This is a genomic window from Okeania sp. SIO2C9 (assembly GCF_010672455.1).
GTDB lineage: Bacteria > Cyanobacteriota > Cyanobacteriia > Cyanobacteriales > Microcoleaceae > Okeania.
The window spans coordinates 177,359-235,029 of the sequence record NZ_JAAHGO010000003.1 but is presented as its reverse complement, the minus strand read 5'-3'; the positions used below and the strand labels follow the sequence as shown (position 1 = coordinate 235,029).

Annotated in this window: 43 protein-coding genes and 4 pseudogenes (1 of these 47 cut by a window edge); 26 read left to right on the top strand and 21 right to left on the bottom strand. The window is 36.1% G+C overall.

Annotation, left to right across the window (positions count from 1 at the left end; all coding sequences use genetic code 11):
* The 3 genes from F6K23_RS03320 to rimI all read right to left on the bottom strand — a co-directional run.
* A protein-coding gene (locus F6K23_RS03320; protein ID WP_293150520.1) for an ATP-dependent Clp protease ATP-binding subunit crosses the window boundary here: on the bottom strand, positions 1 to 1,227 show its beginning. The gene continues 1,242 nt to the left of window position 1, outside the view; only the first 1,227 of its 2,469 coding nucleotides appear in the window; its start codon is at positions 1,225 to 1,227; the stop codon falls past the left edge of the window.
* Between the two features lie 186 nt (positions 1,228 to 1,413).
* Complete coding sequence (locus F6K23_RS03315) at positions 1,414 to 2,628, bottom strand: transposase (RefSeq protein WP_293150517.1); 1,215 nt, start codon at positions 2,626 to 2,628, stop codon at positions 1,414 to 1,416.
* A 659-nt stretch (positions 2,629 to 3,287) separates the two neighbouring features.
* On the bottom strand, positions 3,288 to 3,914 hold the full coding sequence (gene rimI, locus F6K23_RS03310) for a ribosomal protein S18-alanine N-acetyltransferase (RefSeq protein ID WP_293150514.1): 627 nt from the start codon (positions 3,912 to 3,914) through the stop codon (positions 3,288 to 3,290).
* A 108-nt stretch (positions 3,915 to 4,022) separates the two neighbouring features.
* On the opposite strand from rimI, the gene lysA reads away from it, so the two are divergent.
* From lysA to F6K23_RS03295, 3 genes are all read left to right on the top strand, one after another.
* Positions 4,023 to 5,429: a diaminopimelate decarboxylase gene (gene lysA, locus F6K23_RS03305; RefSeq protein ID WP_293150511.1), complete on the top strand. Its 1,407-nt coding sequence runs from the start codon at positions 4,023 to 4,025 to the stop codon at positions 5,427 to 5,429.
* Between the two features lie 488 nt (positions 5,430 to 5,917).
* Complete coding sequence (cdaA, locus tag F6K23_RS03300) at positions 5,918 to 6,835, top strand: diadenylate cyclase CdaA (protein ID WP_293150508.1); 918 nt, start codon at positions 5,918 to 5,920, stop codon at positions 6,833 to 6,835.
* On the top strand, positions 6,832 to 7,578 hold the full coding sequence (locus tag F6K23_RS03295) for an isoprenyl transferase (protein ID WP_124145552.1): 747 nt from the start codon (positions 6,832 to 6,834) through the stop codon (positions 7,576 to 7,578). Before cdaA ends, F6K23_RS03295 begins: the two co-directional genes overlap by 4 nt.
* Positions 7,579 to 7,659: 81 nt before the next feature.
* Here F6K23_RS03295 and F6K23_RS03290 read toward each other — a convergent pair whose 3' ends face one another.
* The 3 genes from F6K23_RS03290 to F6K23_RS03280 all read right to left on the bottom strand — a co-directional run bounded on the left by F6K23_RS03290 (position 7,660) and on the right by F6K23_RS03280 (position 9,081).
* The gene (locus tag F6K23_RS03290) at positions 7,660 to 7,932 is read right to left on the bottom strand and encodes a DUF3143 domain-containing protein (RefSeq protein WP_293150505.1); all 273 of its coding nucleotides are present in this window, start codon (positions 7,930 to 7,932) and stop codon (positions 7,660 to 7,662) included.
* A gap of 198 nt (positions 7,933 to 8,130) precedes the next feature.
* On the bottom strand, positions 8,131 to 8,604 hold the full coding sequence (locus F6K23_RS03285) for a J domain-containing protein (RefSeq protein WP_293150502.1): 474 nt from the start codon (positions 8,602 to 8,604) through the stop codon (positions 8,131 to 8,133).
* Positions 8,605 to 8,853: 249 nt separating this feature from the next.
* A complete protein-coding gene (locus F6K23_RS03280) occupies positions 8,854 to 9,081 on the bottom strand; it encodes a hypothetical protein (RefSeq protein WP_124145555.1) in 228 nt (75 codons plus the stop codon).
* A 1,448-nt stretch (positions 9,082 to 10,529) separates the two neighbouring features.
* On the opposite strand from F6K23_RS03280, the gene lepA reads away from it, so the two are divergent.
* The 11 genes and pseudogenes from lepA to F6K23_RS03225 all read left to right on the top strand — a co-directional run bounded on the left by lepA (position 10,530) and on the right by F6K23_RS03225 (position 20,876).
* Positions 10,530 to 12,335: a translation elongation factor 4 gene (lepA, locus tag F6K23_RS03275; RefSeq protein ID WP_293150499.1), complete on the top strand. Its 1,806-nt coding sequence runs from the start codon at positions 10,530 to 10,532 to the stop codon at positions 12,333 to 12,335.
* 788 nt (positions 12,336 to 13,123) lie between these two features.
* Positions 13,124 to 13,555 (top strand): annotated as a pseudogene (locus F6K23_RS03270) (GDP-mannose 4,6-dehydratase); the annotation flags it as partial.
* Positions 13,556 to 13,699: 144 nt separating this feature from the next.
* Positions 13,700 to 15,901, top strand: a pseudogene (locus F6K23_RS42775) (LAGLIDADG family homing endonuclease); the annotation flags it as partial.
* Between the two features lie 3 nt (positions 15,902 to 15,904).
* A pseudogene (locus F6K23_RS42770) lies at positions 15,905 to 16,333 on the top strand (GDP-mannose 4,6-dehydratase); the annotation flags it as partial.
* Between the two features lie 116 nt (positions 16,334 to 16,449).
* Complete coding sequence (locus tag F6K23_RS03255; RefSeq protein WP_293150496.1) at positions 16,450 to 17,703, top strand: transposase; 1,254 nt, start codon at positions 16,450 to 16,452, stop codon at positions 17,701 to 17,703.
* A 136-nt stretch (positions 17,704 to 17,839) separates the two neighbouring features.
* Positions 17,840 to 19,207, top strand: a complete 1,368-nt coding sequence (locus F6K23_RS03250) for a UDP-glucose/GDP-mannose dehydrogenase family protein (protein WP_293150493.1) — start codon at positions 17,840 to 17,842, stop codon at positions 19,205 to 19,207.
* A gap of 151 nt (positions 19,208 to 19,358) precedes the next feature.
* Positions 19,359 to 19,556, top strand: coding sequence for a BrnT family toxin (locus F6K23_RS41410; protein WP_367267601.1), 198 nt, complete (start codon positions 19,359 to 19,361; stop codon positions 19,554 to 19,556).
* Between the two features lie 121 nt (positions 19,557 to 19,677).
* Positions 19,678 to 19,947 carry a DUF433 domain-containing protein gene (locus F6K23_RS03240; protein ID WP_293151023.1) on the top strand — a complete coding sequence of 90 codons (270 nt, stop codon included), beginning with the start codon at positions 19,678 to 19,680 and terminating at the stop codon, positions 19,945 to 19,947.
* Between the two features lie 8 nt (positions 19,948 to 19,955).
* Positions 19,956 to 20,243, top strand: coding sequence for a DUF5615 family PIN-like protein (locus F6K23_RS03235; protein ID WP_293150490.1), 288 nt, complete (start codon positions 19,956 to 19,958; stop codon positions 20,241 to 20,243).
* A gap of 105 nt (positions 20,244 to 20,348) precedes the next feature.
* Positions 20,349 to 20,573, top strand: coding sequence for a hypothetical protein (locus F6K23_RS03230; RefSeq protein WP_293150487.1), 225 nt, complete (start codon positions 20,349 to 20,351; stop codon positions 20,571 to 20,573).
* Positions 20,574 to 20,633: 60 nt separating this feature from the next.
* Positions 20,634 to 20,876, top strand: coding sequence for a hypothetical protein (locus F6K23_RS03225; protein ID WP_293150484.1), 243 nt, complete (start codon positions 20,634 to 20,636; stop codon positions 20,874 to 20,876).
* Positions 20,877 to 21,023: 147 nt separating this feature from the next.
* On the opposite strand, the gene F6K23_RS03220 is transcribed toward F6K23_RS03225, so the two are convergent.
* Positions 21,024 to 21,863 (bottom strand): phosphodiester glycosidase family protein, encoded by an 840-nt coding sequence (locus tag F6K23_RS03220; RefSeq protein WP_293150481.1) that lies wholly within the window; start codon positions 21,861 to 21,863, stop codon positions 21,024 to 21,026.
* A gap of 567 nt (positions 21,864 to 22,430) precedes the next feature.
* Here F6K23_RS03220 and F6K23_RS03215 point away from each other — a divergent pair.
* From F6K23_RS03215 to F6K23_RS03180, 8 genes are all read left to right on the top strand, one after another.
* Positions 22,431 to 23,618, top strand: coding sequence for a hypothetical protein (locus F6K23_RS03215; RefSeq protein ID WP_293150478.1), 1,188 nt, complete (start codon positions 22,431 to 22,433; stop codon positions 23,616 to 23,618).
* Positions 23,619 to 23,628: 10 nt separating this feature from the next.
* On the top strand, positions 23,629 to 25,563 hold the full coding sequence (locus F6K23_RS03210; protein ID WP_293150475.1) for a hypothetical protein: 1,935 nt from the start codon (positions 23,629 to 23,631) through the stop codon (positions 25,561 to 25,563).
* A gap of 18 nt (positions 25,564 to 25,581) precedes the next feature.
* A complete protein-coding gene (locus F6K23_RS03205) occupies positions 25,582 to 25,836 on the top strand; it encodes a CD225/dispanin family protein (protein ID WP_293150472.1) in 255 nt (84 codons plus the stop codon).
* Positions 25,837 to 25,899: 63 nt separating this feature from the next.
* On the top strand, positions 25,900 to 26,337 hold the full coding sequence (locus tag F6K23_RS03200) for a DUF2752 domain-containing protein (protein WP_293150469.1): 438 nt from the start codon (positions 25,900 to 25,902) through the stop codon (positions 26,335 to 26,337).
* A 329-nt stretch (positions 26,338 to 26,666) separates the two neighbouring features.
* Positions 26,667 to 27,671 carry a hypothetical protein gene (locus tag F6K23_RS03195; protein ID WP_293150466.1) on the top strand — a complete coding sequence of 335 codons (1,005 nt, stop codon included), beginning with the start codon at positions 26,667 to 26,669 and terminating at the stop codon, positions 27,669 to 27,671.
* A 28-nt stretch (positions 27,672 to 27,699) separates the two neighbouring features.
* Positions 27,700 to 27,795 carry an element excision factor XisI family protein gene (locus F6K23_RS03190; protein WP_367267610.1) on the top strand — a complete coding sequence of 32 codons (96 nt, stop codon included), beginning with the start codon at positions 27,700 to 27,702 and terminating at the stop codon, positions 27,793 to 27,795.
* A gap of 251 nt (positions 27,796 to 28,046) precedes the next feature.
* Positions 28,047 to 28,286 carry a hypothetical protein gene (locus F6K23_RS03185; protein WP_293150464.1) on the top strand — a complete coding sequence of 80 codons (240 nt, stop codon included), beginning with the start codon at positions 28,047 to 28,049 and terminating at the stop codon, positions 28,284 to 28,286.
* Entirely contained in the window at positions 28,241 to 28,390 is a 150-nt protein-coding gene (locus F6K23_RS03180; protein WP_293150461.1) for a PIN domain-containing protein, read from the top strand. The genes F6K23_RS03185 and F6K23_RS03180 overlap by 46 nt, the downstream gene beginning before the upstream one ends.
* A gap of 90 nt (positions 28,391 to 28,480) precedes the next feature.
* Here the strand turns inward: F6K23_RS03180 and F6K23_RS03175 are convergent, their stop codons facing one another.
* From F6K23_RS03175 to F6K23_RS03155, 5 genes and pseudogenes are all read right to left on the bottom strand, one after another.
* The gene (locus tag F6K23_RS03175; RefSeq protein ID WP_293150458.1) at positions 28,481 to 29,215 is read right to left on the bottom strand and encodes an NUDIX domain-containing protein; all 735 of its coding nucleotides are present in this window, start codon (positions 29,213 to 29,215) and stop codon (positions 28,481 to 28,483) included.
* Positions 29,185 to 29,775: a nicotinate-nucleotide adenylyltransferase gene (locus F6K23_RS03170; RefSeq protein WP_293150455.1), complete on the bottom strand. Its 591-nt coding sequence runs from the start codon at positions 29,773 to 29,775 to the stop codon at positions 29,185 to 29,187. Before F6K23_RS03170 ends, F6K23_RS03175 begins: the two co-directional genes overlap by 31 nt.
* A gap of 1,260 nt (positions 29,776 to 31,035) precedes the next feature.
* Positions 31,036 to 31,971, bottom strand: coding sequence for an ADP-ribosylglycohydrolase family protein (locus F6K23_RS03165; protein ID WP_293150452.1), 936 nt, complete (start codon positions 31,969 to 31,971; stop codon positions 31,036 to 31,038).
* Between the two features lie 1,334 nt (positions 31,972 to 33,305).
* A complete protein-coding gene (locus F6K23_RS03160) occupies positions 33,306 to 34,679 on the bottom strand; it encodes a nicotinate phosphoribosyltransferase (protein WP_293150449.1) in 1,374 nt (457 codons plus the stop codon).
* Positions 34,680 to 34,784: 105 nt separating this feature from the next.
* Positions 34,785 to 35,162 (bottom strand): annotated as a pseudogene (locus F6K23_RS03155) (RNA-guided endonuclease InsQ/TnpB family protein); the annotation flags it as partial.
* Positions 35,163 to 35,469: 307 nt separating this feature from the next.
* Here F6K23_RS03155 and F6K23_RS03150 point away from each other — a divergent pair.
* From F6K23_RS03150 to F6K23_RS03135, 4 genes are all read left to right on the top strand, one after another.
* Positions 35,470 to 35,676, top strand: a complete 207-nt coding sequence (locus tag F6K23_RS03150; RefSeq protein ID WP_293150446.1) for a hypothetical protein — start codon at positions 35,470 to 35,472, stop codon at positions 35,674 to 35,676.
* Positions 35,677 to 36,747: 1,071 nt separating this feature from the next.
* Positions 36,748 to 38,769 (top strand): DUF6851 domain-containing protein, encoded by a 2,022-nt coding sequence (locus F6K23_RS03145; protein WP_293150444.1) that lies wholly within the window; start codon positions 36,748 to 36,750, stop codon positions 38,767 to 38,769.
* A gap of 1,199 nt (positions 38,770 to 39,968) precedes the next feature.
* A complete protein-coding gene (locus F6K23_RS03140) occupies positions 39,969 to 41,258 on the top strand; it encodes a sensor histidine kinase (RefSeq protein ID WP_293150442.1) in 1,290 nt (429 codons plus the stop codon).
* A 170-nt stretch (positions 41,259 to 41,428) separates the two neighbouring features.
* Positions 41,429 to 43,699, top strand: a complete 2,271-nt coding sequence (locus F6K23_RS03135) for an ATP-binding protein (protein ID WP_293150439.1) — start codon at positions 41,429 to 41,431, stop codon at positions 43,697 to 43,699.
* 292 nt (positions 43,700 to 43,991) lie between these two features.
* Here the strand turns inward: F6K23_RS03135 and F6K23_RS03130 are convergent, their stop codons facing one another.
* The 9 genes from F6K23_RS03130 to F6K23_RS03085 all read right to left on the bottom strand — a co-directional run bounded on the left by F6K23_RS03130 (position 43,992) and on the right by F6K23_RS03085 (position 57,437).
* Positions 43,992 to 45,278, bottom strand: coding sequence for an SUMF1/EgtB/PvdO family nonheme iron enzyme (locus tag F6K23_RS03130; protein WP_367267600.1), 1,287 nt, complete (start codon positions 45,276 to 45,278; stop codon positions 43,992 to 43,994).
* Between the two features lie 193 nt (positions 45,279 to 45,471).
* On the bottom strand, positions 45,472 to 45,897 hold the full coding sequence (locus F6K23_RS03120; protein WP_293150436.1) for a PIN domain-containing protein: 426 nt from the start codon (positions 45,895 to 45,897) through the stop codon (positions 45,472 to 45,474).
* Complete coding sequence (locus F6K23_RS03115) at positions 45,897 to 46,247, bottom strand: hypothetical protein (RefSeq protein ID WP_293150433.1); 351 nt, start codon at positions 46,245 to 46,247, stop codon at positions 45,897 to 45,899. The genes F6K23_RS03120 and F6K23_RS03115 overlap by 1 nt, the downstream gene beginning before the upstream one ends.
* A gap of 225 nt (positions 46,248 to 46,472) precedes the next feature.
* On the bottom strand, positions 46,473 to 46,808 hold the full coding sequence (locus tag F6K23_RS03110) for a XisI protein (RefSeq protein WP_293150430.1): 336 nt from the start codon (positions 46,806 to 46,808) through the stop codon (positions 46,473 to 46,475).
* Between the two features lie 440 nt (positions 46,809 to 47,248).
* A complete protein-coding gene (locus tag F6K23_RS03105) occupies positions 47,249 to 51,088 on the bottom strand; it encodes an SAV_2336 N-terminal domain-related protein (protein ID WP_293150426.1) in 3,840 nt (1,279 codons plus the stop codon).
* Between the two features lie 352 nt (positions 51,089 to 51,440).
* Positions 51,441 to 52,604, bottom strand: a complete 1,164-nt coding sequence (locus F6K23_RS03100; protein ID WP_293150423.1) for a MoxR family ATPase — start codon at positions 52,602 to 52,604, stop codon at positions 51,441 to 51,443.
* 267 nt (positions 52,605 to 52,871) lie between these two features.
* Entirely contained in the window at positions 52,872 to 54,377 is a 1,506-nt protein-coding gene (locus F6K23_RS03095) for a hypothetical protein (protein WP_293150420.1), read from the bottom strand.
* A gap of 456 nt (positions 54,378 to 54,833) precedes the next feature.
* The gene (locus F6K23_RS03090; RefSeq protein WP_293150417.1) at positions 54,834 to 56,279 is read right to left on the bottom strand and encodes a CHAT domain-containing protein; all 1,446 of its coding nucleotides are present in this window, start codon (positions 56,277 to 56,279) and stop codon (positions 54,834 to 54,836) included.
* A 165-nt stretch (positions 56,280 to 56,444) separates the two neighbouring features.
* Positions 56,445 to 57,437, bottom strand: coding sequence for a hypothetical protein (locus F6K23_RS03085; protein WP_293150414.1), 993 nt, complete (start codon positions 57,435 to 57,437; stop codon positions 56,445 to 56,447).
* Positions 57,438 to 57,671 lie beyond the last annotated feature (234 nt).

Below are 57,671 nucleotides of genomic sequence, written 5' to 3'. Positions count from 1 at the left end.
AGGAAGTTGAGAATTAATCAAACGAACCCGGGAACCTGCCTCATCGATCAAGTCAATAGCTTTATCCGGTAAATAGCGATCGCTAATATAGCGGTCTGACAATTTAGCAGCAGCTTCTAGAGCTGTATCCAAAATTTTTAACTTATGATGTTGTTCGTAACGTTCCCTTAAACCGTATAAGATTTCAATTGTCTCTTCAACAGAAGGTTCACCCACCATTACTGGTTGGAAACGACGTTCGAGTGCAGCATCTCGTTCAATGTGTTTACGATACTCATCGAGGGTTGTTGCCCCTATGCACTGTAACTCCCCACGAGCCAAAGCAGGCTTCAAAATATTAGCCGCATCAATTGCCCCCTCTGCAGCACCAGCTCCAATAAGAGTATGAACCTCATCTATAACTAGGATGACATTACCCGCAGAGCGAATTTCATCCATAATTTTCTTCAGACGTTCCTCAAACTCACCCCGGTATTTTGTGCCAGCCACCAATAGACCAATGTCCAGAGTAACTACCCGCTTTTCTTCCAGAATATCTGGTATATCATTATTAGCAATACGTTGTGCCAGACCTTCAGCGATCGCTGTTTTTCCTACCCCTGGTTCTCCAATAAGTACAGGATTATTTTTCGTTCTACGACCTAGAATTTGAATAACCCGTTCAATTTCCTTTTGCCTTCCCACTACTGGGTCCAACTTACCTTCGGAAGCCATTTGAGTCAGATTAGAACCAAACTCGTCCAGAGTAGGAGTTTTAGTCCGTCCACCGCCACCACCAGCAGTGACTTCTGCGGTTTCACCCAACATCCGAATTACCTGAGTCCGTACCTTCGAGAGGTCTACCCCTAAATTTTCTAGAACTCTTGCTGCAACTCCTTCCCCTTCTCGAATTAAACCCAGAAGTAGATGCTCAGTACCAATATAGTTATGTCCTAATTGTCGTGCTTCCTCCAAGGATAATTCTAAAACCCTTTTAGCTCTGGGAGTAAATGGAATTTCTACAGCCACAAATCCAGATCCACGGCCAATTATTTTTTCTACCTCAATCCTAGCGTCCTTGAGATTAACACCCATAGATTTGAGAACTTTGGCCGCAACACCTGTGCCTTCTCCAATTAGACCCAGGAGAATTTGTTCCGTCCCCACAAAGTTATGTCCCAAGCGCCGAGCCTCTTCTTGGGCCAACATTATCACTTTGATTGCTTTTTCGGTGAAGCGTTCAAACATAATTAATTAATTCCTATTATTTATATAGTTGCCCTTCTGCTTATTCTAGCGTGACATTTATATTAAAACTGTTACCCACCAAATGCTTATCTAGACCTGAGATACTTGAGCAAAATATGAAATAATTTTGCCACGGCAATAATTTCATGTCTGTAATTAAGTTTTCAGTGGTTGACACTCCCTGGTCTAAAGACACGGGGATTCTTGGTTCACAGACTCGCCATCACCTAGCAGGACTTCTCCAACTAAGCCAGAGGGCAAATCTCCCCAAACGTAAGTTCCCGTGTGCCCCACGGTACGTAATCCTTTTTGAAGGATATTTAATGCTGCATTGACATCTCTATCTTCTACGAATCCACAATGAGGACAAATATGAGTCCGAGTTGATAGGGATTTTTTAACTTTCTGACCACAATTAGAGCAATTTTGAGAAGTATTATGTGGAGGAACTGCAACAGTTACTTTTCCGTATTTTAAGCCAAAATACTCTAACCATTGTCTAAAAGTTGACCATGCAACATCAGAAATTGATTTAGCTAGATGTCGATTTTTTACCATGCCTTTAACATTTAAGTCTTCATAGACTATCAAATCGTTAGATTGAATGACGCAGTATGCTACTCTCTTAGCGTACTCTTTACGTTGCCTACTTACTCTTAAATGTTTCCGTGCATATCGATTTCTAGCTTTATGATAGTTTTTCGACTGCGGTTTAGCATTCTTTTTGTACTTCTTAGATTTTTGACGATTTGCTCTGTTTAACTGTTTTTCAGTTTTTCTATAGAACTGAGGATTTTCTATAGTATTACCATTACTATCAGCTAAGAAATATCTAATTCCTACATCTAGACCTATTGCTTTTCCTGTTGGTTTAGTTTCAATTCGTAAATCAGTTCTAATTCCGAATTGTACATAATAACCATCAGCACGTCTAACTATTCTTACTCTTTTTATTTGGTCTAGTTGATAGTAATTCAAGTCATAAGTACCTTTTAATTTTAAAGTACCTATATTTTTCCGATCTTTAAAGGTAATAGCTTTTCTTGTTTCTGACAGTTTCCATCCACTGGTTTTATATTCTACAGACCTAGTATATTTTTTAAACTTCGGAAAGCCTTTCTTGCCTTTTATTTGTTTCTTAGAGTTATCGTAAAATCTAGATATTGCACACCATGCTCTCTCCGCCGCCGATTGTCTAGCCATTGAATTTAGTTCAGAAGCAAATTTAAACTCTTTTGCCAATACTTTACAATATTTATTCAAGTCATACTTACCTACTTTTTCATTATCCATCCAATATTTTATACACTTATTTTGAATGAATTGAGATGTAATAATTGCATTATCTATTGCTTTATATTGTTCTTGTTTTCCTTTGACTTTGAACTCATATATTCTCATTTGACTCGACCTATCATATTTTAATTTATGCTTAAAAACATAGCATAAAAATATATTTTTTGTCTATATTTTTGACAAATTAATTTAACATGATTAATTATCACTAAAGTCACTCGCACCGCTTATATCCCAGGATATAAGCCATTGGGTTTTACACATTTCGTTATTCTCTTAATAAATTTTTGTACCACACTATTCAAACACTAAATAGTCTTATGAGTTTATTCAGCTTAGTATAGTTGGTATCTAGATAGTTTAACGTTATATACTTTATCCTATCTAACATTCATGGTATTGAATATTACGTTTTTATAGCCAACTATATAATTTTAGCTTCTCAAGTATAGCTTAGGTTTTTATATAGGGATTATTCAATATGTTTGTTGATTTTAAGAAATTCTAAAGTTTTATTGGTAACAATTATCCATTTCAGTCCACTAAATCTTTGGTAGTAACGTAGTTTTTTTATTTTAATTAGACCAGAAAATATGCTAAAAATATGCAACGTTTTGCGACTTTTCTCAAGGTTTTATTTATTTTATTATTTTCATAAATACCATCTAAAATATCATAAAATTATTTAAAATATAGGTTAAATAGTCTATGAAGCAAATTAAATTCAAATAACAAAAAAAATTTAATTAATTTATTACCAGCTATCAATTACCAATAACCGATTCTAACTTTTCCCATTTCACTTCATAGCCATTCAGACGAGCGATCGCTTGTCTATGCCATTGGGACAAAGTTTGCTCAAATTCTGGTTCATGTAGATGACCACGCCAGAGAATCAGAGCATCTTCGCCAGTTTGCTGATAATATCCTCGACGACGGCCCACATCTTGAAACCCAAACTTGTGATAAAGGGACAATGCAGATGTATTTGAGGCTGCAACTTCTAGAGTTGCTCGCTCTAACCCTCTATCCCAAGCAGAGCTCATTAAGGAATATAATAATAATTGACCTAAACCCAGACGTTGGTATTGGGGATGAATTCCGAGAATAGTAATGTGTGCTTCCTCTAAAATAGCCCACAAACAACCTATGCCAATTATGGACTGATAATTGGTAAGCTCTGATTTAGAGTTAGAAGATTTTAAGGTTACTTTCCTTTTCAACTCATTCTCATTTTGGCTAATTACTAAAATTAGCAGATCGCTATTAGGACTTTCTAGCTCTCGTTGATAACCTTGAAAATTCCAGAGTCCACCAAAGCAAAGTCGATCCAATTCAACCACACTAGAAATATGCTTTGGACTCATTGGTTGAATGGTAATAATTGCCATACTTACAAAAGTCTAAATTATAGATAAAAAATTAATCAAAAATTGACAAATTGAAATAACTTCCATTTATTAGATTAGACTAATAGGGTATAACTCTGTACAACACTTATGGTATCAACTCAAGCTGTAATATCCGCAAATTCTGGACTTCAGTATTTGCCAAAAATGGAAAGTTCACCAAATCAGGAACTTCTACCACTCACTGCCAAAGTTAACAATTTAGACCACTTAGAAATCGGTGGTTGGGATGTCCCAGCACTGGTCGAAAAATTTGGCTCACCTCTATATATATTGGACGAATATACTCTTAGGACAGCTTGTCGTCAATATCGAGATGCACTTAAACAGTACTACCCTGGAGAATCTTTAGTTCTTTATGCTTCTAAAGCTTGGAGCTGTTTAGCAGTATGTGCTATTTGTGGCTCTGAAGGTTTAGGTATAGACGTTGTATCTGGAGGTGAATTATACACAGCTATCCAAGCAGGTATTAATCCAGAGAAAATATACTTCCATGGCAATAATAAATCTCTTGCAGAATTAAGTTTAGCCGTCGAAACAGATTGTGTAATTGTTGTTGATAATTGGCTGGAATTAAAAACATTAGCAGATTTAAAAAACGAACAAACAGAGGCACTAGAGAATCCCACAAAAATCATGGTGAGGTTTACACCTGGTATTGAATGTCATACCCACGAATACATTCGTACAGGTCATCTAGATAGTAAGTTTGGATTCGATCCTAACCAATTAAATGATGTTTTTAGCTTCATAAGTCAACAACAAAAACTATCATTTATAGGAATTCATGCTCATATAGGTTCCCAAATTTTTGAAGTTCAACCCCATCAAGATTTAGCAAGTGTAATGGTAGATGCAATGACAACTGCCATGGCACATAATCTATCAGTCACAGAAATTAATATGGGTGGTGGTTTAGGAATCCGTTATACTGAAGCAGATGACCCTCCTAGTATTGAAACTTGGGTTCACAATATCAGTAAGGCAATGGTAGATGCTTGTCAAGCTAGACAATTACCTTTACCAAAACTATTATGCGAACCTGGACGTTCAATTATTAGCCCGGCCTGTGTAACAGCTTATACAATTGGTTCTCAAAAACAAGTCCCAGAAATTAGGACTTATATATCAGTAGATGGGGGAATGTCAGATAATCCACGTCCAATCACCTATCAATCTCTTTATAGAATGGTAGTAGCGAATAAATTATCTGAACCAGCAACAGAAACAGTTACCGTTGCTGGTAAACATTGTGAATCTGGTGACGTTCTAGTTAAAAATGCTATGTTACCCGTAACTCAACCAGGAGATTGCTTAGTAGTAATGGCTACTGGTGCGTACAACTATAGCATGGCTTCCAACTACAATCGTCTACCACGTCCAGCAGGAGTTTTAGTTAACAATGACGAAGTAAATGTAATATTACAAAGGGAAACTTACCAAGATTTACTCAGTCACGATGTTTTACCAGAACGAATAGCTATAGAACAATCATAGTATTTGATTCCAAAGCAAAAAAACAATAGTTAAGGTGAAAAAAATCAAACTGTCGTATGTCTTATACCTTGCTACAGATATATCAATTTGATTTTTAATCTAATTTGGCAATAAGTCCCACATCTACTGATAGCTCAAAAGCAAATTCTAGCGTTGGCATAATTTGTTACCAAGAAAAAATGATGCTATAAGGAATAGTTAGGACTAAGGGGAGGTGAGACAGATGTAACTATAATTAGTGAACTAGAATTTGCATCAAGATGCTTATACTATAAATGAAGGAGTATAGCATCTATCATATTCCGCAAAGCTACTAATGACAAAAAATGTCCAATGAACAGTGGATGATCAAACTTATTGTTCATTGATATCGATAATTAATTATTTACATTACGCAAGAGAATAAATACTCTTTGCTGGTGATGACACCAGAATGTTAAATAAAAAAACACATCAAAAGTTGACGTTAGATTAATAATTAAAGTTCAATGAAATCGGGTCTTAGTAATGACCCAGGCTTGATGAAGTCCTTATTGGTACATAGTATCGATATCGGACTGGTTCTAGCCTTGATATATATGGTGCTTGTCATCATAGGGGAACGTCGTACATTATGGATGGTAAGAGGGTTTATAGTCTTAATGTTGGCTTCAGCTTTAAGTCATTGGGCTGGATTAAAACTTTTAAGTTTTGCCCTCAACAGCTTAGTTATAGGTTCTGCTGTTTCCATGGCAGTAATATTACAATCAGAATTCCGTAGGTTTCTTGAGCAGTTGGGACAGGGAGAAATTCTGCAAATGTTTGGACATAATCGTAGAGTTTTACCTGAATCAGATAGCATTATTGATGAAATAGTAGAATCAATCAAACAACTGTCTCAAAATCGTATAGGCGCTTTGTTAATCATAGAAACAGATGGGCCTATAGATGAGAGGGATTTTTCTGTACCTGGTGTGAAGTTAAATGCGGAACTTTCTAAGGAACTATTACAAACCATATTTCAGCCAAAAACTTTATTACATGATGGCGCTGTCCTAATTAGAGAACATAAAGTTATATCAGCTGGTGTGATTCTACCATTGTCTGAAAGAATAGCTTCCAGGCAATTAGGGACTCGTCATAGAGCAGCTATGGGAATTACAGAACAAGTAGAAAAGTGCCTCTGCGTAGTGGTGTCTGAAGAAACTGGTTCTATTTCTCTGGCCGAAAAAGGGACTTTGAATCGACCCTTAACCAGTAATAAACTTAAGGAATTATTAGAACAACGCCTATTTCTATCAGGTAGTGAAAAAAATACAAAACCATTCACCATAGTTAATCTTGGACTTCAAATAGGATCGAAAGGATCGAGATTAATGTCATGGATGCTTCGTCAAAGTCCATCAGCTCCTCGAAAGAAAAGATGAATCAAGGAACTTGCTTACAAGATTTACCTGTTGACCTAGAACCAGAAAAGTTGCCTCGCCACGTAGCTGTAATTATGGATGGTAATGGCCGCTGGGCAGGACGCAGGGGTTTACCTCGAATTATGGGTCATAGGCGTGGGGTGGAAGCGCTGAAAGCCCTATTACAGTGTAGTAAAGATTGGGGTATAGAAGCATTAACTGCTTACGCATTCTCTAGTGAAAATTGGGGCAGGCCACTAGAGGAAGTTAATTTTTTGATGAGTTTATTTGAAAGAATTTTACGTCAAGAGCTACAGGAGATGGTGGCAGAAGATGTTCAAATTAGATTTGTTGGTAATCTAAGTTCTTTACCTCTATCTTTACAAGCTGAGATTAAACATTCAATGGAAATGACTCAGCAAAATCAGGGGATTAAGTTTACTGTAGCTACTAATTATGGAGGACGTCAGGAGATTGTACACGCTTGTCAAGCGATCGCCTCTCAGGTACAAAAAGGTTTACTCAAACCAGAAGAAATTAATGAAGGGTTATTTGAGCAATATCTTTATACTGCTGGAATTTCTCACCCAGATTTATTAATTCGTACCAGTGGGGAAATGAGAATTAGTAATTTTTTATTATGGCAAATGGCTTATTCAGAAATCTATGTTACTGAAACATTTTGGCCTGACTTTAACCGCTCTGAATTTCATCGTGCCTTATTTGCTTATCAAAAACGTCAACGCAGATTTGGTAAAATATGATACGAAAATCTATTTACGCAATACAGAAAGCTAATATTTTTGATTCGTAAGTTCAATTTTGTTGGCTGGAGTTATATTTAACTAAGGCCCACAAAAAATTGCTTCTTCAAGGTCCTGACGACTCAAGGAATATTTAAAGGAGCGTTGAATATCATCACCATTAGCACTAGCGTCTACATACCGCACTGTAAGTTGATCGATATCAAGTGATAATTCTGCTTTCCAGGTAGGTTTTTCAACCCACCAACAATGTAATTTTTCAGAATTTTGTTGGCAACCATTTTCTTGGAGCCATTCTTCAATTTTGGGCAGAGGGTGGTTATATAAGGGAGTATCTGGTTTGGGAGTATCCATTTTTTTTGTACCTACAAACAAAAAATATCTAGAATTAATAATAATTTTAATAACTTACAAAGACTTCCAGTAATTCAGTTGCGTCAATTCTAGAACATATAATATATTTACTTTTTCCAATGATTTTTAAAATAATATCATAGAAATTAATCAAATATTAAATATTTATATATAACTATTTTGATCAAATCAATAAAGCTATAATGAATGTTTTATTTCTATGAATTGATTTCCTGGTGGTTCAATAGGTTGGATAGTTACCTCTGGACGTATGAGGCCAATAGTAATAGCTATCAACAAACAACTAATTAAAGTTATACCTATAATCAATAAAGCAAATAATTCACCAGCAGATAATGGTCTGTCTTGAGGGTCTAAGTAGGCAGAGGAATTTCTATGATTAAAATTAACTCTTTGACTCAAATCATCTACATATAAGCGCCTAATTTTTTTGTCGTACTCTAATCTTTTTTCTGAGTTGACGAGAGTAGCATAAGCTTCATTAATTTGCTGGAATTTTACAGTGGCGATCGCCTTTGGCATATCTGTAGTATCTGGATGATAGCGCTTACTTAGTTCTCGATATGCTCTTCTAATTTCCTGATTAGATGCTTTTGGATGGAGTCCAAGCAAAGAATAATAACTCACACCCAAAGGAGTGTATTTTGACATTCTTTAATTTTTGTTGTTTGTAGTTTCCAAACTCAATTAATTTTTGTCAATAACTATTTACTAACTCACTGATTTCAATCGTCCTTAACAACTCATAGTTGGTTGGTAAGGTACAGCATATATTATGATTTATCAAAAATTATCTTTAAGTTTCATTTAATTAATCAAAAGTTTGGATAGTTGATAATCTTAAATAAAATCTATATTAACTTATATAAACCTTTCACATAATCTGAAGTAAATAGTATTTTAATCGTTCCATTCCCCTCTTGGTGGGATAGGAGGATTTCTTTGCAGTGTCAGGGCTAACTCATCTTCTGGAAGTCCTCCTCTTAACCACTGACGAAGGGCACTTTCAATGACCTTACTCGGGTCATTTGTCAAATGTTGAACTTGGTCTAATAATCTAGAATCTATGTTTATAGATAATTCTACTTTTTCTGGTAATTTCGACTGATTAACTTCAGGCTGATTCATAGCAAGACAATCTTAAAATCTAGAAAAGCTACTTTATATTATGTTGACATACTCCACTCAATGAAGTGAGTTAATTTTCTCAAGCTCACCCATAGATATTACTGTTTTATCCAGTCTACTTAACTATCTGTTGCGGTAGATACAGATAATCAAAGATGGTTTTGTCCACAGTTATTGATGTGAATGGCCTTAGTTCGCTGATGCCCTCCGCTACTATTTTTTTAATGTGACATACTCCCACGCTAACCCCAAATATAGCGTGGGCTTCTCGCTTCATAGTCCGGCCATTGCGTGGGACAAGGGCGAGTTTTAAGGACGGGATGCCCCGCAGCCCTTTTTGCAAATAAAAAAGCTGCTCTCCTAGCCCCGCAATCAGATTTTACATTCCCAACGGATTACTAGGATGGATGGGTATTAACCCCTAATCTTATTTGATTTTCATGGTTCATCACGCTGCGGTTGTTAACTCAAACCAGCTTGAGTCTATCATAACATCAAATTTGTAAATTAATGGGACATCGAGTCCCATTACCCATTAATTTACCGTCGATTCATCTCACACCATAATTGAAAATTGGGTGTGAGATGAATCGACGCTCTAGCTAAATCTTATGGATTTTGGGTCTTTGGAAAAATTAATTTACTCAGAGGTTTTTTACTGTGTTTTCCCCACCACAGACATAGTATTAATTTCGGCAGGTTGTCAGTTTCTTGTATTTTCCCTCATGCCTGGATATTTCAACAAATTTCACTTTAACACAAAGTAGTATTTCAAGGAATAGAAAAATTTTTATAGTCATAAACACAATTCATAATGTGTATTAATTTTTACATATCGACTGCAAAAGTTGGTGAATCAAGCTATGAAAGCTAAATTTATAAAGTATAAAATGCTTTTTAATTAGTATTTAGGCGATCGCCATTTAAAAAAAATCATAGCCAAAATCACCAACACCCAAAAGAGAAGCTCTCAATTAGTGAAGAATCTGGAATTTGATCGTCGCTACGGTTTCTTTAGTGATAGGTTGTAGGTGTAGAAAACAGGCACTAGCAATTGCTCAAACCTTTAATTATAGCATAAAAATAGAAGATAGAGGAAAGTTACACCTATGGTAGGGGCGTTTGAGGTGCGGAATGTTACACAAATACTAAAGATGTCGCGATAGCCATTAACCAGCATTGTGCGCTAGCTTTGAGCGGAAGCTCTGTGAAGCGAAAACAGCTGTTCCCATAGAATTTCTTTGACTGTAGTCTCCATAGTAGTCAAGAGTAATCATAGAAATTTCTTTTTTAATCAGGAAACAATTTAGGCCAGAACCTAATTTAAGTCAGGCTAAAGCTCAAAAATCTTCAGAATTAAAATATGTTAAGAATTATAGATAGATTGAATTAATTGCGCCAAGACCAGAACAAAAATAAGGCATTTCAAATTATTAACAAAAGAAAGTATGACAAAAGTTCCTGTATCTCATATTCGTAACTTTTCAATCATTGCCCATATAGATCATGGAAAATCAACTTTAGCCGATCGCCTCTTACAAGCAACTGGCACTGTGGAAGACCGTGAAATGAAGGAGCAATTCCTAGACACAATGGACTTAGAAAGGGAGCGTGGTATTACAATCAAGCTGCAAGCTGCCCGAATGAATTATCATGCTGAAAATGGAGAAGAATATATATTAAATCTCATAGATACCCCTGGCCATGTTGACTTTTCTTATGAGGTGTCCCGCTCTCTTGCAGCTTGTGAGGGTGCTTTATTGGTGGTAGATGCTTCTCAAGGAGTAGAAGCTCAGACTTTAGCGAATGTCTACTTAGCTTTGGAGCATAACCTAGAAATTATTCCGGTCTTAAATAAAATTGACCTTCCAGGAGCAGAACCAGATAGAGTTAAACAAGAGATAGAAGAAATAATTGGCCTAGACTGTTCGGGGGCAATTTTAGCATCTGCCAAAGAAGGAATTGGGGTCCCGGAAATTCTCGCATCAATTGTTAAATTAGTACCACCACCACAAGATACTATTGATGAAAAATTACGCGCTCTCATATTTGATAGTTATTATGACCCATATCGAGGGGTAATTGTATATTTCCGGGTCATGGATGGGACTATTGCTAAAGGCGATCGTATTCGACTTATGGCATCGGGAAAAGAATATGAAATAGATGAATTGGGAGTTCTTTCCCCTACTCAAAAACCAGTACAAGAGCTTCACGCAGGAGAGGTAGGTTATTTAGGAGCAGCTATCAAAGCTGTGGAGGATGCAAGGGTGGGAGATACAATTACTCTAGCTAAAAAACAAGCAGAGGCTCCTTTACCTGGGTATACAGAAGCTAAACCTATGGTATTTTGTGGCTTATTTCCCACCGATGCTGACCAGTTTCCTGATCTACGAGAAGCTCTAGACCGACTCAAACTTAATGATGCAGCTCTATCTTATGAGGCAGAAACATCAAGTGCAATGGGTTTTGGGTTTCGGTGTGGTTTTTTAGGGTTGCTGCACATGGAAATTGTCCAGGAAAGGTTAGAGCGAGAATATAACCTAGATTTAATTGTTACTTCTCCATCAGTAGTTTATCGAGTAACCACTAGTAAAGAAGAAGTTATTCTGATTGATAATCCAAATTTACTACCAGACCCTAATCATCGAGAAAAAATGGAAGAACCTTATGTCCAGGTAGAAATGATTACTCCAGAAGAATATGTAGGGACATTAATGGAGTTGGGTCAATCACGACGTGGGATATTTAAGGATATGAAGTATCTGACTAAGGGTAGGACAACTTTAGTATATGAAATTCCTTTGGCAGAAGTAGTTACGGACTTTTTTGACCAAATGAAATCTCGTTCTCGTGGTTATGCGAGTATGGAATATCAACTTATAGGGTATCGTGAAAATCCTCTGGTGAAGCTAGATATTATGATTAATGCTGAACCAGTAGATGCTTTAGCTGTAATTGTACATAAGGATAAAGCTTATGGGGTAGGTCGTGCTTTGGCAGAAAAGCTTAAAGAATTAATTCCTCGCCATCAATTTAAAGTACCAATTCAAGCATCTATCGGTTCCAAAGTTATTGCTAGCGAACATATTCCTGCTTTACGGAAAGATGTTTTGGCTAAGTGTTACGGTGGGGATATTAGTCGTAAGAAAAAATTATTGCAAAAACAGGCAAAAGGTAAAAAACGAATGAAGTCATTAGGTACAGTTGATGTGCCACAAGAAGCTTTTATGGCAGTTTTGCGATTAGATTAATATCCGAACTAAGCTGTTCATTAATTGATAATGGATAATGGATAATGGATAATTACCTCTATCTTTTAGGGAGAGGATTGACCAACGCCGAAAAAATTTATTTTTTTCCTCTTGAAAGGGGAGGTAGAGTAAGCTCAATTGTTTAATTATTTAATTATTTAATTAGGGCTTGCTGATTAAATATAAAACCATTAACATATAAAGACTTTAGCCTTTTTGGGGTCTAAAAAAGTGCCTGGTTTTCCGCTCTTTATGCTCAAAAAGGAGCGTATTTTAGGCGCATAGTTGGGCAGAACAATCTTGGGACAATTATTACCGAATAATTAATAATTAAATAATTCGCGCCTTGAAGCCTCCTATTTTAAGGGGAAAAAGCGGTCGAGGGATGGCGAGGTCTCCTCGCCATATCCAATCGACCAAGAGAAAAGAAATAATATTTCCTTATCTTCAATTCCGTAGCGGTTTTAACCAGAGGTAATTATCAATTATCCATTAATGAATCCTGCCTCCCAGCTCATTCCCATTTATCCTGTCTCCTGTCTTCTACCCCTACTAAAAGACTAGTGAAGCGCAAACCCTAATTATTAATTATTCGGTAAAAATCAAAAATAAAATCAATTATTATCGATAAATTATCAATTATTTCTCCCTTTTCCTTCTTCACTCGTTTCTGGAGATGTCTAATATCTTTCAGACCCATACTTTGTTAGTGTATGATGGAGTTTGATGTGGTTATTCAATTTTCTGTTGAAAATCACAACAAATTAAATTGCTCGGAAGTAGAAGTAATGAGAATATTAGTAACAGGTGGCGCGGGTTTTCTTGGTTCTCATCTGATTGATAGATTAATGGAACAAGGCCATGAAGTCATCTGTCTTGATAATTTTTACACAGGAACTAAGCGCAATATTTTAAAGTGGTTGAATCATCCTTATTTTGAGTTAATTCGCCACGATATTACTGAACCTATTAGATTAGAAGCGGATCAAATTTATCATCTAGCTTGTCCTGCTAGTCCAATACACTATCAATACAACCCTGTCAAGACAATTAAAACAAATGTGATGGGGACATTGAATATGTTGGGGTTAGCTAAAAGGGTAAAGGCAAGGTTTTTTTTGGCTTCTACATCTGAGGTATATGGAGACCCAGATGTACATCCTCAAACAGAAGAGTATAGAGGTAATGTTAATTGTATTGGTATTCGATCATGTTTTGACCCGAAAACTGAAATTTTAACTGAAGCAGGTTGGGTAGCTTTTCCAGATTTACAACCAGAATTAAAAGTAGCTACTTTAAATCCAGAAGGCAAAGTCGAATATCATATTCCTGATGAATATATCATACAACCATATATTGGGGAAATGTACCGCTTTGCTAATGCTAAATTTGATTTTTGTGTGACTCCTAATCACTGGATGTATGTGCGTAGCAAAACTGATAAGTTAAAGTTTATCAGGGCAGATGAAGATAAGCATTGGCACAGTTGGCGGGCATTAACTGGAGGAGATTTTGGTGGTGAAGAAGTAGAATGGTTTGAATTAGGAAATCCTCCTAGAAACGCCAAGGTAAAAGTAGAAAAAATCTTCATGGATGACTGGCTAGAATTTTTGGGTTATTACATTTCTGAAGGTTGCGTTCATGTGAGAAAAAGGTCACGAGTGGTAGGAGGAAATGATTATGATGTAGCAGATTATAATGTGTTAATTGCTCAAGAAAATCCTGAAGGACGTTTGAAAATTGCTAATTGTTTAAGTCATTTAGGCTTTAAGTTTTTTGATTCGGATGACCATCAATTTAGGATTTGTAGTAAACAGTTAGCTGAGATTTTATTACCTTTAGGTAAGTCTGGAGAAAAATACATTCCTCGGGAGTTTTTCCGGCTATCAAAACGACAGTTATTAATCCTATTTAAAGCTCTAATAATGGGTGATGGTTCGGAACGTGGAAATTGCTATACTTATTATAGTAAATCTAAACAATTAGCAGATGATGTACAAGAATTAGCACTTCGTTGTGGTTATGCTGCTTCTGTAGTTTCTCATGCAGTGGGACGCGACCTTTATCGAGTGAATATTCGACCTGCGAAGGATGCAAATTTAGTTGAACCAGAACGGTTCCATTATGTAGGAAAAGTTTATTGTGTTAATGTCACAAACCATGTGGTTTTTGTCAGGAGAAATGGCCGTGCTGCTTGGTGTGGTCAATGTTACGACGAAGGCAAACGAGTGGCAGAAACTTTGGCATTTGATTACCATCGTCAAAATAATGTTGATATTCGAGTAGTCAGAATTTTTAATAGTTTGACTGGAGACCAAAAGGTACTTTATTACATTGGTGAAAAACTCTATTATGAAAGTTTTACTGAATGTTATGACAGGATTAATGGAGATATTTCTAATGTATCAGTACCTTGTTTTGATGAAAATTCTAAGACAGTAATTAAACCAATTTCTGCAATTTGGAAACATCATGTTAAAAAGAAGGGTTATCAAATCAAAACTATCTGGGGTAAGCAGATAAAAATTACTGAAGACCATAGTTTATTTACTAGGGATAATAACGATAAACCTCAAGCAGTTTTTGGAAATGAATTAAAGGTGGGAGATGAAATAGGAGTTCCTAGTTATATTAGCTTTTTGGAACAACCTTTACAACCATTCCACATTACAGAGAAAATTTCTATTCAAGAAGAAATATCTGTAGAAAGTGAAGAGACAATCTCCTATGTAGAAAAATATGGAGATAAAATTCGTGAGTATTTATTGGCAAAAGGTGTTAACCCCGAACAACTTTATTCAATACTGAAAAGCTACGAGGCAAAAAATCAAATTCCTTTGCATCTATGGGAATATTTAGAACTTCCTCTATCTCAAAAAGAGAAAATTTGCTATTTATCTTCAAAGGCAATTAAAAATTGGGTGGGGAATATAGAAGAATTTTTGTGGTTATTAGGGTTTTATGTATCTCAAGGAAGTTTGATAGACAATGAATTGTTGTTTAAAGGAGGAGCTGAGAAACTAGGAAAATTAATAGAAGTAGTCGAAAGAATATTTGAATGTCAATGTGAAATTAAGATAGAAGGATCTATAAGTATTAGGTCAAAAATTATGGTCGATCTAATTGCAGAAGGGTTGAATTTTGGCAAGACAGAAAAAAATATTCCTAATTGGATTTTACAACTTCCTCAAAAACAATTAATTAGTTTTTTACAGGGATTAAGTGAAGGAAATAACATAGTAGAAAATCAACTAAAATCAAATATTGAATTTAAGAGTGACAGTCAGGCGATCGCTGAAAAGTTAGTATTAATTTTAGCTAAGTTTGGGCTAGTAGCAAGTGTCTCAGAAATAGAACAGAATTACCAAATAATAGTAGAGGGGTTAGAAGATAACAATATTGAGAATTTGTCTAACATTCAGCAGAAAATATCGGCAAAAAGTACTGGTGATATTGTCTGGGCAAAAATAGAAACTATTGAGGAATTTGAAATAGATGATTATGTGTATGATTTCTCAGTACCAAATTATGAAAATTTTATTGGCGGAAGCTACGGAATTTTTGCTCATAATACTTACGGACCAAGAATGTTAGAAAATGATGGTCGAGTAGTAAGTAACTTTATTGCACAAGCCTTAAAAGGAATACCACTAACAGTATATGGAGATGGCTCTCAAACCAGAAGTTTCTGTTATGTGTCAGACTTGGTCGAAGGGTTTATTCGATTAATGAATCAAGACTTTATTGGACCAGTTAATATCGGCAACCCAGGAGAATATACGATACTTGAATTAGCTCAAAAAATTCAACAAATGGTTAACCCAGATGCAGAGATAATATATAAACCTCTGCCACAAGATGACCCGAAACAGCGACAACCAGATATTACTCGTGCTAAAAAATATTTAGGTTGGGAGCCTACTGTTCCTCTCCAAGAAGGGTTAAAATTGACCATAGAAGATTTTCGAGAGCGGCTCAAAAATGAACCGCCAACTTGATTCGGCAAGTGGTCTCCCGTTATAATCTGCGATTTAACGGGAGGGGAATTGCCGAGACCAAATTAAACAGGTATCGATTGATGTTCAAATATAGCAATAAAGAGTAGTATAAAATTATGATAATTACTCATTGCTACAAAATTAAGCCCACTCCTGAACAGTCAGTCAAAATAGATTATTGGCTAGAACTGTTGCGAAGACATTACAATTATGCTCTAGGTCAAAGACTAGACTGGTTGAATAGAACTAGATGTCAAATTGACCGTTGTTCATTAATTTCATGTCCTATTGGTGAAATTTCAAGGTTGCCAGATTATTATTTTCAGCAATCAGCACTTAAACAGACAAAACAGTTATTTCCTGAGTACAAAGAAATCTATTCTGAAGTCCAGCAAATTAACTTGCAAAGACTAGATAAAGCTTGGAAACGTTGGCTAATACCTGACAAAAAGGGTAAACGTGGAGGACGACCAAGATTTAAAAAATCAGGAAAGTTAAGGTCATTTTGTTTCAGTAGAGTCAATCATCCCAAAGCAGTAATTAAATTTGATGGAAAACAAATAATTACTAGGAGGTTTGGTGCGATTCGAGTCATAGTTCATAGACAAATTCCAGATGGGTTTGTTATCAAAACAGCAACTATAACTAAAAAAGCTGATGGTTATTATGTAAGTTTTAGCCTGGAAGATAAGTCAGTTCCTAGTTTAATTTCTACAGAAAATATCAAAACTACTGTAGGTATTGATGTAGGCTTAAAAGAGTTTTTAACTACTAATACTGGTGAGACTGTTCCTGTTCCTAATTTCTATAGAAAATCTCAATCTAATTTAGCAAGAAAGCAAAAAAAAGTATCTAGAAAAAAAATAGGGTCAAACAACTGGAAAAAGGCACAAAATAGAATAGCTAGATTGCACCAACATCTTGCTAGACAAAGAGAAGATTTTCACTACAAAACTGCTCATAAATTAGTCAAAGAGTATAATTTAATTGCTGTTGAGGACCTTAACATTAAAGGTTTAGCTAAAAATACTAAACTGTCAAAATCAATTTATGATGTAGCCTGGGGAGCTTTTATTGAAAAGTTGAATGCAGTAGCGGTAAAGCGCGGTGTTCTTATGATTAAAGTTAATCCTCACAATACATCACAAAATTGCAGTCATTGTGGTCATAAAGTACCTAAAACTTTATCAGTTAGAACTCATTCTTGTCCTAAGTGTAAAGTAGTTTTAGATAGAGATGAGAACGCTGCAATTAACATATTAAATAAAGCGTTATGCGAGGTGGGTATCATCTTGCCTGCTTGTGGAGGCTTAGATATTGATCGGCCTGTGAAACAAGAAACTTCTTTGTTTGAGAAGCTCCCGTTATAATCTCCGATTTGATGGGAGATAACTTCACTGGTAAGGAGAGGCTATAAATCTCTAGGGATTAATTATTAATTATTAATTATCCACGATCCATTGGTAAGTCTTTTTTCGTGTTAAAAACTTTGAGGATATAATAAAGATGCGTGTTTGTGTCATTGGTACTGGTTATGTTGGCTTAGTTACAGGGGTTTGTTTATCTCATACAGGACATCATGTAATTTGCGTAGACAACAACGAGGAAAAAGTTAAACTCTTAAAATCAGGACAGTCTCCAATCTACGAACCAGGGTTATCTGAACTGATGCAAGGTTGCACCAAAGCAGGAACCCTAGAGTTTACATCTGACTTGAAAGCTGGGGTCGAGCATGGTGATATTTTATTTATCGCTGTTGGTACTCCCCCACTTCCTACAGGGGAAAGCGATACTCGTTATGTTGAGGCAGTGGCGAAAGGGATAGGCGCTCATTTGACTACTGGTTATAAGGTAATTGTGAATAAATCAACTGTGCCTATTGGTTCTGGTGACTGGGTACGAAGAATTGTTTTAGATGGGGTTGATGAGCGGAAAAAAGAGGAAGGTGGCTCCGGTACAGATATTGAAGCTGAATTTGATGTGGTTAGTAACCCAGAGTTTTTGCGCGAAGGTTCTGCAATATTCGATACTTTTAATCCAGACCGCATAGTTTTGGGTAGTAATAGTCAAAAGGCATTAGATATGATGTTGGAACTTTATGCTCCTCTGGTTGAACGTAAGTATGGTGACGACTCGTCACTCCCACCAGTACCAGTGGTAACAACTGATTTGAGTTCTGCCGAAATGATTAAGTATGCTGCTAATTCTTTCTTGGCAACTAAGATTAGTTTTGTGAATGAGATTGCTAATATTTGCGATCGCGTCGGTGCAGATGTGACTCAGGTTTCTAAGGGTATTGGTTTAGACTCTCGTATTGGTAATAAGTTTTTACAAGCTGGTATTGGTTGGGGTGGCTCTTGTTTCCCGAAAGATGTTTCTGCTTTGGTGCATACTGCTGATGACTATGGTTGTGAGGCACAGTTGTTGAAATCGGCAATTGATGTGAATAAGCGTCAACGAATGATCGCAATAGATAAGTTACAGCAAGCGCTGAAAATTCTTAAAGGTAAGACTATTGGGTTGTTGGGTTTGACGTTTAAGCCTGATACTGATGATATGCGGGATGCACCTTCTCTAGATTTGATTCAAGAGTTGAACAGGTTGGGAGCAAAGGTGAAGGCTTACGATCCGATTATTTCTCAGTCTGGTATGCGTCATGGTTTGACTGGTGTGGTAGTGGAAACAGATGCAGAAAGACTTGCTGATGGTTGTGATGCTTTAGTGTTGGTGACTGACTGGAAGCAGTTTGAGACATTAGATTACGCTAAGATGGTGAAGTCCATGGAGCATAATTTATTTGTTGATGGACGTAATTTCTGCGATCGCAAAGAGTTGGAAGCTGCTGGTTTTCAATATGTAGGAATTGGGCATTAAATAGCTATCAGCAATCAGCTTTTCCTAACGGAATGCTCCGCAAACAGCTTTCAGCTAGCATAATTTTCAACAAAATATTTATATAGGAGTGTTCTACGGAGCGCTCCTAAATTTTTACCCTACTCTCTACTCTGTAGGGACGTTGTATCCAATGTCCGTACCTTCGTCTTTTCTGGAGGTATCTAAATTATCCGGACATGATATTATCGGCAAATTTATTATGAAATGTGAATGGAATGAACAAAAAGCTGAGTCTAATCTATCTAAACATGGAATCTCATTTGCAGAAGCAAAAACTGTTTTTGAAGACCCTTTGTATGTTGATTTTTACCGAATAATTAAGGTTTAAAGCCTCTCCTTTCAAGGATAAAAAAGCGGTCGTTTGCGGAGCATTCCGTAGGATGGGATGGCGTTTTGCTCCGCAACATATAAAGCGGAGCGGCTCTGATAAGAGCGGGTTTCCTCGCCATATCCAATCGACCAATAGTTTGCTTAATCGAATTACTTATAACCCCAAACAATGTGGAGGGATACCTTGCATTCGAGGGATGCGAATTCGGGTTTCTGATATTTTAGATATGCTGGCAGAAAATGTTAGTAGTGGAGAAATTTTAGAAGATTTTCCAGACTTGGAAGCGGAGGATATTCAGGCTTGTTTGTTGTTTGCTTTCCGACGAACTAATATCCCTAAATTAACAGTATTAATTTTTGGATTGATGCTGAACTTTCTCCAAATTTAGCTAGTTGATTGGTCGAAACTTTTAATGTTCATGCTACAGTTATTAGAGATTTGGGGCTAGGAAATGCTGAAGATATAGATATTTTTAATGCTGCCAGGAACCTTGGTACGGTTATTGTTAGTAAAGACAGCGATTTTGTGGAGTTAGTTACTCGTTTAGGAACTCCTCCTCAAATTCTTTGGCTAACTTGTGGGAATGTTACTAACAGAAACCTGCGACATATCTTGAGCAATACTTTTGTCGCAGCATTACGAATGCTAGAAATGGGAGAAGCGATCGTGGAAATTAGTGATTAGTGAAATAGAAAGATCAGGATGGAATCTGTGGCATAATTTTAGGAATTAATTCCAGACAATTCCTCTGGGAAAAATTAGTAAAATCAGGCTTTTAACTTATAACTAATGACAGAAACAACTGCTAATTATGATGAACCTTGGAAAGCAGCAATTGGAGAATATTTGCCTTCTTTCCTCAGTTTTTTTTATCCAGAAATTCACAACTCCATTAATTGGAAAAAACCGCCAGTTTCTCTAGAAAAAGAACTAGAAAAAATTACAGCTTCAGCCACAACAGAAAAACGTTATGCCGATAAATTATTTCAAGCTTGGTTATTAGACGACCGATAAATCTGGATATTAATTCATATAGAAATCCAAAGTCAATACGACCGATAATTTAGCCAACGAATGTTTATCTATAATTATCGAGCATTCGACCTGTACAATAAACCTGTAATTAGTTTGGCTATACTGGGAGATGAAACACCATCTTGGCAACCCAGTTTCTATGAATACGGATTAGAAAAAAGTTGGATGAGATTCGATTTTTATATTGTGAAATTCTTAGATTATGAATGTGAGGAATTATCAGCAAATAACAATGTTTTTGCAATGATGGTAATGGCACACTTAAAAACCAAATGTAACTAAGAAGGGGCGATCGCTTCTTATTAAAAAGCTATTGAACTTTATCTAAACTTTTCTCTATATCGCTACAAATTAGAAAAATTACTTCAACACAGAATCTTTAAATAAACACCTAAAAAGTTTCAATAACTTTACCAAATATTAATAAAGCTACCCTAATATAACAATCATTTGAGGGATAGTTCTTGGTGAAGTTATATAATTATTTCCCTGACAAATTAATTGTGTAGAACCTCCACCATCTAACATCATTACTTGAGTGGCACCGAAACTTTTCAAAACTTGAGTCGCATGGGGTTGAGTTGCTTGTTTAGAAGTAAAAATTAAAATTGTTTCATTGAGGCGATCGCCATCTTTGTCTTTAACTCCAATAAATGTTCTACCTGTTTTATCTTTGACTCCTTTATCTGCATTTTCCTGTAAACCAACAATAAGATTAGGTGCTGTTGATAATTGGAGATTATTTGGCTGAAATTTAGTAATTAATGCTCTATCATTCCAGACTTCTAGCATTAATTTTTCATCGGGAAATTCTATTTCTCCTGCATAACCATCACTAACTATAATCCCATCTGACTTTACAGGAAATGCTAACCCTGTAGAGGAGTTTTTATCGTTTCTAAAAAATTGACCGTTAGTGATGCAAAATAAATTTGATTTTTCTGAATATAAGTTAGACCATACTTGTGATATTTTCTGACGTTCAAATTGTGGATCGTTACCGCCGTAAGCTCCTTTTTTAGTACCTAAATCTTTGATATTTCCATAGATAAAATTAATTTTTGCACCTTGAGTTAAATCAACAATTTGTACATAATCTAAATCTTTTTGATAAAGAGTTATTCCCTGGGAATTGTTAATAATTTGGAAGCCAAGAGATAGAGGGTTGTGTGATTTACTTTCGGCATTTTGGGTAGGAAATAAGTTTATTGTTATTAGGAGGATGGTTGTTAAAAATAATCCGGTTAAAGTCAGACTTTTTTTATTCATTATACCAATTTGATAAATATATTTGAAAAATGCTAGAGACGTTGTATGCAACGTCCTTACAGGATTATCATTTTTTTATGTGGTTCATTGACTTGAAAACTGTTGTAAAAGGCTAAAATCTCAATTCCTTGTAAATATCCTTCTTCAAAACATCTAAATTTATCCAAATCAAAAAAAGTTTGAAAAATTTAATATATTTTTACTTAAGTATCCCTATTTCAATTATTTCAATATAACTTTCCCTAAAATTATCTTCAAGCAAGACTTACCGAATAATTAAGGCTTAAAGTCTCTCCTTTAAAGGAGAAACAAGCGGTCGAGGGATGGCGAGGTCTCCTCGCCATATCCAATCGACCAAGAGAGAAAAAATTTTCCTTTTTTTCAATCTTCTTCCTTTTAGGGAGAGGTAATTACCAATTATCCATTATCAATTATCAATTATTGAAAGGCAGTTTCTCACCTCAGCTTAAAAAGTAATGCTAGACTCAGAATATCTAAAAAAACTGTTGAAATTGCTCTAGTAGTATTACGCTTGGCATCGTTATATTTTCAGAGGAAATGTAGGCAATGAAAAGTTACAAAATATTAACTTTAGGAGCATCTGGTGCAGGCAAAACTGTATTCCTGGCCAGTATGTTTAGGTCATTATCAACCCAAGGAGAATATGGTTTCTATCTTAAAGCTGAGGATTTCAAATCACAAACGCGACTAAATAATATTTACGAAAAGTTGATTATTGGAAAATGGCCTGCAACAACCAAGCATGATGAGATATCTGAGTGGAAGTTTACTTGTTGTATCAAGAATCCTAATCTGGCAGACTTCCCAATTTGTCAGTTTATCTATTTTGATTATGCTGGCGCACGGTTCGCACAGATAGACGAAGAAGACGATTATCAGCTACAAGAAATAATCAAACAAGCTGATGCAATTTTGGGTCTTTTAGATGGTCAAAAAATTCAGGCATTAATGAATAATAGTAATCAAGAAAAAATCTATCAATTTTTAAAGTTAGACTTACCACCAATAATTAAGTGGATGTCTTATTGTCAAGCACCTATTCAGTTTGTAATTAGTAAATGGGATTTGCTGGAAAATGATAATTTTGGTTTAAAAGAAATAAGCAATCGCTTCCTAGAAATTCCTGAGTTTAAAGAGTTAGTTGTTAATAGAAATAAAGAAGGTTCTCCAGTACGCTTGATTCCAGTAAGTTCAATAGGTTCTGGTTTTGCAACACCTCAACCTGATGGAAGTATGAAAAAGATTGCAGGTTCAATTCCACGTCCTTTTCACATGGAAGTTCCTGTATCTTGTGTTGTACCAGATCTTTTAGAGAAAGAGATTCAGAATCTTGACCTACTCATTAATATTGACGAAAATATTGGTGAAGATAGTATATTAAATCAATTATTACGAGCAACATTAAAATTCAAGATGTTGATTGATATAACTGTTGATTATTTAGTTTCAACTATCTTTGATGAATCTAAGTCTGAGGAAAAATTTTTGATAAACCTTATAAAACCAGCCCTCAGAAGAGTTGACAACTTATTGTTAGGCTCGGCCAAGAAAAAAATTGAAGAAAACGATAAAAAATTAGCTGAGTTCCGTCAAATAAGAGATGAATCTATAGGCAAAATTAATGATAAAACAACAGCCTTGAAAAGTGCTTTGAAAAGTTTTTTATATATTAGCAATAAACTGAGCCAAGATTTTCCTGACTCTAAAATAATTGTAGATCGACTAAACCAATAAGATAATAATTATGAAAATTAAAAATCCAGAAATCTATATTAAAAATTACAAGATTATTACTTTAGGAGCATCTGGAGCTGGCAAAACAGTATTTTTAGCCAGTCTTTTTAGGCAATTATCTACTCAAACTAGCGAAGGATTTTTCCTGGAGGTCAGTATTAAGCAGGGTCAAGAACTGAATAAAATTTATTCAAAAATTTTTGATACTGATAAAGGTTGGCCTCTTGGAACAATAGGTGGTGTAACACAGACAATATTTACTTGTTGTGTCACAAATCTTGCTCTTGAAAAGTTTCCAGTTTGTCAGTTTACCTATATTGACTATCCAGGAGATATACTTACAGGTATATTACCAAATCAAGACGACATTTTTGACTTTCAGCAAGAAGTCTCTAATGCTGATGCAGTGTTGGTGATGATCGATGGTCTAAAATTATTGAAATTAATGCAAGAAAAAGACCTGGATAATGAAGCAGTTAGACAATTATTGCTAATAGATTTACCTAACACGATGCAATTGGTAAATATCTGTAAAAGAGACACTCCTGTTCATTTTATTATCAGTAAGTGGGATTTACTTGAAGATGATTATAAGCTCTCATACATAACAGAACGCCTGCTAGAAAAAGTCCCTGAGTTTAAAAATGTAGTTCATAGTAGAGTTCAAGCTGGTTGTCCAGTACGTCTAATTCCTGTAAGTTCTATTGGTATGGACTTTGCAACCCTCCTGCCTGATGGTTCGATGAAAAAGAAGCCAGGTGCAATTCCTAAACCTTTCCAGTTAGAGATTCCTATTGCTTATGTATTAATTGATGGGGTAAAAGCTGACATTAAAGCCTTAAAATCATCCTCAGAAAACATTCCGCTATTGGATCTAGTTAAAAAAATAAAAGAACTAGCTCATGTAAACCAAGAAAAATCTTTACAAGAAGTGAAAGATCGAGACACGGCACGTAAGCACTTGGTCATTAGTTTCTTGAAGCATCTCAAGGATTTTGAGGAGAGATTTCCCAAAGCTAATTTAGGAGGAGAAGTTCTTTTTGCTCCTGAACCCATCCATAATTTGACAAAACATGAAAAAGTAGTCTGTTCGGTTGGTTTCACATCTGATGGTAGAACTCTTTTCAGTTCCAGTGATGACAGAACCGTTCTGTTTTGGGATGTTGCACGGGGAAATTTACAGAAAAAAATTGTGCAGGAAAAATCAGGTTGGGTACTAGCAAATCTTAGTCAGGACAATAAACTGCTGTTTACTGCGAGCGCAGATAAAAGTATTAAGGTATGGGATGCCAATACAGGAAAACTCTTGTATAAACCGTTGAAGGAACATTCTGAACCTATCAGTGGGTTTGTTGTTAGTTCTGATGGACGCACACTGATTAGTAGTAGTCGAGATCAAACTGTCAAAATCTGGCAATTAGAAACTAATGGCGGTAGAGTCATACACAGTTTAAGCGAACATCAAGGCTATATTTATGCTCTTGCTGTTTCTCCCAATGGGCAAACTTTAGCTACTGCTGGTACGGACAAGAAAATGCTGATTTGGGAACTGCCCATTAAAAATGATAAATTTCAGAAATTTCTTGCCCTCAAGCATCCTAGTTTTATCAAAGCTTTAGCCTTTAGTTCAGATGGTAAAATGTTGGTTAGTGGTTGTGGAGACAAAACTATCTATGTGTGGGATACGAACACCTGGAATCTCAAGTATAATTTGGAAGGACACACCGGAGCAATTTGGTCTCTGGCGATTAGTCCAGATAACCGCATCCTTGCCAGTGGAAGTAATGATTGCACAATCAAGGTCTGGAATTTATCAACCGGAACTTTAAAAACTGCTTTAACCGGGCACACTGGTATTATAACCACCCTAGCTTTTAGTCCAGATAATCAGACCTTAGCTAGTGGCAGTGATGACAAAACGATTAAAATTTGGCGAATTGTATAAAATATAGGTTAAGTAAACATGACACCTAGCAAAGAACACGTTCCCAACTATCTAACGCAAGCGATTTTAGTAACTCTATTCTGTTGTTTGCCCTTTGGAATTGTCGCAATAGTTTATGCGGCTCAAGTTAATTCGCGATTAGAATTGGCAGACTTAGAAGGGGCAATTCAAGCATCAAACAATGCTAAGAAATGGTGTTGGTTTGGTTTTATAGGAGGAGCAATCATTCTAATTTTATATGTTATTTTAGCGATAATAGCATCAACTCCTTAAAATAACTGCAAAGCGAGTATTTATAAGTTTTCTATCAACTTAAACCTTAATAGTCATACTGTAATGAAAAATTCAACTTTCTATTCTTGGTCTCCCATAGCTAGAAAAAAATTGAAGGTAAAAGCTTTATCAGCAATTATTTTAGGTGCAGCGATAATTCTGTACTTATTCGATCCTTCTATACCAGGACAACTTTACCCTCCCAGTCCGTTTCGTGCTTTGACTGGTTTATATTGTCCGGGTTGTGGTACATTGAGAGGACTTCATCATTTGTTACATGGTCGTTTTTGGGTAGCTTTTGGACTGAATCCCCTCATGGTGTTGTCACTACCCTATCTATTTTATTCTTATCTTTCCTATAGTTTACCTGTAATTACTGGTCATAAAATACCTAAAATTTACGTTCGATCAAGCGTAATCTGGTGGCTATTAAAAATTGTTCTAGCTTATTGGATTCTCAGAAACATTCCTTTTCCTCCCTTTTCTTTGCTTGCTCCCTAATTAAACATACAGCACTTTTCAAATTGATGAACCACATCGCCATAACCAAAACCTTGTAGAGACCTTGCATGCAAGGTCTCTACTGAGGTCTACTGAAATGAAAACCTCTGTAAGTTAATAGTTGAGTTTACTCCCCAGCAGAGAAACCGGGTTTATATGAAATCCTCTACTACACTAACATCTGTCTCCCATAAACTCGGTTTCTTATAAAACTCCGAATCTAAGCAGAGAAACCGGGTTTATATGAAATCCTCTACTACACTAACATCTGTCTCCCATAAACCCGGTTTCTTATAAAACACCAAATCTAAATTTATTAAATTATCACTATGAGTATTGAAGTTTGGCCTTTTTTAGTAAGTCGTAACCGCTATCTTGACTACAGAACAGTAGTAGCTCCTGATTTCATCTGTGAAGCTAAGACTGGCAACTTACTAGCAAGAGTTACAACAGGAGATTTAACAGAACCAGGAAAGGGATTTATTAGACAAATTTTTGGTTCAAAAGTAGGAGATTTCACCATAGTTTATCGAATCTTAAAAGCTACACAAAAAGACCTAAATTCTCAAGTAGGAGATGAGATTCTTAAAGACCAATTTGGGAGAGAAATACTTCTAATTGAAGGAGTGGTTATTCAGGAAATTAAAACTCAAAAAAATGTTTTGATTTCCCAGAAAAATATAGAGGAAGTTCATCAAAAATTGATAGAAGGATACACAGAATTTTGGGAGCATCGCGACCCACATCCAGCTATTCCTTCTGATAAATTATCTTTAAGTATAGATAGTTCTAGTAGACCCTTACAACTTGAAGAAATAGAACTATTTCAGGTTGAGTCTCCAATCTCTAACCACAATCAGGAAAAAAAAAGGGTAGGATTTATTAAATCTTGGGGTAATAACGTTAATTATGTTGTTTTTCTTACTATAATTTTGGCAGTAATGGTTGCTTTTGGGTTGATATACAGAAGTGAAATTTGGGGAGGAAAGATAGTATATGACTGTACCACTATTGAGTATAAAAATATAAGATTAGAGAGTAAAAATAATATAGATGATGTTCTCAATAATCTACAAAAAGAGTACCCAGATGCAACAATATTCCTTAATGCTGAATTCAAACTCAAATCCAACAAACAATGGCAATATTTGATAAAAAGAGAAAAACTAAATGAATTAGAAAAGTATACCATTAACCTCTATGGAAATATCTTAAAGCTACAAGAACATCCACTTGATTTAGCGATCGCTCAACTTAGCAACCAGGAAATTGTTGAGTACATTAATATCAGCGCAAAAATTATAAATAAAAAGGAATGTCAAATAAATTCCTGAAGCAATCTCATAGATACCATAAAATGGAATAGCGTCCGATATACTAAAATCGGGTGTTCCTGAAAGTCAAATTGTCTTAGGTTTTCATCCGCCCGATGTACGACTTTTACAGAATTTGCAGTAAGTTAATTATTCACTACACCTGGAAGTAATCTTCTCTTAAGATATAATAATTAAAAGTTGAGACACTCATTAATCTAAAACACAGCCAAAGGGATTATGAAAAACATTAAATTCAACGACTTATAAAAACAATTTTGATTAGCTGAAAAAGAACTTATTTCTATAGAGCATGAAGGAAAAACTATTGGTTATTATTATCCAATAGGTGATGGCGAAGTCGCTCAAAAAGCCAAAGAAGAACTTGACAGAATTATGGATAAAAAATTACATCCCACAGGAATAACAGAAGAAAGAATAGCATCACTGCGTAGTAAACTCGATTACGAAGCAGCCAAAAAAGCCAAAGAAGAACTTGACAGAATTATGGAACAAAGATTAGCTAAAATGGGATTAACAGAAGAAGAATATGTATCAATGTTTATGAATGCAGTTGAGGATGAGGAAGAATGCGTCTGTATAGAGACCCTAATGATTGGGAAACAGTTGCCCTAGCGTTAGCTTTACCCGCAGCAATCTGGACAGAAGATTATGACTTTTTTGGTTGTGGATGTCCGACTTGGACTACTCAAACTTTATTGCTGCAAATTAACCAATAAATAACAAAGATAAAAAAGAGGTAAAACCATCGCGGGCAAGATGCCCGCACTACAAATTTTTCAATATTTACTTGTACATCATTAGCCTGATCAAATAAATATTAAAGGTTTATCTTTTACCAAAGCAAACGCTTCAACATCAAACCGATAAAGACTAGCTGGTCTACCTGCTCCCCGTGATGTTTTTACTCCAGTATCTGATAAGAAACCTAACTTTAATAGCTTGGCACGAAAATTAGAATAATCTGAAAAATTGTCTCCTAAAATAGTTGTATAAAGTTGATATAATTCTCCTAAAGTAAACTGCTCTGGTAAAACATCAAAAGCAACAGGACTATACTCAAGTTTATTTCTTAATCTAAGATATCCATATTCAATAATTTGTTGATGGTCAAATGCTAACTGAGGAATTTGTTCCAGAGGGTACCAAGCAATACCTGTTACTCCATCGGCAATTAATTCTGCTTCTTCAAATCTAACTAAGGCAAAATAACTAACTGATAAATATCGACAATTATAAATAGATTCTCTGGGGTCACGACCAGGACCGCCAAAACTATATAATTGCTCTAAATATAGATTTTTGACCTTAATTTTTTCCGCTAAAATTCTGTAAGCTGCTGCTTCTAGAGATTCTCCTTGTATTACTAATGTACCTGGCAAACTCCAGTAGTTAATAAATGGTTCCTTTTGTCGCATTACTAATAAAACCAATAGGCGGTTTTGTTGAGTATCGACGGAAAAAATTACGTTATCTACTCCTACTTTAAAATCTGCTTTATTATTTTGATCATTTACACTTTTTCTATAGTCGCGTCCTGGCATTTGTACAAATGCTCCCGATATATATAATCTTTAATGGGAGGCGTAATAATTGCTGGGTCTCCTTCCTCGCGATATGCGGATGAGGAAACATTAGGAACTTCTAAAGAAGCTATTTTTACTCCTGTATTTAGTTCTCTTAACTTTTGCAAATCTGCCTCTTCTATTGTAATACCTTTTCTAGGTACAACTAATAATCTTACTTTCTGCAAAAGCTCTTCTATTTTATACCAATTTGGTAGTTGTTTGACTAAATCTGAACCTACTACTAAAGTAAATTCAGCATTATGCCATTTTTTTCTAGCACGTTCAACAGTTTCTATAGTACGACGACTACTTAATTCTGAATTGAGAAAAATATTATTTTTATTAGAGTCAATATTTTCAATCAAAATTGATAACATTGCCGAACGTTGTTTAAGGGGGATTTTATGTGATTTAAAAGGATTATCTGATGCCCAAACCATTACTCGATCAAAGTTTTGGGAAAGCCATTTAATAATTGTTTCATGTCCGGATGTTGGTGGATCGGCACTTGTACCGAATAAAGCAATTTGAGTCATTTTTTTTGATTTTATATAAGTTCCTAAGTCGGACATTTTTATAATATATAGCAATATGATTTTAGTTGTGAGATATTGGAGACTTTTGTTTTAGGGAATAGGAAATAGGGAATAGGGAACAGGGAATAGACTAATATATATGAATAAGATAACTGCTATATTCTATACTTTCAAGGAAGACCTCAATTCTCACATCTGATTCCTGACTGCTATAGCAGTTTTTAAATGATTAGCTAAGTTGACTATATCATCTTTTCTAGCAATAATTTCTATCCACTCATTTGGCATATTTTCTATACCAGAATAAATTCCTGCTCAATCTCCTGTTACCGAAGAATTAATAATTAATAATTATTAATTAAATAATTCAGCTTTATTAGCCTCCCTTTTCAAGGGGAAAAAAGTGCTAGGATATTTCCTTATATTAAATCAAGAACGGTTTTAACCAGAAGTAATTATACATTATCAATTAATGAAGGCTCCATTTGTATCTGTATCTTCTCCTAAATTTACTGTTTTTATAAGAGCTATTTTAGGGAATAAGAAATAGGCAATAGGTATGGAGGGAAGAAAAGAATATATGAATCAGATAACTGCTATATCTTAACACCTCAATTCTCACATCTGATTCCTGATGGCTATTTCATTAATCGATAATTGATAATGGATAATTGATAATTACCTCTGGTTAAAACTGAGAGGATTGAATATAAGGAAATATTATTTCTTCTCTTGGTCGATTGGATATGGCGAGGAGACCCGCTCTTGACAGAGCCGCTCCGCTTTTAGCGTTTGCGGTAGCATTTCGGAACGGAAAGCTTTGCGGTAGCAAACGCCATCCCATCCTAACGGACTGCTCCGCAAACGACCGCTGTCTTGGTTGATTGGATATGGCGAGGGGACCTCGCCATCCCTCAACCGCTTTTTTTCCCTTAAAAGGGGAGGTTTTAAACCAGAATTATTTAATTATTAATTAGTCAATTATTCGGTAAGCATTTACTGCGGAATTATGCGCAAATAGCTATTAGCTGTCAGCTCGAACGCAATAAAACTCTGCTCTTAAAACTATGCTTTATAAACATCTTTCTTAAGGTAAAACTTGACTAAATAGAGAAGTTATAAGTTATGTATTTGCTATTAAATCAATTTTTTCCTTCTTCCTTAGCTGATAGCTGTTAGCGTTTGCGTAGCATTCCGTAGGAAAGCTCCTCTGAAAGAGGCTAGCTGACAGCTGTTTGCGCAGCAGTCCGTAGGAAATGCTTACAATATAGCAGTTTCTAAACGATTAGCTAAGTTGACTATATCATCTTTTCTAGCAATAATTTCTATCCACTCATTTGGCATATTTTCTATACCATAATAAATTCCAGCTAAACCTCCTGTTACAGCTCCAGTTGTATCTGTATCTTCACCTAAATTTACTGCTTTTAGAACAGCTTCGGCAAAAGAATTAGTAGTTAATAAACACCATAAAGAAGCTTCTAATGTATCTAATACATAGCCGCCAGAATGAATTCTTGTTATAGGTAAAGTTTCAATTTCTCCACTCAATACTTTTCGGAAACGAGATATCTCTCCTACATACTTTTCTTGTGAGTATATTTGTTGAATATTTTCAATTCCTTGTAAATATGCTTTCTTTACTTCTAAACCTTGTAATAAACAAATAGCTATACTGATATAAATACCACAAGCCATTTGTGACCTTAAATGACCATGAGTTACACAAGAACAATCATGGACTTGCTGAATTAATTCTGGAAATTCAACGTTTTTATAGTTATAAACTAGAGGTAAAATTCTCATTAGCGAACCATTGCCATTATTTCTTTCTTCCTTACCTCCAGCTTCTATTGCTGAGACACCTTTTTTAATCCGAGCAATAGCTCCAGCAGTAGTACCTCCAATATCAAAAACTTTACCCCAAGGAGTCCAATAATCTTCATAACGCCACCGATAAAAAGAATGAGCGATCGCTTCTAAATCAAACCCTTCACACAGACATTCAGCTAAACATAATGTCATTGAACTATCATCTGACCAGGTGCCTGGAGGTTGGTTATGTGCACCATAACCAATCATTTCTGTGACAGGTTTAATTGTTCTTTCGTTGCGACTGGAAAATTCTACAGGTACGCCTAAAGCATCTCCAATACAAACGCCTATTAAACCTGATAATACTTGGGAATTATTCATAGTTTTATCTCAAAAGAAAGAACAGGGAACAGGGAACAGGGAACAGGGAACAGGGAACAGGGAGTAATAATTGATAATTTATGGATAAGAATTGATTTTATTTTTGGAGATATCTAGTATTTAGTGATTATTTTTAATATCATGTCCGTTTAATTAGCAGTCGTAAAGTTCTTATACCAATTCCCATGCATTATTGCTATATTTGGGCATTGCTTCGGTTGTCAACTGATCGGTACAAGCAAAATCACTTTGCATACTAATTTCAGCTTGCGTTAATGTGAATTATTCTTATGTTTGCTTCTCCCTGTACGGACGCCCTTATGCTACGTCCCTACCTACTCCCCTACTCAACAAAGTGTAGAAAAGTTTTTGAGAAATGGTATTAGGTGGTAGGCTTCAACAATTAATAATTATTGCTCTGCTGATTAAATCTAAAATCATTTACAGATAAAGCTTTTATCATTTTTCGGGCGGGAAAAAGTGCCAGAATTAAGGTCAAAAAGGTTCAAAAAGTTAGCAGAAAAGGCTCACTAGGACAGAAAAATTAACAGACCATTTTTCCTACTACCTCCTTTATAACTCCCATTTCTCCTGACTCCTGATTCCTGACTCCTACCCTTACTAAAGCAAGGTCTCCTATTTTTTCTACTCCCTACTTCCTGATATCCTGACCGAAAAATTCTGGTCAATAGCCTCCCCTTTCAAGGGAATAAAAAATCGACCAAGAGAAAATAGAATTCAGTATTTCAAGCCTCCTGCTTTCCTAGGTCATGCTGCACAAACAGATTTGAGGTACTGATAACTGATAACTGATAACTGAAGTGACCCCTCCTCAATGTTTCTACATTCTTTTACAAAATATCTAATTATGATAGTTTCCTGTTTCTCATTGCCCATTTTTTCTTAATATTTATTTTTTAAGTATTTTAGTTTTTTAAGTATTTTAGCTTGAGTTTTTGGCGTTGGTGATTTGAGGTTATGATATTATGTATGGATAATATAGAATCCGGTTATACAGTATATGTTTATAATTCTATCCACACTTTCGGATCCTTCAATCTCTCGACCTCCCCTTCTCCCCTTCTCCCCACACTCCCCACCCTCCCCACACTTCCCACCCCCAAACATAAGATAAGTATTCAACCGGATTTTATATAAGAGCGGGATAGTCCGTTCCACACTCCGCGTTTTCGATGCGGAATGCTGCCCTTGACCAGTCGCGTAGCGTTAACGTGCGTTGTGCGCCAGCTAAACAAAAAAACTTTCTCCCTCTACTACTGTTTCTTCTTCTTTCTTTCCTCCTGACTCCTCAGTAATAATGTTATACACGCGCTTCAGCAATGCCGAGTTTTTTGCGTAAGTTCTTGTAAATTATCAGAAATTTTCATTGGTAACAAATTAGGATTTTCTAGACTACGAATTTCTGGAGGCAAACTAGCAACAGAAGCAGCGGTACGTTTAGCGATCGCTTCTAGATTTTCTGATTTTTGCACTATTTTCCCATTATGAACTACTTGTGTCATTAATTTTATGAAATAATCAGTCTGATGTTCTGTTTGATTCGATACATCTTCCTCCATTAATCCCAAATAATCCTGTTTCAATTGACCATTTTCCAGATATCTATATATTTGTTTTCGACCAGGATAACTCACTTTCCCCGTAGAATTTTTCATCACCGGAATGCCGTCTATTTCTACCAATTTATAAACTCCATTGACAGGAACACCAGTTACCAACTTAGTACCAATACCATACCCATCTATACAAGCATTCTCCCGCTGAAGTCTAGCTATTTCCCACTCATCTATATCTCCACTAGCAAAAATTGTCACTTCTGGTAGTAGCGATCGTACCTCCTGGGATAATTGGCCTAAATTTCCTGAATCTAACCTTACCCCACTCACCTGCATATCACCTTGCTTCATTCGTTGTGCCAATAAGCGGGTAGCTGCCAATGTATCATAAGTATCAATCAATAGGGGTGCTTCAGGAAAATATTGTTGAAAAGCATGAAAAGCATCCTCCTCCGTACCTTCAACAGCAGATATTGCCATCACCAAAGCATGAGCCATTGTACCGACAGGTTTGCGACCTAATTTCAAAGCTGCCAAAACATTAGAAGTAGCATCCATCCCACCTGCTAAAGCAGCACGAGCTGCCCAAACACTAGCTTGGGGACTAAATGCACGTCTAGTCCCAAATTCAAATAATTTTGCTTCATTGCCTGCAATATCCCGCATTCTGGCTGCTTTTGTAGCAATTAAAGTTTGGTAGTTGAGAGTATTCAATAGATATGTTTCAACTAACTGTCCTTGCCAAAGTGGAGCTTCTATCCGCAGTAGGGGTTGGTACGGAAATATGGCTGTTCCTTCTGGTACTGCCCATACATCTCCAGTAAATTTAGCTTCTGCCAAAACCGACCAAAATTTATGAGGCACATTGGCAAATATCCCAGTTGACTGTAAAGCCTTAATTTGTGCGGGGCTAAATCGAAATTTTTCTAAATAGTCTAATGCTTGTGCTAAACCCATGGCAATGAGATAGCCAAAACCTACCGGGAGTCTTCGCACAAATATCTCAAAATTAGCTTGCCGTTGGTCTATTTCCTCTCCAATATAACAAGCTGCCATTGTTAGTTGGTAGAGGTCTGTTAACAAACTGTAATCTTCTGGCGAAAGAGAAAGTTCTCGATCTTCTTGTGTCATTGGACAACTTCCTAACTAAGCTGCTTCATAAAACCGACATAAAACGTCACAAGTGTGACATTTTAATGTTTACTTCCTGCTTCCACTGAGGCCGTCGGCGGTTACTCATCCACAGGCATTGACGGTCAAGCTGACCGCATTTCTTAAATTAATTGAGGCATTTCCTACGGAATGCTCCGCAAACAAGTCTCGGTCAATTGATAAACCGCATTCTGGGCAGTCATAAGTTCTGATGTTCAAAGGCATATCCTGTACATGACCACACCTACTGCAAGTCTTAGAAGATGGAAAAAATCTGTCTGCTACTACTAATTCACAGCCATACCATTGACACTTGTATTCTAGCTGTCTTCTAAATTCATAAAATCCTTGGTCAGCTATAGACTTAGCTAGTTTATGGTTGGCTAACATACCAGACACATTCAAATCTTCTATGACAACAGTGTTAAAGGTCCCGCGTGGAATTTTGATCAAAAGCGTGGTAGAGAAATTTTCTACCACATTGGGAGATACCCCCTCAGTAAGTTAATCTTGCTGTGCATTGTTAACAATTGTTAGCAAAATAGTATCGGTTAGTAACTGTCGGCTATAATCTGGTATTATCTATAATAATCTCCAATTATCTATATTTATTAGGACTTACGCACTTCAACGTATTTTCGTCATTGCGACCGATAGGGTTTGCGGAGCAGTCCGGAGCGGAAAGCAATCTCAAGTCCTAGTTTTTCGTACCTCATGCGTAAGTCCTAGTTTTATTTACTATTTTGCTACTGTTAGCATAGCTCTAGTCATGGGTAAATTCCTCGCAGCAGCGATCGCTAAGTTTCTCTATCGCTATAGTTGGAATCAAGCTTTCACCATCTGGTCTTTGTCAATGCCTCAAGTAGCAGCAACTTTAGCATTAGTATTAACAAGTTTTAGTGTGGAATTAATTTCTGATATAGAATCCGGTTATAGAACCCCTGATCGTATATTCATAAATATGCGCGTTAGCTAGGAGTCAGGAGACAGGAGACAGGAGTTCAATAATTTAGAATTTAGAATGCGCGAATTTAGAATTACCTCTCCTTGAAAACGGATAGGATTGACTAATCATGAAATTTTTTCTTCTCTTGGTCGATTGGATATGGCTCCGAGACCCGCTCTTGACAGAGCCGCTCCGCTGTTAGCGCAGCTTTGCGATAGCAAACGCCATCCCATCCTAACGGACTGCTCCGCAAACGACCGCTGTCTTGGTTGATTGGATATGGCTCCGAGACCTCGCCATCCCTCAACCGCTTTTTATCCCCTTAAAAGGGGAGGCTTTATACCACAATTATTCGGAAAGAGGAAAGAGGGAAGATGTGGGGAGAAATAATAAAAAAAAATTCAACACTCTTTCAGATTATTTTTCATCAAAATTGATGCACGAAAAGACTTGACTACCATAATTATATAGATCTCAAATGGGTTCTATACAGTATATGTTTATAATTCTATCCACACTTTCTCGCCTTCAATCTCTCGACCTCCCCTTCTCCCCACACTCCCCACCCTCCCCACACTTCCCACCCCCAAACATAAGATAAGTATTCAACCGGATTTTATATGAGTCAGTATTTAATGGCATTATTATTTTAATGTTGATAATACCAATTTGAAAAAAGAATGCTATATTTAGGTGAAACTTCAATTATTTAGCATTTAGCATTTCCTAGGTCATACTACGCAAACAGCTTTTGAAAGAATAAAGCAACAACTAAGGTTTGCTGATGACCAATTTCATTAATAACTTTTTATTCTTCTTCGAGACTAATTCTTCCTGCCAAAATAATGAGTTAATAACTCATAGCTGATAGCTGATAGCTGACAGCTGAATGCTTACGTATTATCACTATTAATTTGAGATAATTTGTAGAAAAATCAATTGTGAGAAATCCATAATTATACTGTTCTCATTGATATAAAATTTGTGCATCATAGTAAATAGAAGGCAAGTCATCAGAAAATGACTGCAAGTTCTTCCTGCTCACAATCAACATAATAGTAGCTGAAAATTATTAGTTATTTGTATTAATTAAATAATATTATGAATTCTACATCCTCTGCATCTCCAAATACTAACAACAATATCAATCTCACCCTCAACCCAGAAACTCAAATCGTCACAGTAGATGATGCTACACCAAGCATATCCGTACTCTGGGATCGAGCAGTACAACAAGCAGTCATCAATACCTCCCCCGGTCCGACTGTTGCCTCTCGTGCTTATGGCATCCTACACACAGCCGCCTATGACGCTTGGAGCGCCTACGACCCATTAGCTGTGGGAACTCAATTAGATGATAACCTCCAACGCCCCCAATCAGAAAACACCGATGCCAACAAAACTGAAGCCATGAGTTTTTCTGCTTACCGGGTACTATCCGAACTATTCCCTAGGGAAGTAGAAATTTTCAATGAAGTCATGGCTGAATTAGGCTTTGACCCCAACAACACAACCACCGATACAACCACTGCTGCTGGTATTGGTAATGTCTCCGCTGAAGCACTATTAACATTCCGTCGTAATGATGGCTCCAACCAACTAGGAAATGACCCCAACGGTGACGGTACTCCTTACTCCGACATCAGTAGCTATCAATCCGTTAATCCTACTGGAAACCCGATTAACATTGATTTGTGGACTCCTGAAAGAGTTCCTATTGATGCTTTACCCGGTGAAGAACAAAGAATACAAACATTCCTAACTCCCCAGTGGGGAAACGTTACACCCTTTAGTCTCACATCCCTGGAAGAAATACGACCAGAAGCACCAGAACCATTTTTACTTGTTGATGGTGAAGTAGATTTGGATGCACGCACAATTACTTTAGCAGACCAGTCTGTGGTGAATATTACTCCAGACATTGTGGGTACTATTATTAATCCAGGATTTATTGAGCAAACACAAAGAGTTGTAGATATCAGTGCTAACCTCACAGACGAAAAAAAATTAGTCGCCGAATTTTGGGAGGATGGAGGTGGTACATCATTCCCTCCTGGAACTTGGATGACTTTCGGACAATTTGTTTCCGCTAGGGATAATCATACCTTAGACCAGGATGTGAAACTGTTCTTTAATTTGGGTAATGCCGTATTCGATGCTGGTATTGCTGCTTGGGATGCTAAAACTTTTTATGATTATGCTCGACCTGTACGCACAGTCCGGGAGTTAGGGGAACTGGGTTTAATTGGAGAGTTTAATCAAGAGCTTGGTGGTTTTGCTATTGATGCTTGGGCAGCTCCGGGAGAAGGGACTCAAACTATTTTGGCGACTGATTTTCTTACCTTTCAAACTCCTGGTAGTGACCCTTCACCTCCTTTTGCTGAATATGTATCTGGTCATAGTACTTTCAGTGCTGCGGGTGCGGAAATTTTGGAACGGTTTACTGGTAGTGATGATTTTGGTGCGGGGGTAAGTTTTGATGTGGGTGAGTCTCGTTTTGAACCTGGTCTGACACCCCAAGCACCTATCGTTTTGGAGTGGGATACTTTTAGTGAAGCTGCTGATGAAGCTGGTATTTCTCGTCTTTATGGTGGTATTCATTTTGATGATGGGGATTTGAATGGTCGGGAATTAGGGCGAGAAGTGGGGGAAAGTGTTTGGCAGAGAACTCAGTCGGTTATTGCTCCGAATGTTGTTATGGCTACAAATGATGATGATGATTTAATCGGAACTTCTGAAAATAATCTTATGTACGGAAATAGAGGTGATGATATTATACAAGGTTTGGATGGTAATGACTTGCTCCATGGAGGCAAAGGTGACGACCGACTTGATGGTGGCATAGGAGATGATATTATTGGCGGTCAAATTGGTGACGATATTCTCACTGGTGGAACAGGTGGGGATATGTTTGAGTTTGGGTTTGGTTATGGCGACGATACGATCGCTGATTTTGAAGATGGAATAGACATCATTGGTTTAAAGGGCGGTCTGACTTTTGAGCAGTTAACTATTTCTCAAATAGGTAATGATACTCGCATTAGTGGCAACCAACTTTCAATTATTTTACAGGGTGTAGAAAGAAGTGCGATCGGTATTGATGATTTCATAGAGATTGTTTGAAAAATAACTTGCACAGGACTTACGAATAATAAGCACACGTAGTAGGGGGTGAACGGCCGTTCACCCCTTTGTCAGTTTATGCAGTGCGTCCGCTCTGATATCAGCTACTTTTTTATAAGCCTTAGCTAATCTTTTTACCGCTTTGGCTCTGTTTTTGGATCCAAGCTTCTTTTGTTAGTTATCTCAATACTAGACTTCTCCAATAATAAAAAATAAAATCAATTATCGTAGATAAATCATCAATTCTTTCCCTCTAATTCCTACTCTGTAGGGACGTTCCATGCAACGTCCCTACTCCCTCTTTTCCGGAGAGGTCTACTGATATCATGTTCGGACGGGTCATATCAAATCTGTTTGGTTGGACATAAAAAAATTCTCCAATCCCTCCAATCGTTATAACTACTAAATCTTTGTGATTCTCTCTCCTCCTGTACGTTGCCTTACCGGCGGCTGCTCTACCTCACTCCTAAGTAATTTCAATTAATATCATATACGCGCTTCACCAACGCCATAAAATTTAAGAACTGACAGTACCGAAAAAATACTGAAATTATCTTTACTTTTGTTACTTCCTTCTTTCTTCCCTCCTGAGTTATGACTCCTCGCTAAGTTATTTATAAGTATTCAACCGAACATTATATGAGGGTTACGGCTCTTGATATGTAGCTAATTTTTCTATTCTATCTAAGATAGCTATATCATGTTCAGATAATTGCTTATAAATGAAATTATACCAATCGATAGTCGGACAAAAATACGCTCATATATCTTCTATATTCTGATATTTATCCCATCACTATATATCGCAAAATTATTTAAACTGTAGAACTAACATGATATTAATTAGAATATGCTCTGTTTTGATAATAATGATAATATTTTACAATACCACTCTAATTTAGGAATCATTTAATTACCTAAAAACATACTTTTATCTGCCAAACAATATTCGATTTACCATTACGACTAAATCTTGATTGAATAGTGCAAAATACTATTTTTTAAATTATTTTTTTGATTGAAATAGGCGTTCGATATCCTTAAATCTACACGAGCAAATAGAAACTATTCTTAATTAATCATTTCCTCTCCTTTAAGATATTATAAGTAATAATGATTAAACTCAATAAAGCTTAACTTAATTCTAATGTTGTTTTGTAAGGAGTGCAATAATTATTGAAAATAGGAAGAAAAATGTTATGTTAATAAATAAAGATTCTGCACTTATATTAATTGTGGATGACAACCCTACCAACTTATCGATACTCTCAGAAACCCTAGGTGCGGCTGGATTTAGTTTTCGAGTAGCAATGGATGGAGAAAGTGCTTTGGCCTTAGTTGAACGCAATAGACCTGAATTGATATTACTGGATGTGCAAATGCCTGGAATAGATGGGTTTGAAACCTGTCGTCGGCTCAAAGCAAATCCTGTAACCCAATCTATTCCTATTATTTTTACCACTGCCCTTGCTGATATAGAAAGCAAAACAAAAGGATTTTCTCTTGGTGCTGTTGATTATATTCCCAAACCGTTCGACCAGGCTGAGGTTTTAGCCCGACTGCGGGTACACCTTCAATTAAAACGCTTGACAGAATCCTTGGAAGAACAGGTGAGCGATCGCACAGCCGCCTTACAAAAAGCCCAAGTGCAACTGGTGCAGCAAGAAAAACTTTCTGGCCTTGGTGAAATGGTGTCTGGAATTGGCCATGAACTTAATAATCCGATTAACTTTATTGCCAATAATCTTCAGCCACTGCGAAAGCATATAGCTGAAGTGACTGAAATTATCAATCTATATCAGCAGGAGTATCCCATACCCTCACTACAGTTAAAGGAAGCTATTGAGGATTTGGATCTAGAATTTGCCTTAGAAGATATAGCCAAAATTTTAAACTCTTTTACATTAGGTGTCGAAAGGATAAAAAACATCTCAAACTCACTCCGTACCTTTTCTCGTTCAGATAGTGAAACTAAAGTTTTGGCGGATTTGCATGAATGCTTGGATAGTACACTAACTATTCTGCAACATCGTCTCAAAGGTAATGCCGATCGCGTTCAAATCAAAATAATTAAGTCTTATGGCTCATTGCCTTCAGTGCTGTGTTATCCAGGACAAATGAATCAGGTATTTATGAATATCATTGCTAATGCAATTGATGCCTTCGATGAAGCAATGATCCAGGGAAAATTGGGCGATCGAGTTCCCACAATTCAAATTACAACTCAAATCAACTCCGATCAACAAATTGTTATCCAAATTACAGATAACGGAATAGGCATTCCCGAATCCATTAAACAACGTTTGTTTGAGGCCATGTTTACCACAAAACCTGTTGGCAAAGGCACAGGTTTAGGGCTAGCGATCGCCGAGCAAATTGTTGTAGAAAAGCACAATGGTACACTCACAGTCGATTCCCAATTTGGACAAGGAACAACATTTACAATTAAAATTCCGATGAAGGAAGAAGGAGGGGAGATAGGGAGATAGGGAGATGGGGGGATGGGGAGATGGGGAGATGGGGAGATGGGGGGATGGGGAGATGGGGAGATTCGTATATTTGCACAATTAAATGTATTTCATACTAATATTCTCTGAATTTTTGCCAGAGGTCTACTCTTCCTATGTATAGTAAATTCGGTTATTTCAAACTTCACTTTATGTCTATCCAAAATAAAATTATTTATGGCTATGCGATCGCCTTAGGTGTAGCATTTGCCGGAACTGCATTAGGTTTTGCGATTGGTAACTACTATCAAAACAAGGCACAACAAGAACAACAGATAGCCTCCTACGAAAACCGACTTCTGAGCGCCCTGCAACTTGATGTTCTCTACAACCGCCCAGCTAAACAACTAGCTCCTTACCTTCAAGACCCTGAAGCTTTTCGTCGAGAGAGTGGCGCTTTGCTCAAACGACTGCAAAATATTCAGGATTTGCTCGCTAAACACAATAATTCTGGAAAACCAGCAACCCTCAAAGATTTGCAAGCTTTTTTAGAAGACTATGCAGTAACTGTTGAGGAGTTTAGGGAGCGTGCAATTACCTTTAAAAAAACAGTACAACCCCTGACCCAGAAACTTGAGGGTGTAGAAACTGCTCAACAACTCTTGATTGATTTGGTTAAAAGTCCAGAATTTGTTGCTTTTATTGAAGCTCCCGATCTGATGGGAGAGTTTTATCAGCTCGCAATTCAAAGAGAAATAGATGCCGAGCAAGCCTTAAATGATGCCCAACTTCTACGCAATCAAATTATTGTTTTTAGCTTTGGCCTTTCAGGAGGGGTCGCTTTGATTCTGGCTTTATATACCAGCCATGCGATCGCCAAGCCACTGGAAACAGTTACAGATGTTGCTCAATTAGTTACTCGTGATTCTAACTTCAATCTGCAAGCGCCAGTCCAAACCAATGATGAAGTAGGTGTATTAGCAACATCCCTAAATCAACTGATCTGCCGTGTCAAACAGTTAATGACCGAAGAACAAGCTTACATCTGGCAATTGGAACAAGCGAAAGAAACTGCTAATGCAGCCAACCAAGCCAAAAGTGATTTTCTTGCCAATATGAGCCATGAACTCCGCACTCCCCTCAATGGTATCCTTGGCTATGCTCAAATCCTTGAAAATTCTCAAACCATGAGTGAGGAAGAAAAAAAAGATATTGATATTATCAAACAATGTGGCCTTCACTTGCTGAAGTTAATCAATGATATTCTTGACCTCTCCAAAATTGAAGCCTGCAAGCTTGACCTCTTAGCAAGCGAGTTTCATTTTCCCTCTTTCCTCCAAGGAGTGGCGGAAATATGTCGCATTCGAGCTGAACAAAAAGGTATAAATTTCTACTACTCCCCCGATAAAAATTTACCCACAGGCATTCGTGCTGACGAAAAACGACTACAGCAGGTATTGATAAATCTCCTGAGCAATGGGATTAAATTTACTGATATTGGTAGCGTTACCTTTAGCGTCACCGCACAAAAATTGTCAGACCAATATCGCCTGCACTTTGAAGTTAAAGATACAGGAGTAGGCATGACCCCACAACAACAACAGAAAATATTCCTGCCATTTGAACAGGTGGGCGACCACAAAAAACAGACAGAAGGCACAGGTTTGGGGTTAGCCATTAGTCAAAAGATTGTCAAACTCATGGATAGTCAACTGGAAGTCAAGAGTGAAGTAGGTAAAGGCAGTACCTTCTGGTTTAATGTGGAAGTTCCAGAAGGACAAGAATGGGCAATGGCTTCTAGTACTTATCAGCAGGGAACTATATTGGGTTATCAAGGTGAAAAATGCCGTGTTTTAGTTGTTGACGATCATTGGGAAAATCGCTCGGTGGTGGTGAGTTTGTTAGAAATGTTAGGCTTTGAAATGAGTGAAGCGGAAAATGGAAAGGAAGCTCTAGAAAAAATGATGGTATCTCTGCCAGATGTGGTGATTACTGATTTAATGATGCCAGTAATGAATGGTTATGAATTACTTAAATATATCCGCAGTTCGGAAAAGTTGAAGGATGTGGTGGCGATCGCTTCTTCTGCTAGTGTGTTTGAAAGTAATCAACAAGAGGCAATTGATAACGGAGCTGATGTATTTTTGCCCAAACCTATACAGACTGACAGATTATTAGAAATTTTACAGCAGTGTCTCGACTTAGAGTGGGTTTATGAACAAAAGACCGCAGCATCAGCTCAGGTGACTAAGGTTAGAACAAGTGAAGAAATTGTTTCTCCGGCAATGGAAGTCTTACAAGAATTACTCACTTTAGTCGAAGATGGTGATATTCAAGGTGTTGTGGAGGCAGCTGAAGAGCTTCTAGCATCAGATGTGACTTTTACTGCTTTTGCTCAAGAGATTTTGCAACTAGCGAATAGTTTCCAGCTTAAACAGTTAAAAACTTTCATTAAAGAGTATCTTGATTTTGATGATGGGTGAGGGGAGTAGGGGAGTGGGGGAGTGGGGGAGTAGGGGAGTGGGGGAATAGTCATTTTATTTCCCAACTCCAAAACTTCTAATATTATGTTCGTTTGAATAGTTATGATTAGGATATAGATGGAAGAGATATCTCAAATCCCTGAGATTGCTTCCTTCCACTACGTTACAGTCGCAATGACTTTATAGTATGTGTTTATCCGAACATGATATAACTTCATAAAAACTTCTGACTTTCCTGCGGAATGCTGCGCAAACAAACTTCTGAATTCTGACTTCATAAAGGCTTCTGACTTCATTCACTCCCGCCAGAACACACAATACGAAAACCAAAAGTGTCGTAGTGGGTGTCGCGCCTAATGAAGTAGTCGTCGCGAAACGCGGAACGGCAGTAAAGAGGAACGTTGTCCCAGGAACCGCCCCGCAGAGGTGAACAAGTATCATCACCATTTAGCCAAGGTTTGCCATCAGTAGGGGCATTTTCATAATTATCATGCCATTCATCTGCACACCATTCCCAAACGTTTCCGTGCATATCACTGAGCCCAAAAGAGTTGACGACATCAAAATAGCCTACAGGTGTAGTTTGTTCCCGATATTCTCCTTTGGGTCCTTCCCCATAAGAGCCTGACCTTTGCATTTCTTCATCTTCTGTCCCTCGATAATTGGCTAAGTCTGTTGTAATAGTTTCTCCAAAGTGAAAGGGAGTTGTGGTTCCAGCACGGCAAGCATATTCCCATTCTGCTTCACTCGGCAGTCTATAATTCTTTTCGGTTAGTTTTGAGAGTCTTTCACAAAATTCTACTGCTTCATACCAATTCACATTTTCTACTGGTCGTCGCCATCTATCTATATTTTGGTATGCTTCTTTGAAATAAGAAGGGTCTGGGTTTAAATCTAAATTTACTTTCAAGTCTGTTCGAGAAGCGATCGCTCTCCATTGCTCTTGAGTAACTGGATAACGCCCCATTAGAAACGCCGAGATAGTTACATTATGTTGGGGTCTTTCATCATCGTTACTCCCCTCTTCAGATTCTGGTGCGCCCATTGTGAAGCTTCCATCAGGGATTAATACCATTTCTAGAGGAACTTTATCAATATATTCCCTGTAGCCTTGAAATTTTTGCTTTTGTAGTTTTGTACGAAAACGATGCTTTTGCTGGAGTTTAGGAAGTATATTTAATAATTTTCTAATCTCATCATCATCATCTAAACTATTAATACTAATGAAATGAAAATCTTTTAAGTAATTAGGAATATTATCGGTACTCGCTCCAGGTAAAAGTACAGGAGCAATTTTAGGGCTTTTCTTCTTACTGTCTATGTAGCGCCTATATAGATAGTCCATTTCCGCATATTGCCACGGCCCTACACCATTTGTTCCTATAAAAAAGAAAACTATATTAGTTTTATCCAGGGTCTCATAAAGCTTTCCTGTCCAAGCATCTCCCCCAACAAACTGCTTTTCATCAACCCAAGTTCTGATACTCTTCCTTTCTAGCTTTTGTGCGATCGCCCTAACAATTTCTTTGTCATTACTGCTATGGGAAAGAAAAACATCAAACTCTTTTAGTTCAGGCATTTATATACTCCTGTTTTTTATCTTCGTTTGTTGGCGTTGGTGAAAAGAGGTATGATATCATGTTCAGATAAGAGCGCGAACAAAAAACTCTCTCTTCTACTACTCTTTCTTCTTATTTCTTCTCTCCTGACTCCTTACTCCTAAAGAATTAAGATTAATATTATACACAAGCTTCAGCAACGCCCGTTAGTTATTAGTTAATTTGCAGCAATAAAGTTTGAGTTGTCCAAGTCGGACATCCACAACCAAAAAAGTCATAGTCTTCTGTCCAAATTGCTGCAGGTAAAGCTAATGCTAAGGCAACTGTTTCCCAATCATTAGGATCTCTAGGAATACGCTTTCTTGCTTCTGCTTCAAATGATTGATAATAAGATAAAGGGAAAGTGACAATTTTCCTATCAATTATTCCTAAAGCTTTTTCTAATTCCAATTGTCCCTGTTCTGAAGTTAAGTTAGTTTTATTAACTATTATGGAAATCCGCTTTTGCAATTCGTATTGAGCTTCATTTTTCATCTTTTCAGCTAACAATAATTCTAAGTTTGGGGAATTCATTAAAGCTCTTCCCCGCTTTCTCAGCAGTTCAGCAACTAAGATATTTGTATCAACAACTAGACGCATTATTTCTCATCCTCGACTGCATTCATAAACATTGATACATATTCTTCTTCTGTTAATCCTGTCTGAGCTAATATTTGTTCCATAAGTATGTCAAATTCTTCTACTGCTTTATTGACAGCTTCGTGATCTATATGACTAAACATTGACGCTATTTTTTCTTCTGTTAATCCTGTAGGATGTAATGTTTTTTCTGTAATTCTGTCAAGTTCTTCTTTGGCTTTTTTGGCTGTTTCGCGATCGCCTATTGGATAATAATAACCAATGGTTTTCCCTTCATGCTCTATAGAAATAAGTTCTTTTTGAGATAATAAAATTTGTTTTTCTAGGTCATCGAATTTAACGTTTTTCATAAGGCTTTTGGCTCTATTTTAGATTAATTAATGTCTAGTATAGCAGTTCTTTAATCTATGAGGTACAGTTTTAGATCCTTACAGCATATTTCGGGCAAATTATGTACAAGAAAATATTGTAGTGCGGGCATCTTGCCCGCGATAGGTGTACCTTATAACAGCAGAAAGCGCTGTAAAAAGAGGAGAACATTTAAAGTCTACCTTTTCAAGAGGGAATTGCTATAATTAATTGACTGCAAATTCCGTAAAAACTCGCACATCTGGGGGATGAAAACCCAAGACTATTTGACTTTTAGGAATACCAGCTCTAAGTAGATCGGATGCTATTCCATCCTCTAAACCATCCCGATGTATCCAGATTTTATCCCCAATCATTTCTATATGAACTAAACAACTATGAACTTGTACGTCATCTTCCCATCCTTGAGTAATTAATAAAAAATTATTCCTATCCTCACTAATAATTAAACGGCATTGTAAATCCCCGTGAGCATAAGGAATTTCTGTATATTCCTTGAGTTCCTGTTGAATAATAGCGCGATATTGAGCTAAGGTATCCATTGCTTTTCAGTTATCAGTTATCAGTTATCAGTTATCAATTTTTTTCAGTCTTTTTTACTATAGTAAATAAAATTTGCTAATCTCATCTGCACCTTTTCAGTTATCAGTTTTTTTCAGTTCTTTTAATGATGGAAAATAAGATTTGGTAAGCTTTCTGATCAACAATACTGTTAGTTGTACTCATAAGCTTTTTTTTAGTCCTTAGTTTTGTGAGGGAACAATCAACTCTTAACCTGTTATATCAAATCCGTTTAATTCGGTATAAAAAAAATATTCCATCTTCACCTAGAGCGGAAAGAATTCTGAGTTCTCTTCCCTTCTGAATTCTGGATTGCAGGATTGCAGGATTGCAGGATTCTGTTTGCGGAGCATTCCGTAGGAAATTCTGATTCACTATCTTATTACACCGACGCTACCGGATTTGATATTACTGATGACTGTCAAACCCTTCTACCGCCATCGCACACAATACGAAAACCAACATCAAAGTAGTGGAGGTCGCGCCTAAAGTCGATGCCACGAAATGCAGAACGGCACTCATAAGGGTAGTTGTACCAGGAACCGCCCCGCAACGGCGAATGACTATTATCTCCATTTAGCCAAGCTTTGCCGTTAGCAGGAGCATTCTTATAATTATCATGCCAATCATCTGCACACCATTCCCAGACATTTCCGTGCATATCATATAATCCAAAGCCATTAGGAGGGAATTGAGCTACAGGGGTAGTTACTTGTCTATATTCTCTTTCTGGTTCATCACCATAAGTTTCGGAGGCACGATAATTAGCTAACTCTCCTGTGATAGTTTCTCCAAAGTGAAAGGGAGTTGTGGTTCCAGCACGGCAAGCATATTCCCATTCTGCTTCACTCGGCAGTCTAAAATTATTTCGAGTTAGTTTTGAGAGTCTTTCACAAAATTCTACTGCTTCATACCAATTCACCTGCTCTACTGGTCTTGACCATCTGTCAATACCTTGGTATGCTTCTCTAATATTAGATAGGTCTGGGTTTAAATCTAAATTTACCTCCAGGTCTGTTCGAGAAGCGATCGCTCTCCACTGTCCTTGAGTAATAGGATATTTACCCATAAAGAAGGGAGGAACAGTCACATAATGTTGGGGGCGTTCACGACTTCTGCTATCTTTTTCGCTTTTAGGGGAACCCATTGTCAAAGTACCACCAGGAATAGATACCATTTCTAGTTCAACGCTATCTGGAAGGGTTTCGGTGAAATATTGGGCAAGCTTAGTATTTTGCCTAATAATTTCTCCCCGTTGGTTGACTGTTGGTGTCGCATACTGAAAAACCTGAAAGTTTGAAGGAAAGGGAACCCATTCTCCTAGCAACCTGGGAGAAATAAATGTTTGTGGAGTTTGCCTCCTTTGGCTATTCTGTTGGTTAAGTTCAGGAACGCGATCGCCTAAAAACTTCTCAAGTTGATTTATGCTTAAGTTTCCTTGGGTTGATGATAAGGCTTCATATAAGGCATAAGTAAAGCTTCCTTGTTGAAGTTGCTCAACTTCATAAGCAGCAGTATTGGGCTCGCAAGCATAAAAAACTATAAGCCCCTTCTCGTCTTTAATTGACGAAATAGAGCTAAGAGGGATTACATCAGATGTTCTATTCATCATATCCAGGAACAAAATTACCCTTCCTGCACCTGAAGATAGTAGTTGTTGAATAAGAGAACTAAGAGAAATTGCTGTCTTTGTGATTTCCTCAATTTTACTGTCTGCTAGCAAGAAATACTCCATACCGTGTCCAAACAGAAAGTCACCCTCTCCAATTTCTCCAGGGGGAAGATCAATCCTTTCTAAAAGGAAATATTGCTTTGAATGGATAGATTTATTAACAAGTCTACCATGACCGCTAAAGAAAAACCATAAGTTATCTTCTGCTGATAAGAAAGGTTTCTCAAATGTCGAAGTCAAAAAATCACTTAATCTTTTTGAAGTTACATCTAGCAATAGGTCAACTTTGTTAAACTTTTGCTGCTCAAACCAATCTTGAATTACTTCTGCATCTCTAACACAATATCGCAGGGATGGTAGATAGTTATATTGGTTAATGCCGATAGCAATACCATAATTTTTTCCTAGTTGAAAGAATGTATTTTCAATAGCTTTATGAAAGATTTCTTGCAGATAATCAACAAATTTTTGATAATCTCTACTTTTGAACAACTCTCTCCTTTTGAACAATTCTCTTTTATGATAAAAACCATCTGCACCACTTTCAAGAAATTCATTAGCTGTATCAGCAACCCAAGAAAAACCAACAATAGGTAAAGTTGAGGAAAGATGATGATTTTTTTTCAAAATTCCAATAATTTCTACCCCATTAAGTATTGTGCCTTGGTAGAGGCTTTTGGGTAAACTATAATTAATTAAAATTAAATCTATTTCTCCTGATTCTGCTAATTCAATAACTTCATTGATACTATCTGTTCCTATGACAGTAATGCCATATTGAGATGATAAATTTTCTGATACTTCTTGGATTACCTCTTGTTCGTCTTCAATTAATAAAATAGTTTTTAATTTAGCAATAGTAGCAACTTGAGCTGTCAAATCAAATGATTCAAAATTATCTAAATTAATACCTTTTGACGTAGCAGTATTACCAGGGATTTCATCTTGAGATTTTTCTATTTCTTCAGCAAAGCGAGCATAAGCTCCTCCTAATCTTTTTAAAACTTTAGTTGTGACTGTAGCAAAATATTTAATATCTAAATCTGCAACATTATTTTCAGTTTTTAATCTTTCTAACTCATCGGGTTTTTTCAGCAATGCCAAAAATTCTTGGAGACTCTTGCCTAGTCGCTTGGCAAAATCCTGAGAAATTACAGTAATAATCTCTTCAGAATTCTTTCTCGGACTATTTTTAAGCAGAATATCTCTCACTTCTTCATCAATAAACTGATATTGAACTTCATCAGAATTAGTGTCAGGAGTAATTAAAGATTTAGGTTTGAGAATATTGCCAAGAAAGACTTCTGCTACATGAACTTGTTGAGACTCACTGAGAAAATTTTTTTGAATTAACCGTACAATAGGTAAATTAATGACAGGTGCAGCAGAGAGTAATTTCGCTAAATTTTGTGCTATTTTTGAAGAACTCATCTCAAAGTTATACACCCGTTCTTTACTGGTTAAGCTTTCTATTTCTGTATTTTCAACTATTTGCTTTGGTTCTTGGTTTAATGAAGAGGAAAAAACAAAACCACCAGCACCAATAGTTCCTTTGCCTACTACCATTTCGCTCCAAGTTTCTATCAGTTCTGGTTCTAAACTAAAGACAGGAACTTTTATCCCATTTTGTAAATTATGACCGCTCCCAAACCAAATTTCTCTGATAAATAAGTTGCTATTAGGCACAATAGGTTGTAAACAATCTAATTGTACCATTACTCCTAAACTTAGAGCAGTTCTTAACCACAACCGTTCTGGTAAAATTTGCACAATTGCTACAACATTATGTTTTCCCCAACTTTCTAACAAAGAAAAAGCTTTACCATTACGCCAAATATTACTAACACAATCACTAACCACTAAAATCAAACGACGACGAGTAGGATCGATAAGTTTTTGGGGAGAATAAAAATTATGGGAGTAACTATTTTGCCTAATTCCTTGTTTCAGGCGAATTTTTCCTTCGGTATCTGTCACCATTCCCCAAGTTTGTACATTCCGAAAAATACCATAACGTTTGAACAATTGTTGTAATTCTTGAGTTGTTTGTTGCCAAAAAATCATGGAATCACTCCTATCTATCACTAAAGCTAAATCCAATTGAAGTTCTAGGGGAGGTTTGAGAATAGGAACACAAATTCCTTCCAATTCGGCAATGTTTTCAACAGTAACTTCTTCATCTAATAAAACTGCTTTACCATAAGAAATATATTGCATGAGGGGACGAAATGCTCTAGCAATCTCAAGAGGGTGACGCAGTGAAGAAACATCAGGAACTTTTATGGGTAAATAACCTTTATTGGAAGAAGGAGAATCAGTTTTGGGAGCAACTTCAGCGTATGAATTCTTTTGAGGAATTTTTGGATATGTAGGATTTTCTGGTATTACAGCAGAAGATTTCGGTGGTACTTTATTACTTTCTTCTGTTGTTGTTCCATCCTCAGAAAGTATTTTTTTGCTGTGAGTAGAAGCATGAGATTGACGCTGCATTGCTAACCAAAGAATTTCAGTAATTTCTGTTCCTGTGAGCTTCAATTCTTTTTCTAATAACTTAATTAAATGGTCAAATTTATCAATTTTATCAGTCATATTTTTCTCTGGTTACAGTTAAAACTACTCTACTCATTACAAAAAAAACCTATCTAATATCATGTTCGGATAATTACTTATAATAAAGTTTTTGTTTGTAGTAGGGCTTTAGCCCTTACAATGCTTAGTATTAGGACTAAAGTCCAACTACGAGCCTAATTATAAACGCCCCTACTACCTGTAGCGGTTATATCATGTCCGGATAATTAGTTATAAAAAAGTTTTTGTTTGTAGTAGGGCTTTAGCCCCAGAAATATCTATGCTTCGGGCTAAAGCCCTACTACGAGCTTTAATTATCACTATTCCACCGGACATGATATTATGCGTAATTCCTGTTAAAATTACCGTTTTTTTAAATTTCATCTGTAGTCGATAAACCTTTCAATAATAAAGCTTGTAAATCATCGGTAAAAGCTTCTGGACTAAGATTATTACGAATATAAATAGCATTCAATAACTGATCGTTTGCTCGCTCCTGTTCCTCTTTTTCTAAAAAAGCTTCAATAAGTTCCTCCGTTGTTTTTTTCAGATTCTCACTTTGTTCCTCGTCCTGAAAATGAGCGTTAATAATAGTTTTAAGAGCTGTTGTATCTGGATCTGGCATTCTTATTCGCAGGCAGCGACGCACAAAAGCAGGAGGAAAGTCTCGTTCCCCGTTACTGGTCATTATCACAATGGGAAAACTGGAGCAATCAACTCTTCCCCGTATAATAGAAGCTTTAATTCCTATATCTTCCGTGCGGACTTTTACTGATTTTTGTTGATTATTATCCATTGTATGAGATTTATCAGCCCAACGGACTAATTCAGGAATCTCATATTTTCCGTCTTCAAATAAGTGAAGCAAATCGTTAGGTAAATTAATATCACTTTTATCTATCTCATCAATTAATAGTACTCTCGGATACAGAGATGGTAAAAAAGCTGTGCCAACGGGACCCAATGTCACATATTGACCAATATCTTGTAGTTGATTTTTATGCAACTGAGAATCTTGCAATCGAGCGATCGCATCATAACGATAAAGTCCATCCTGCAAAGTAGAACGAGCTGTAATGGCCCAATTCAATACTGGCCCTAATTTTAATTCATAAGCGATCGCATAAGCTAAAGAGGTTTTACCGGAACCAGGATTTCCTGTTACTAAAAGAGGTCGTCGTAAATATATTGCAGCATTTACCGCATCCACAACATTAACCAGTGGTTCTTGACAATCATCTTCTTCTGTTTCTGGGGAATAAATACGGAATTTTTGACCTTTTTCTCTACCACGTTTATTTGCCTCAGAATTTGCTAAATCTTGAATAGTTTGCCACTGTTTTTCAAGTTCTATTAGTTCTGGAGATTTTGCTGTTTGTTCTGATTCAAGTTGTTTAATTTCTTTAAATTTTCGCCAAGGTGGAGGGTCAGGAAGGTCAGCAATATTAACATCATCATGGCTCTTTCCATCACCATAGAAAAAAAGCCAATTTTTCTGATTTTCTGTAACATTATTTTGGGGTTGATTTTTAACCATTACTTTCTCCTTTTTTAATAATTAGTTGTTAGTTGATTAAATCTAAAAGCATTGAAATATAAAGACAAGTGCTTTTTTGGGGTCGAAAAAAGTGCCTGGTTTTCAGTCTAAAACGATCAAAAAGTTAGTATTTTAGGCTCATAGTTAGGCAGAAAAATCATTCTTACAATTCTTACTCCTACCTCCTCGCTTATTCCCTGTTCCTCCTGTCTCCTGTCTCCTGTCTCCTGTCTCCTACCCCTACTAAAAGACTTTTGAGCGCAAACCCTAGTTAGTTGTTAGTTGATTAAAAGTAGGCAGATTAATTGGTCTTCGTTCAGTATAATCACACAAAATTCTTAAATGGTAACCTAAACATCTTTTTTTACAAGTATCAGCAAGGTGTCTTTTACGAATATCAAAAATTTTTGCATATAATCTATTTACATCTTGTAAATCTTCTACTGTTATTAAATTATTTAGTTGATTTATCAGAGATTGATAATCTGAATCATTTAACTCATCCCTCTTATCTTTGCTTTTGAACCATAAACATAAAGGAATTCCCTTTTCTAAAATAATTTCAAATAAAAGCTCTTTGGATTTACCTTTAGGCAAACCACAAGATATTTTTAGGATTATTTGCTTCTCTAATCTAATTCTTAACTGCTTTATTTGTGCCTTAAATAATAATTTATTTAATTCATTTTCTTGCTCAAAAGCTAAAATATTGTCTGCTATTATTGCTGTTTTTTTGATTCCCTGCCACTTCTTGATGCAAGAGTTTAGCCAACTGGTTTTATCTGGTTGTAATCGCTCTAAAGAACGCAAAATTACAGTTTTTTCTTCACAAATAGCTGTTTGTTTTTGTCTTAAAGCATCAGGAATTTTAAATTCAAAATCTTTAGTAAAAAATTTTCTAGTTAAAAATAATTCAACTTTTAAATCATAGCTTTGACCTTTAAGCACTTGAGAACGTAGATATTCATTTTGAACTCTCTCAATAAATTTATAAATAATATTAGGAACTTCTTTCTCTGAATATCCATTTTCCTTAATATCTTCTTTTCTTAACTCAACTTTAGTATTTTGAGTTTGACCCCAATTCTCAATCAACTCAGCTTGAACATTAAGAAGTGGTCTTGAATTATTTTTGGTCTTACCTCCGAGGGGGGAAATAGTTATTAAAAGATAGCTTTGGAGAGTAGATGATATTTGCTGTTCGTGAGTAATTACTGCATCTGGACAATTTATTTTTATCCATCGTCTCAATTTTTGCTTGAGATTATCCTTGATATCTTTAGCAGTCAAAATTTTATCCAGATATTTTTCTACAAAGTCTATAAAACTTGGATAAGAGTTAAGAAGGGAATTATCTATATCACTTAAAAACTGAGCATTATTACTTTTTTCAGTTAATTCTAACAAATGATTTTCTAATTCATATATATCGTCAAAATCTTCAAAAAAATCTCTAAAATTTTTATGTTCTTCAAAGATTTCTTTCAGTAAAAATATAAGAGAGGATAGTTGTGCATATATTAAGTGACGTTCTTTAATTGATGGGTATTCCTTACTAACAATCTCTATCAAATCTCTTAATTTTCTTTGATTCTCCAATTCTTTTAGCAGATTAATAATTCTAGTTCGATAGTCGCCTCCAGAAATTTGATTATAAAAATTACATCCAAATTCATTTTCATGTTCAAGTAATATACCTTTTAATTTATCCTCTGATAATACACTTTCAATTCCTTCACGAAGTTTAATTCTTTGGTTATCAGTTAATTTCATTTTCCATGTACTTAAATTACTCTTTTTGTGTATAGTTTATAGAACCCATTTGAGATCTATATAATTATGGTAGTCAAGTCTTTTCGCGCATCAATGAGTGAGAAAAAATCTGAAGAAGGAGTGTTGAATTTTTTGTATTATCTCTCCCCACATCTTCCCTGTTCCTTTTTCCCTCTGATACCATTTTGAAAAAAGAATGTTACGAATAATAAGCACCATAAAAAGACTTTCAAATAAAGTATATTTGACAAAAAATGTGATTTACAACATCAAAAATGGTATTAAATCTATCCATTCTGCATTCTAAATTCTAAATTCTAAATTCTAAATTAGAATAAACACCCTAAGTATTTGTAGCAAACATTTATCAATTTGGTATGACCTCCTGTCTCCTGTCTCCTGTCTCCTGACTCAAGGCTAAAAAAACTTGATATTTATAAAGATACCAAATGGGTTCTATAAATCTTGAGCAAAATTAGGATACTCATACCTAACAATTTCAATAAAATCATCAAGAAGTGGTCTATTATTTAGCTCTCTGGTTAAATAAATCAATCTTGTACGATAATTATCTCCAGAAATTTGATTATAAAAGTTACTTCCAAATTTATCTTCATATTCAATAAATATTGTTCTTAATTTATCCTCACTTAATACTCTTTCTATCTCTTCACGAAGTTTTCTTTTTTGTGCATCTGTTAAGTTCGAGAAGCTATTTTTTTTCCCATTAGATTCTTTTAAAAATAAATAACCATCCAAAGCATTCACATACACCACAGGAATCGCAAAATCTCGTTGATCATACCCATTCTCAATACCTAACTTAAACCGAGCCTTCTGCACCCCTATCTCAACAGAATTACCTTCAATTATTTTTGCATAAAATTCTTTCACAAAACTAATCGCCGTTTGATTAGAAACCTTATATTGCATAGCTAAAACTACTGGAATTCCTTGCAACATTAAACGAGAAGCAACACTACTAAAAGCATTCGTTTCAGATTGCTTTCCTGTTTCACAAGCTTGTAAAATCACAACTTTAGGCGTGTGACCACTAAAAAATTGACCAAACATCCTAGCATCTTTCCAATCCGCTTCACCCAATTCATTAACTAAAGCAACCTGCCCTACATCTTCTCCTTCCTTATCAACTAATTGACCGTGACCAATAAAATGAAAAATATCCGGTTTATCTGCTTCTAATCTTTCTACAATATCATAGAAATTTAGACCATCCATAACAGGCATAAATTCCACTTGCTCTTGTTGACTATCTATACTTTTTAAATATTGCTGTACTTCCTGATATTCCACATTACTTAATTGAGAATCAGCCGTCGGTTTAGAGACAACTAAAGCAATTTTTAGTTTTTCTCCTTCATTAATATTAATAGATAGTTTCTCTGATTCTTCTAGTTGATATCGACAGCGGTAAAAGTTTAATTTACGGTCTGTTGCGAAATAAATTTCACCTTGATTATATTTCTGAGGCAAACACATTAACTCCCAAGGATAGGCAACCACTTCTGGCATTGCCACCTCATTTATTTCTAAAATAACTGCTAATATTTGTTGTTGTTTTTTAACAACTTCTTGATAGTATGCTAAAAAATCTTCTCTTAATTGACTGTCAAACAAAGCCTCAAACAAAGCTTCTCCCACTTTAGTAATTTGTCCACCTTTTAAGTTAGCAGGAGCTTTTATAATTTCTCTAATCTTATCGTTGATTTTAGCGAGATTTAACCTTCCTGTTGACTGTTCTTTGTCAGCTAACTGAGGAGTTAATTTTCTCACTCTAACCGTATTCTCATTAGGAACAATAATATGATAAAAATATTGATTCATTGTCAGATAAATTATGTAGGGTTTTATGTAGGGGCGAATGGCATTGGCTAACGCCAAGCTCCGCTAACGCCCTCAAGACTTTTAACTTTTAATTTTGAACTTTTAACTTTTAACTTCCGCGTAGTGACACTAGGGTTTAGAGGATATCTGAAGAGTTTTTTGATACTGAATTTTGCCCCCCCTAGCCCCCCAATTATGGGGGGAACAAGAATCAATTAGCTGTTAAAAGTCCCCCAATTTTGGGGGATTTAGGGGGCTTGGATGTAGCAAATGGGACTTCTCAGACAACCTCTTAGGTAAGATAATTTGTTTTTCATCAATCCATTCTTCTTTTACCCCAACTGCAAAACTCTTAGCTGCTTGATCTTTACTCCCAAACAAATTTTTTAAATGACCTGGTAAAGTTGACATTACATCAATTAATTCACTATTAAGCCAATCAATACTTGGTTCAATCCAGACATTACCAATTAAATCAACAGACTCCAATCCTTTAGGAACTTTGAAAATAATGTCAAATTTCACAGTAGATTTATCCTGAATTTCTGGTTTTTCAAGTCGCCAATAACACCGAGAATTATCTTCTCCCTGAGCAAAAAGATTAAACTTACCCAATCTATAATTTAAGCTATCTAAAACAATAAATGTTTTAAGTTCATTTTTAGTTTTTATATTAGCCTTTAACTTGTCATAATCAGGAAGATTAACTATTTTAGTAAACTCAGAAACATCAACTCCAAATCCCACTTCTAAATTGGCATCTAGTCCCAAATTCAAGTTTACTCCTGTCTTTAATACAGTTTGCCATTTACTATCTGGGATAATACGATGTACTATTACCTCCTCTTTTCCTTGAGGAGCAAAATTAAGCTGACATTCTAACTTTGAAATCAAAACACTTGGTTGAGGTTTTGGATCAATACTCACAACCATAGAATAGAAATCAAACTGCTTCATTAACTGCTTAATTTCGTAATTCAACTCTACTCCCTTTTCTTCAAAACCTTCTGCAGTAAGAGGAATTAATCGACTACGAGGATTGCCAAATGTAATAGTAGTTTCCTTCAATCTTTGAATTGCAGTTGCTCCTCTTTTTAACTCTTGAATTTCTCCTCCTGCTAATTCACTTTCCTTACTGTTTACTACTTCAAATAAATCATTAAGTAAATCTTCTGCTCGATCAAAGTTAGGTAGATTAAATTTATGATTTGTCATTGATTTTTTGGAGAAATAATATTTAGGGTTTGCTGAAAAAGTCTTATCGGTGAAGGTAGGAGTCAGGAGAAATGGGAATTATAGAGGAGGTTAGATCAAAGGTGAGCCAGGGAATTTAGAGGATATCTGAAAAGTTGTTTAACACTGAATTTTGCCCTCCTAGCCCCCTAATATCATGTTCCCCCTCCGGGGGAGCTACGAATTGCGGATAATTACTTATAATAAAATTTTTGT

Bases quoted from the DNA above. Each gene is read 5' to 3' on its own strand.
- F6K23_RS03315 (WP_293150517.1), bottom strand. From the start codon at position 2,628: ATGAGAATATATGAGTTCAAAGTCAAAGGAAAACAAGAACAATATAAA.
- rimI (WP_293150514.1), bottom strand. From the start codon at position 3,914: ATGGCAATTATTACCATTCAACCAATGAGTCCAAAGCATATTTCTAGT.
- lysA (WP_293150511.1), top strand. From the start codon at position 4,023: ATGGTATCAACTCAAGCTGTAATATCCGCAAATTCTGGACTTCAGTAT.
- cdaA (WP_293150508.1), top strand. From the start codon at position 5,918: ATGAAATCGGGTCTTAGTAATGACCCAGGCTTGATGAAGTCCTTATTG.
- F6K23_RS03295 (WP_124145552.1), top strand. From the start codon at position 6,832: ATGAATCAAGGAACTTGCTTACAAGATTTACCTGTTGACCTAGAACCA.
- F6K23_RS03290 (WP_293150505.1), bottom strand. From the start codon at position 7,932: ATGGATACTCCCAAACCAGATACTCCCTTATATAACCACCCTCTGCCC.
- F6K23_RS03285 (WP_293150502.1), bottom strand. From the start codon at position 8,604: ATGTCAAAATACACTCCTTTGGGTGTGAGTTATTATTCTTTGCTTGGA.
- F6K23_RS03280 (WP_124145555.1), bottom strand. From the start codon at position 9,081: ATGAATCAGCCTGAAGTTAATCAGTCGAAATTACCAGAAAAAGTAGAA.
- lepA (WP_293150499.1), top strand. From the start codon at position 10,530: ATGACAAAAGTTCCTGTATCTCATATTCGTAACTTTTCAATCATTGCC.
- F6K23_RS03255 (WP_293150496.1), top strand. From the start codon at position 16,450: ATGATAATTACTCATTGCTACAAAATTAAGCCCACTCCTGAACAGTCA.
- F6K23_RS03250 (WP_293150493.1), top strand. From the start codon at position 17,840: ATGCGTGTTTGTGTCATTGGTACTGGTTATGTTGGCTTAGTTACAGGG.
- F6K23_RS41410 (WP_367267601.1), top strand. From the start codon at position 19,359: ATGTCCGTACCTTCGTCTTTTCTGGAGGTATCTAAATTATCCGGACAT.
- F6K23_RS03230 (WP_293150487.1), top strand. From the start codon at position 20,349: ATGACAGAAACAACTGCTAATTATGATGAACCTTGGAAAGCAGCAATT.
- F6K23_RS03225 (WP_293150484.1), top strand. From the start codon at position 20,634: ATGTTTATCTATAATTATCGAGCATTCGACCTGTACAATAAACCTGTA.
- F6K23_RS03220 (WP_293150481.1), bottom strand. From the start codon at position 21,863: ATGAATAAAAAAAGTCTGACTTTAACCGGATTATTTTTAACAACCATC.
- F6K23_RS03215 (WP_293150478.1), top strand. From the start codon at position 22,431: ATGAAAAGTTACAAAATATTAACTTTAGGAGCATCTGGTGCAGGCAAA.
- F6K23_RS03210 (WP_293150475.1), top strand. From the start codon at position 23,629: ATGAAAATTAAAAATCCAGAAATCTATATTAAAAATTACAAGATTATT.
- F6K23_RS03205 (WP_293150472.1), top strand. From the start codon at position 25,582: ATGACACCTAGCAAAGAACACGTTCCCAACTATCTAACGCAAGCGATT.
- F6K23_RS03200 (WP_293150469.1), top strand. From the start codon at position 25,900: ATGAAAAATTCAACTTTCTATTCTTGGTCTCCCATAGCTAGAAAAAAA.
- F6K23_RS03195 (WP_293150466.1), top strand. From the start codon at position 26,667: ATGAGTATTGAAGTTTGGCCTTTTTTAGTAAGTCGTAACCGCTATCTT.
- F6K23_RS03185 (WP_293150464.1), top strand. From the start codon at position 28,047: ATGGATAAAAAATTACATCCCACAGGAATAACAGAAGAAAGAATAGCA.
- F6K23_RS03180 (WP_293150461.1), top strand. From the start codon at position 28,241: ATGCGTCTGTATAGAGACCCTAATGATTGGGAAACAGTTGCCCTAGCG.
- F6K23_RS03175 (WP_293150458.1), bottom strand. From the start codon at position 29,215: ATGCCAGGACGCGACTATAGAAAAAGTGTAAATGATCAAAATAATAAA.
- F6K23_RS03170 (WP_293150455.1), bottom strand. From the start codon at position 29,775: ATGACTCAAATTGCTTTATTCGGTACAAGTGCCGATCCACCAACATCC.
- F6K23_RS03165 (WP_293150452.1), bottom strand. From the start codon at position 31,971: ATGAATAATTCCCAAGTATTATCAGGTTTAATAGGCGTTTGTATTGGA.
- F6K23_RS03160 (WP_293150449.1), bottom strand. From the start codon at position 34,679: ATGACACAAGAAGATCGAGAACTTTCTCTTTCGCCAGAAGATTACAGT.
- F6K23_RS03150 (WP_293150446.1), top strand. From the start codon at position 35,470: ATGGGTAAATTCCTCGCAGCAGCGATCGCTAAGTTTCTCTATCGCTAT.
- F6K23_RS03145 (WP_293150444.1), top strand. From the start codon at position 36,748: ATGAATTCTACATCCTCTGCATCTCCAAATACTAACAACAATATCAAT.
- F6K23_RS03140 (WP_293150442.1), top strand. From the start codon at position 39,969: ATGTTAATAAATAAAGATTCTGCACTTATATTAATTGTGGATGACAAC.
- F6K23_RS03135 (WP_293150439.1), top strand. From the start codon at position 41,429: ATGTCTATCCAAAATAAAATTATTTATGGCTATGCGATCGCCTTAGGT.
- F6K23_RS03130 (WP_367267600.1), bottom strand. From the start codon at position 45,278: ATGCCTGAACTAAAAGAGTTTGATGTTTTTCTTTCCCATAGCAGTAAT.
- F6K23_RS03120 (WP_293150436.1), bottom strand. From the start codon at position 45,897: ATGCGTCTAGTTGTTGATACAAATATCTTAGTTGCTGAACTGCTGAGA.
- F6K23_RS03115 (WP_293150433.1), bottom strand. From the start codon at position 46,247: ATGAAAAACGTTAAATTCGATGACCTAGAAAAACAAATTTTATTATCT.
- F6K23_RS03110 (WP_293150430.1), bottom strand. From the start codon at position 46,808: ATGGATACCTTAGCTCAATATCGCGCTATTATTCAACAGGAACTCAAG.
- F6K23_RS03105 (WP_293150426.1), bottom strand. From the start codon at position 51,088: ATGACTGATAAAATTGATAAATTTGACCATTTAATTAAGTTATTAGAA.
- F6K23_RS03100 (WP_293150423.1), bottom strand. From the start codon at position 52,604: ATGGTTAAAAATCAACCCCAAAATAATGTTACAGAAAATCAGAAAAAT.
- F6K23_RS03095 (WP_293150420.1), bottom strand. From the start codon at position 54,377: ATGAAATTAACTGATAACCAAAGAATTAAACTTCGTGAAGGAATTGAA.
- F6K23_RS03085 (WP_293150414.1), bottom strand. From the start codon at position 57,437: ATGACAAATCATAAATTTAATCTACCTAACTTTGATCGAGCAGAAGAT.